We start from the raw sequence: 57,671 nt of genomic DNA on the forward strand, positions 1-57,671 counted from the left end.
TGGCCGCCGTCTAGTGACCTGAAGCGTGAACCTAAGAATCACCGGAAGTCCGGCGGAAAAAAGGGAGGACCTGTCGGCCATAAAGGGCATACCCTTTCTTGCATAGACGATCCCACTACAACCATTATTCATCCGGTTTTAGTCTGTGAGAACTGTGCGGTCTCACTTGAGGACGTCGCATGTCTAGGGTATGAGCGTCGACAGGTTTTTGACATCCCTGTTCCTGTCATGGAGGTGACGGAGCACCGAGCCGAGAAGAAAAAGTGCCCATGTTGCCACACCTTGCAGAAAGGCATCTTCCCTAAAGGCGTCCATGCACGTGCCCAATACGGTGAGCGGTTCACTGCTGTAGCCGCTTATTTGCATACGCACCAAATGCTCCCGCTTGCTCGCACAACCGATCTTCTTCATGTGTTGACGGGGTGTCGGCCAAGTCAGGCAACACTTCTTTCAAGTATCCGTAAAATGGCTGAAAGCTTACTTCCCTACGAAGAGGTCATTCGTCATAATCTCCTTGCCAGTCCCGTAATCCATGCCGATGAAACGGGCGTGCATGTAGACAAAGAGGGACACTGGGTTCATGTGAACAGTACGAAGAACTGGACCTTGCTTGGTGTCCATTCTAGCCGCGGAACCGCGGGGATGAAGTCGCTAAACGTACTGCCTTCCTATACGGGTACAGTGATCCACGACTTTTATGGGCCGTATTTTAAACAGGATAAAGACTTTACCTTCAAACATGCCTTATGCAATGCCCATTTATCTCGGGAGTGCAAAGGGATTGAGGAATATGACGGGCATCGATGGGCCAGCGCTATGCTCACACTGCTGCATACAAGCTGGTCCATCACCCGCAAGACCAGAAAATTAGGTAGGCCACTTACCGAAACAGCCATCGGCAACTACGAACGACGGTATGAGATGATTCTAGAGATGGGAAAGGTCGAGCTCGAAAAGGAGCCCCTGCTCCAATCAGGGCGCAGGGGAAAACCGCGTAAGAGTAAGGCCGCAAATCTTTGGGCACGATTCCGTGACCACAAGGAAAGTATCTTGGGGTATCTTCGAGATGCCAATATTCCCTTTGATAATAACCAAGCCGAACGTGATCTTCGCATGATTGCCGTTAAGCGGAAAATATCCGGCTGTTTTCGTTCGGAAACGACCCCGGGCTTCTTTGCGACCATCCGAAGCTTTATCTCCACGTTGATTAAACAAAATCATCCTATTCTTACATCACTGAAATAGGCTTACGCTGGTGATTTCAGCTTTTTTACTCGGAGTCCTGAGTAGTAACCGATTATGCAGGCTTTTCCTGTTATTTCTTCCTATAATCAGGAAATCGCTTCAAAAGCATGCAGAATTGCAGGAATTCTTCGTTTCTGACTGCTCCAACAAGAAAAAAGATGCATAATTGCAGGCTTTTAACAATTACAGTCGCCCAAGTCGCTGAAACCTGCAACTTTCGGGAGGGACTTTGTAAGTCTATGCTTCCGTTTCATGACCACGTCTTCGATAATATGAAAATCACCCTTGCATGGGGGGGGGCACGGCTTCCCAGAGCTAGGCGAGCCGCTCATGGGATGGAAAACCTGCAAAAATGCAGTTTTTTTCGACCGAATCGCATGAAAAAGCGGAAAAGCCTGCGATTATGCAGGCTTTTCCTGCTATTTCTTCCTATATTCCGGAAATCGCTTCAAAAGCATGCAGAATTGCAGGAATTCTTCGTTTCTGGCTACTCCAACAAGAAAAAGGATGCATAATAGCAGGCTTTTAAACAAAGGGAGCCGCTAAATTCGCGGATACTTGCATCTTATGCGCTTGTATCGGTATAAGTATTAATCATAGCGAAGGAGTTAGGCAACCAAAGCTGCCTAACTCCTTTTTGTTCTTGTGTTTGTACCTCTACCTCTACTTCTACTTCTACTTCTACTTCTACTTCTACTTCTACTTCTACCTCTACCTCTACTTCTACTTCTACTTCTACTTCTACTTCTACTTCTACTTCTACTTCTACTTCTACTTCTACTTCTACTTCTACTTCTACTTCTACTTCTGCTTCTGCTTCTACTTTGGCTTGTAGATGACATTGATCTTATGTCAGTCTTTGTCTTTAACCTTCTTTAACATTGCCCTTGACGAATGGATTTTGGATTTTGGATTTCGCGGATCGAGCTCTTGAGCATACTTAACTTCAACAAAGGTCTCTATTCCATCAAGATCCAATGTCCACATGTCAAAGATCGTTTCTACAATTCCTTCATCCATTTGCTGATGGTTTCGTAATGGCTGTTCACAAAAGGAAGTTATCAAGGGATTTGTTTCTACAAGGACCCAATGATCATACTCTAAATGGTTAAAAAGCCTGACATTTCTGTTCAGTTTCCTACTGAAAGAAACCCAATAATTATTGCCATATCGGCTACTTCTCTTTATTGGTATAGGTGTATACATAATCGCACCATCTCAATCTATTAAAAAGGGAATATACTTAATTCATAAACAAATTTCATCCTGATATCAATATGTTCGACAAAGGTTATCAGTAACCGCTATTTTCCTACAATTAAAATTAGTATTTTATAGTGTTTAAACCTATAAATGGTAAACTTGATCTACATACATATTGTGGAATTAATGGTAATATAGAGTTTTCCGGTGATGTCTTAATAGATTTATATAATATGCTTTTTTAGGATTACGTCATGACAAAAATTACTGCAAAGGATGATTTACAATGAAAAAGGTAAAAGTTACTGCACTATCAGTAGTACTGGGATGCGCACTGTTGGCTAATTCAGCGTCTGCTGCGAGTTCGAATTGGTATAATACAACTTCTCCATATGAAAAAGATAAATGGTGGAAGCCATATGCAGGCAATCTTACTGCGCTTAAAGATTCTACTTACCCCATCGTTAGAGCAAACCTAAATTTTTATTGGAGCCAAACACAAAAAAACGAAATGATGCGCTATATTAGTTATTATCCAACCTTTGATGTCAGAGATTCATCAAAAGCTGGTTATAGTGGTTATTACATTTGGACAGATCTTCCAGACCCGAAATACGATTACGAAGACGATAATAGTGACAGTAAAAATGATGAACTAGAAGTCGTTTCCAGAGATCAATGGAGTATTCAAGCAAATACTTTTTATAATGTTAATACTAGCTGGAATGTTATAAATACAAATGTTAATCCTGCTAATGTTGCTTATGCTAGCTATAGCATTGCACCTTTATTTCCAGGCGGTGATTATAATACTGGTTATGGTTCTGCTGAGTATCTAGGTGGCGCTTATTACGGTGGATTATTTAGCCCAGCCGCTACTACTTCAGATCAAACCACTTCACAATCTGAAATAAATAATCAAACCATATCGACATCTAAAATAAATGAACAATATAATGGAATTAAAACAAAGCAAGATTTAGAAAATTTTAAAACCGCTGCACACGAGAAACTAAAAAGCTTGAGTTTTAAAAAAAATAGTAATGATGCTCGTGCAAAGTATATCATTACTCTAAAAAAACCGATTGGAGCAGAAAGGCTCTCAAAATTTACTGAAAAAACTAATGTCCAAGAAGTTATTGGAAGGGGTTATAAGGATGGGAAGATAATAACAATCGAAGATAAAATATCTGAAATCGCTAAGTATCTTGAAGACTCTGAGATATTTAGCGTGGAAATTCAAACAAGTGACTCGGTTCCACAAGGTCTCTCTTGGAAATTAGAAAATGTAAAATAGTTCATTGTATTTCGGAAAGATAAGGGTAGGCAAATGCCTATCCTTATCTTTCTATCATTTTTTTAAAACAGGAGGATTTCATGGAGCGTATTAACTTATTGGCGAAGATTTCACTTGTTTATCTATCATTGTATTTTTTTGTTTTTATATTTGGCTTTTATTCTTATCTTTTGTTTTGGGGGCAACCAGATCATAATAAAGTTTCTTCGGGGCTCTATATTGGATTTTTAGTATCAATAGTTCCATTTGGATTAATAGCATGGAAATTAAATAACAGGAAAAATGATTATGAAAATATATATAAGTTAGGTCTCTATCTTATATTGATCAATATTATCTTCGAAAAAGTGATTCCGCTAACATTTTCTTACTTTTGGGAACAAACTGATCAAATTGATAACTCTTATATATTTTTGTCTGAAATTTTCACTTACTTTATTTTTAAAGAATATTATCTTCTCGGGAGCATTTCCGTTTCCATTCTTACATTTATTATTGGTTGTAAGATCTCTTCTACAAATAAATAAATCTCAAATACGAGAAACTAAGATTGTCAGTAGAAACAGGTCAGATGAGAGCGGACGGTGGGATTTAGACTCGCTAATGCTAGCGTATAAACGCTCAAAATGTTGGTGCTCCCTTAAGGCAAACAAATTAAAAAGGCAATATTTGATTGAGAAACAGTGCACTTGAACCAAAAGAAAGTAAAGATATCAAAACAAAATCCAAAGTAAGTACCTATCAAATCAAGACGAATATCCATAATAAAAACATTAAAAAAATTATCAATTATCAAGGCATTCTTTAAAAATCCACAAGGAGGGAAACGTAAGTCTTCTTCATTACGAGATATTCCACCACTATTTAAAATTTGGGTTAATTCTGAAAATGTTTTTGGTTGATGTTGGACTACTAATTTAGCCAATTCTGGATTACTTTTTAATTGGTGATATATCAGGAATTATAGGTGTTACAGGAGTTTGATGATTAACTGGTTGTGGATAGAAACCTGATTGAAATTGTCCTGGCTGATTAACTGGTAGTGGTTTAGAACCATAACCTGATTGAGGTATTCCTGAAGTTACAGGAGTTTGATGAATAACCGAAAAATTTCTATAATTCATTTTTTGTCCTCATTCCTAATTGTTATTATAAGACTATAACCTTTTTATTTTACAATATATGTCAATACGTCTATATTAGTTCCAGAAATTCACATATTTCAATAGCCCATTTACGACTCAACGCCAAGTCAGTCGCGATTGCAGGCTTAGCGCATGACCTGCTTGTCAGTTATTGATTGTTCCTGATCTAATAAGTTCGAGCGTTGTAGTACTCTAATTGTGTAAGCGTCAAACAGCCCCCACCATGCTGTCATGTTGAGGGCTGTCATAAACTATAGCTATTGTTGTTTAAATATACTCGGCAAGCGAGCGGTAGCACCTTCGACCACGAAAGCAGCTTGTCTAGTGCTTCGAGGTTTCAGCATCGTTTCATGACTCGCAGCTTTTTACAGCTGTACGTAACAATCTGTGCGTCTTGCTTTGCAACTTTCGATTCAATAAGGACTTAAAGGCGGCTACAGCTCAATCACCGAGCACCCGGATTCCTTACCTCAGACGATAATCCCGCAAATCGATAGAAACTCTCATCAAAAGGTACCGGTCCACCGGACGTTACAAAACGTTTCGCCCCTTCGCCTGTGTACAAATTGCGGGTACCATGGAAGATTCCCTGCGGCACGTAGATGAGATCGCCGGCTTCGAACGCTTTCCATTCTCCGTTCAAATAAACTTCGCCCGTTCCTTCGATGCCGATAAACAACTCGCTGGAGGACGGATGCTGGTGCACAGCGAAGCTTTGCCCGGGCTCTTGAATGCCGCAATGCAGCGATAGCTGCGCACTGCCCGTTCCTGGCCAGAAGAGGAAGTTCATATTCGCCGGGTTCGTGACATTTTGCGAAGGATCGTTCCCTTTGTAAGCTTTCAGCTGCGTTTCTTCGTTATACAAATGATTAAACAAACGGGGATGAGATGCTCTCGCAGCGCCTACAGGCAGCGGACTCTGCCAAATATAGAGCGTTACTGTCTCTCCCTTGTCCGCATATACGGCATAATCAATGCCCGAAGGTGCGTACAGGGTAGAAGCTGCTGACACTTCTTGGGTTTCCGCTCCTACACGTGCGCTTCCTGAACCGCTATGAATAATCGCTACAATTTCTTGCGCCGTGCCTTTTTCGCAGCTTGCCCATGTACCGCCGGGCAGCAGCCGAACTACTAAACCTGTAACGTGTACGGCACCTTGATCCTCTGTAACAGGTTTGGCGAGCTGATAGGTTCCGCGATCCTCCCAGACTAGCTCCGAAACTTTGATAACCGCACCAGCTTGCAGCGGTTTAACGGCTGTTGTCATGGCCATTCCTCCTCTATTTTTAATTGCTCAAGTTCAATCAACTACGCTCGTATATCACTCATAATTTCACCTGTTCCAAGTTCAACGATCTCAGTGAAAAGGGCTTCCCGACACTTGTTCAAAGGTTGCGAACGGGGCTGGCGCATAACTCAGTGAACGGCCATCGAATTTACCGAATTTCCCTCGATCAAACACGATTTGACCTCTTCGAATGGTGACCAGCGGAACACCCGTTAAAGGCAATCCCTCGTAAGGCGACCATCCGCAAAACGAGTGCAAATCCTTAGCCTCAACCTCCCAGACTTGTTCATCGTCCACAATGACAATGTCTGCATCCAGTCCAGGGCGTAAACTTCCCTTCGTATGATTCAAACGGAAGCGATTGGCCGGACCATCTGCCAGCAGGCTTACCACCTTGCTGAGCTGCTCATCCCGACTCAGCTCAGGAAGATGGCGCCCAAGTCCAGTCAGCAGCACGGGCAGCAGCTCTTGCACGCCCGGCAGCCCTGGCGGAGCTTCGCCGAAGTCCGCTGCTTTTTCTTTCAGTGAATGCGGTGCATGATCGCTCCCAACGGAAGTCAGCGCGCCGCTTCTGACAGCATCCCACAGCCTTGCCCGATCCCGTTTTCCACGAATGGCGGGACTGAGCTTGGTTTTAGTCCCTAAAGCCGCAGCGCTTTCCAAATCAAACCACAATTGGTGCGCCGTCGTCTCGAAGGTCACAGGATAACCGGCACGGGCAGCCGTTTCCAGAAGATCCACTTCTTCCTCCGAAGAAACATGGAGGACATGGATCGAGGTACCATACTTGCGTACGAGGCGAAGTACCCGGGACACGGCTGCAATCGCGCCGCTTCGCGGGGCTATCAGCTCATAGGAAGCCAGATCGTTTGGTGTTCGGTGCACCCGGCGATACAGATGAAGGACAGCATCATCTTCCGCATGCAGCGTCAATGGGATTTGACGCTGCGCTGCGAGCCGGAAGATGGTTTCAAGATCCGCATCAAGATCAATCACATTCCGGGCTGTGCGATGGCCGGTTAGAAACAATTTGATGCTTGCCGCATGTTCCTGCTGAAGCCCATCCAAAGGATGTAATTTGCCAGGCACAACGCCGATGTGAAAACCGTAGTCAACCAATGAGTGGCCTTGGATAAGCTTGTCTTTTTGCCGGATTCGTTCAATGGTGTCCGTATAGGGATCTGTGTTGGGCATATCCAGCACCGTCGTAATGCCTCCGGCGACCGCGGCCTTGCTTGCGGATTCCCAGTTCTCTTTGTGCTCATACCCGGGGGTACGGAAATGCACATGAGAGTCGATGAGACCTGGGAGGACATATTTGCCGCCTGCATCCAATTCCTGCTTGCCTTGAGGGCGCTCCGAGGCTGCGAAAACAAGTGCTATTTTCCCATCCTGAACGGCAATTCCTCCGTCTCTGACAGCATCCTTGTACACAAGACGACCATTATAAATGACGAGATCGTATAAATCGCTCATGATACCAGCTCTTTTCCGATAATTTCCTTCGCTAGCCGGTTCACAGGCCCCATCAGCGAAACGGCGCGCGCATCGCGCAGCAGTCTTTCCAACTTGCGTCCACGTACATAACTCGATCCACCGATAATTTGCTGAGCTTCCCGGCATATTTTCTCACTGGCCTCGGAGGCGAAAATTTTGGATTGATAGGCAATTTTGGCCAAATGCTCGCCGCCTTCCTTGGACGCAACTTTATCAACCAGAGCTCTTACTGCTTCCAGCGATAAATGCAGCTCAGAAAGAGCAGACTGCAGCAGCGGACTGTTCTTCAATCCTTTGCTGCGAACATGCTCCAAAGCCAGCTCATACGCGGCTTGGCTAATACCGAGGGAAACCGCGCCAAGCGTCAACCCGCAGCTGCGAATGCCATTAATTACTGTAGGTGCGCCGCCAAGGGAGCCTATAAACTGCTCGGATGAGACAAGACATTTATTCAAATGGATAAATCCGGTCGATGATCCGCGCATGCCTGCCAAATTCGTATCCGCATCCGCGGTAATCCCTTGTGTTGTCTCAATAAGGAAAAAGGTCTGGCTAGAATTGCCATACGTGGATTGTTCATCATTCGTCCCTGTTTGCACGAGCACCAAATATAAATCCGCTAAGCCCGCACCTGTCGTGAATGACTTGGTTCCTTCGATCAACCATTGCCCGTCATCCAATTGTACGGCTTTGGTTGAAAGGTTTTGCTTATTCGCTCCTGCCCCTGTCTCCGACCAAGCAGACGCAGCAAGCCATCTGCCATCGGCTAATTTAGGCAAATATTGCTGACGTTGTGCGGCGCTGCCCCATTCAAGAATCCGCGAAACGACGGATAAATGCTGAAAAGCAATGATAGCAATCGACGGATCGACACCGGCAATCGCTTCTATGAAGCGACTGGCGAATAAAGCATTTTGGCCTAAGCCGCCATATTCGCTAGGAACAAGGCTCCCTAACAATCCCGATCGGCGCAGTGCGGCAAGCGCCTCTTTCTGCGGCGCCCCATACTCATCAGCCGCACTCGCATATTGTTCCAATTGTTCAAGCAACGCAGCTAATTCTAGGCGAACACTTTGGACTGCAGCTCCCATTCGCGCGCCGCCCCTTTCTTTAATGGCAGTGATCCGATTAATCGAACGTTTTTATCCGAAATACTGTTGTACAGCAAATAATCATCGAGTTCCGGGCCCGTCGTGGAAGTGGAAATAATCGTACTTCCCCCTTTGGTTCTCACATTAAGCCGGTATGTGGAGGACTTGGATGCCTGGACGATTCCATATACGACTGAACCTTTAATAGAAGCTGCGGCTCCCACACAGGCTGCCCCCGTCAAAGCAATCGTTGGATGCCACGAAGGAACTGAAATGGCTCTAAACGATAAGCTGCCTGGTTGGTAGCTCGCAACCGCTGCGATTTTGGGAAAAACCCCATCAGGCTTCCATCCCAGCTTCAACGCAGCCGCTTGTCGAATTTCCTGAAGCCGGGCAAGAAGTTCCGCTCCCGCTTCGAAAAGCGCCTCCTCCGAGTCAATACCTAACGACTCCGCATGCACGAAGACATAGGAATTCCCTGACGAGACAATGGAAACTTCAATGTCACCAAAAGAAGTCTGCAAATAATTCCTCACTTGGCCTGACGGGAGCAAGCTGCCTAGGCTTGTACCTTGATTTTCGATAAAATGAGCGGTGCAATTCATCCCTGCTCGAACGGCATGATCCACCTCGCAAACGAGACTGTCTCCTACATTTTCGATATAGACGCGCACCCGCAGTCCAGGGCTCGCACTAGCTACCCAGCCCCACTTCATAGCCACTTGAATAGCTGCCAGAATCGAGTGCCCGCAGCTTCCTTCATAATCAAAAGAAACCGGATTGCCAGGAACGAGTTGAAAAAACCAGTAGCTCAAATCATACATCGGATGAGTGGAGGGCCGAATGACGACGAACTTCGAAATCAAGCCATGCGGGTGCTGACTGTCGTCCAAATCCGTATGAATCCGATGCAGCACAGGAATGACATCTATCGGATTCGTACCAAGTTCGGAACCATCGATAATGATGGAAGAAGATACGCTGCCTTCTGCATGGGCCAAATAGGTCAACATGTGCATCACCCCTCAAATTGATATTGCTTAGACGACGAAATTGAAACCTGGAATTGGTCCAGCCAGAGCTGGAAGATGGCCAAGGACCATAAGGTCAATGCGGTTTTGCCATTCGGCGCTGACGCTTGCCGCTGGAGAAGCTTATCTATGGCTGTTGGATCAAATACGTTTTGCCTGCGGATTGTTTCTCGGTCTAAGGCTTGCTCGATCGCAGCGAACAATGGCAGTCCTTTGCGCATCATTGCATCAATCGGCAGTGTGAAGGGTTGTTTTTTGCGCGTTAAAATAGAAGCTGGCAGAAGGCTTTCCGAAGTCCGATAGAGCAGCTTTTTCACCCGTCCACCTTCTACTCTCCAGCTATCCGGCAGCCGATTCGCCAAATCGAGAATGCGTGGTTGGCAATAGGGAACCCTGACCTCCACAGAATGAGCCATGCTTAGATGGTCAACCCGGCGCAGATGATACGAAGGAAGCCGGTATTCGCGTTCAAACGATAAGATCGTATCCAATCGGCCACGATTCGATTGTCTGAGACTGTGTTCAATATGGTCTTCAATGGACCCATTTTCTTGTACAAAACTGCGGTAATCATCGCTATACAGCTCCCAGCGCTGCTGCGCGTCGGCGACTCCCAGCGAACCAATGTAAGGCTTAACCCAGTCACCTAATGTGTGCACCGCTTCCGCAAAACGATCATAACCGCCGAACATTTCATCCGCGCCGTCACCAGAAATCGTTACTTTAAAACCAGCTTGATGAATAGCCTCAAAAAGTGCATAACTGCTGAGTGTAATCGGATCTGCATTCGGCTGCCCCAAATGGGCAACAACGGAAGGCAGCAGCTGCTGGAAATTTCTCGGATCCATAAGCACTTCATGGTGCGTCGTACCGAAACACTGCGCAACTTCTCGAGCATAAGCCTTCTCGTCAAGCGGCCAATCACCTACATAAGAAAGATTAAACGAATGAATGCCTTCCGTGCTGCTGCTCGCCAATGCTGTAATTAAACTGGAATCCAGCCCTCCGCTATTCACAGTGCTGACAGGAACATCTGCCAGCAGCAAGGAGTTGACCTCTTCCCCCAATTGCTTTCGCAAGTGAACAGCCGTTTCTTCAAAATTCGTCGTAGGGATATCGGAAGTTACATATGTAGACCAGCGCTGCAGCCGGGGGCGATCTCCAAGACGCGCATGCAGCAGTGAGGCAGGAGGCAGTGCATAAACACCGTCAAACATCGTCCGCTCCCCGAAGACAACTTTCGTTGTTAGATAGAAATCAACACCGGATAGCCAGAGCTGCTTAGGAATGCGTTCGAAAGCCAATAAAGAAGGAAGCTCGGAAGAAAAGTAAAGGGACTGTTTCAGCTCATCCCAATAATAATAAAGGGACTTCATTCCCGATGGGTCCGTGACAAGCGTTAATGTTACCGTCTCCCGCAGATCAATGATGGCGATAGCGAACATGCCATCCAAATAGCGGACGAACTCAGTTCCGTATTCCGCATATAAGGCCGGCAATATCGAGCCGTCGCACGTATCAGCAAAGCTGTAGCCCTTCAACTCCAGCTTTTTTCTAAGGGCATGATGGTTATAAATTTCGCCGTTAAATACGATCCGGATATGCTCTCCGCCTATATACGGCTGCTCGCCTCCATCCAGTCCAACGATGGATAATCGATTGTTGCCGATTGCCCAATTGCGTTCCGATAAGACAGACTGTTGATCAGGCCCGCCTTTGAATTGAAGATCAGATACTGCTTTTAATCGCTTTGCATCTACAAAATCGTAACCAAGATATCCAAAAATACGGCACATACAGGTGGACTCCTCTCCTTCTCTTTTTCTTATCGGATGGCAACTAACTATGCTCTTTTAGTTCCCTCCCTCTCTCCAAAACCAAAATATCATCTTTACAAAGTATTCATATCAACTTACTCGACTTACTATTGCAAATGTACCACGCCTTTTAAAAACACGTCCAATATCAGTTCGAATATCGTTTATATCATCCTCAGACTATCGAAGTGTCATCCTTTGACATGAAATGACAAATCCTCCGCTGGGTACGTGACGGAACCTGCTTCACCCGTGAACAAACGAATAACGGCAAACTTGCGATCATCCGCTAGCTTGAATGCATGATAGCGCTGCTGCGGTACGACAACAACATCTCCGATGGACACTTCCAACTCAAAGTAACCCTCACGCTGTAGACTTTTAATAATAAAAACACCCTTGCCTCCAACGACAACACGGACTTCGTCTTCCTTATGATAGTGCAGGCTTCCAAACTTCTGGAGCATTTCCGGCGTATCCACGGATAGCACAGCAATATCCCAATTCGTATAGCCTTTTTGTGCGGCAAATCGGATAACGTCATCCTCATACACAGCTAATAACCTTTCCTTCTCTTCCTCGCTAAAAGCTATTTTCTCCTGCACAAATGCCGGAGTGCGATCTGCGCTCCAACGTTCATAATAAATACCTTCCTTTTGCAAATAAGGAGAAATCTGCTCTCCTTTCACAGATTGATGTGTGATTCTTTCATAAATACTTGTCATATACAGCCCTCTTTCCCCATTTAATTTTAAAATACTTATTCGTAACGGCATCTTAAATAGTAGCGCAGGTTTTGTCAACGTATAGTGCGTGCCCTATAAATCCTATATGGAATTTGATATTGGAAGTTGAAAGGAGGCTTCCCTTATAATCCTTATGAAACCTATATGGATGATAAGAATAGCTAGGGACGCATCCTCCCTCTCTCAACAAAATACAAAAAATGGAGTGAGCAAACATGAGTAAAACGGTTCTTTTTATCAGCGGCAGCCCCCGAGCAAGTTCCAGAAGCAGAGCTGTAACCAATGTTGTGTACAGACTGCTTAGAGATCAACGTGGACATGCGCAGCTAATCGACCTGCATTTGCATGAGCTGCCTATTTTCAATGGCGACCCAGCCCAAAGTGAGCTGCCTTCCGTTCAACAGCTGCGACAGCTCGCAGCTGAAGCAGGCGGCTTCTTCATCGTGACACCTGAATACCATAGCGGCATTAGCGGTGCGCTTAAAAATGCGCTGGATTTCTTAAATGCCGAGCATTTCAACAACAAGCCTGTGGCGATCGCAGCCGCTTCCGGCGGAGGCAAAAACGGCATTAATGCGCTAAATAACTTGCGCCTCGTATTGCGCGGGGTATCTGCCGATGTGCTGCCTGGCCAATTCGCTGCAGATCCGAATCAAATTGATGATAACGGCATTTTCACCGATGAAGATGGCGTCAAATCGCTCAATTACCTTGTACATGACTTGATTGAAGCCCTATGAGCACAAGTCGGCTGAAGCGAGGAAAAGCGGGTATTCGCCTTGCACTCGCTTCCGTCCAGTGGGCTTTCTTCATCTTAACCGGCGGTTTGGTCGCACCGATTGTGGTCGCCGCCGCCTTCCATTTATCAGGCCCCGAAACGGTGGGACTGCTCCAGCGAACCTTGACTGTCATCGGCATATCTTCCTTATTGCAAGTTGTATTCGGGCATAAATTGCCCATCTTGGAAGGACCTGCCGGCGTGTGGTGGGGCGTATTTATTTTGTTAGCCAGCAGCGTTGCGGAAGGTCCTGCATCCTTTACCCTTTTGCGGCAAATGGAGATGGGACTGCTGATCAGCGGGATCATTATGCTGTTGTTAAGCGCCTTTCGCATCATCGGACATGTGAAGAAGCTTTTTACACCTGTCGTCACAGGCACTTATCTGCTCTTGCTTATCTTCCAATTCAGCTCTTCGATTGTGAAAGGCATTCTGGGTGTCGGCTACTCAGACTCCTATATTCATGCGCAAATTGCCATTCCAGCTATCGCGACACTCCTCTTCACCTTTATTTGCGGACGTTTGCAGATTGCCTTTTTCCGTCATTTTTCGGTCTTGCTTGGGGTCATTTTTGGCTACATTGCTTTTCGATTGCTGGGTTTAATACCGGCTTCCCCTGTGCAAATGCAAATCTTTACACTGCCAACCTGGTTCGCTTGGGGACTGCCGACCTATAACTCGGGCATCCTTCTCACGACCCTTGTCATCGTCCTTCCGCTGCTCATCAATATGATCGCCGCCATCGTCATCGTCGAAAAAGCTGCTGGAAGAACAGCACAGGATGTATACCGGCGGGCTGGTCTTGTCATGGGGATTAACCAACTGATATCCGGTCTTTTCTCCACCGTGGGTTGTGTGTCCAATTCGCACACTGCGGGCTTCATTGCTTCGACACAAATGACCAAACGACTTCCTTTCATCCTAGGCTGCTTAGTTATTATTGGCGCAAGCTTTTTTCCTTTCTTCACAGTCGCATTGGCTTCTATACCCGTTCCCGTTGCTTTTGCTGTTATTTTTTATTCTTTTACCCATCTGCTTACCGCAGGGCTTCGAGAGTACGAGACCATTCTCAAAGAAGAGAAGAAATTGCTCATTATCGGTGTCTCCCTCTTCGCTGGTGTAGGCAGTATGTTTATTCCTGCTGGCAGTCTGGCCCATACGCCTGATGTCATTAAGCCTATTTTGAATAATGGACTTATTGTCGGCGTCCTCACGTCGATCGTTTTGGAGCAGGGCATTCGTGTGAAAGATAGGCTCGTCCTATTCCTGAAAGAGCGCAGCGAGCGGCGCAAAATATCCCGTGAAAGGAACCCTCAACATGGCATTAACGATCAAAGTGTACTCTGATTATGTTTGTCCTTTCTGCCTCTTGGCAGAAGCGCAATTAGAGCAAGCGGCTGCTGAACGCGATGTCATCATTGACTATATGCCCTTCTCTTCCCAGCCCTACACCCATTTGGCCTTTGAAGGCTTTCAATTCGCCAAAGAACACGGCAAAGGCAAAGCTTACAATTCGCGGATGTACACCGCTTTTTTCCAAGACAGCTTGGACATCGGCGATATCGATGTTTTGACGCAACTGGCCGAGGAGCTGGGCCTTGATGGCGCTGGCTTCCGCTCTGCTTTGGAACAGCGGACTTATCAGGAGCATCACCGCAAAGCGCTTCAACACGCTTATAAGGAAACCAACATAACAGCTGCCCCGACCTTTGTCATCGGCGATACTGTCGCCAAGTGGCTACTTTTCAAAGATCAATTTCTTGAGATCATTGACTCGGAATTAGCCAAGCGGGCGCGGCTTGAACGCTGGACTGACGGATTAAGCTGCAGTGCGGACGGCTGTTCCTAAACAAATCAGATTCAAGAAGAGGAAAAAACCAATGTCATTAACCATTAACGTTTATTCCGATTACGTATGTCCCTACTGCATTCTTGCCGAGGGCGAGCTTGAAGCCGCAGCAGCAGAAAGAGGGGTTGAAGTGGCCTACTTGCCCTTCGAGCTGCGTCCCTATCCAACACCAACCTTGCGTCCCGAAGGTGAATATATAACGAAGGACTGGCGGGAACGTGTTTATCCGATTGCCGCAGAGCTCGGGATCCCCATCGTGAAGCCGCCTTTCTCGCCTCAGCCCTACACGCATTTAGCCTTTGAGGGCTACCAATTCGCGATTGAGCACGGTCAAGGCAAAGCTTACAATTCACGGATTTATAAAGCCTTTTTCTTGGAAAGCAAGGACATCGGCAACATTGATGTATTAACGGAACTGGCCGCTGAGCTTGGGCTTGATCCTGCAGCCTATCGACAAGCTCTGGAACTGCGGACTTACAAAGAAAAGCATGGCAAGGCCCTTCATCACGCCAACTATGAAGCCAATATAACATCAGCACCCACGTTCGTAATTGGCGAAACCGTCATCCGCGGAATGGCTTTCAAGCATCAATTTCTGGACGCAATAGATCGGGAGCTGGCCCGCACAGCGCGTTAAACTTCTTGGCTGGTCCTTGTGATGAAAAGAGGCTGCCGCCAAGGTTCATTTACCTTTGGGGGACAACCTCTTTTTAGCGTTCAGCACGACTATCGCGACTTGCTTATTCCTTATTGTGAATGACGCGACTATTCACAACCTGCGGATGCTGCAGCAAATTAAGAATTGGACAAGCTAACTCCACCGCTTGGTGAAGTGCTGCGATGTCTTCGTTTGCCGCAGGTGACGTAAGCTGCAGCGTATAGCCAATGTTATGTAAATAAACAGGGATATGCTCGTACCCCGGCCGCCCTGCGAATGGGTGCATCTCACCCGTTACCTCCACTTCTATCGCATGAAGCTCCACGCCGCGTTCTGCGGCTTGGATGAGGGTAATATGCGATAAACAACTGCCAAGCACACCCAGCTGCAGCTCTGGAGAACCTGGTCCGAGATTGAAACCGGCAAAGTCCTCCCCGCTGTCGCTGATGATTTGATAATCACGAATCCGGATTTCTCGTATTCCGCTTCTGCCTGCGACCTGTACCTTCGCCTTCAATTGCTGAGAAGCAATCCGCTCCTCTTGCTCCAATCTACTTTTGCGTGCAAGTATTGCTTTCTTTTTCTGTGCCAGATATTCAACCAACCCGCTCATCCGCTGTTCCTCCTTCAGGAATCTATTTGATTTATAAACCGACTTCCCTGCCGTAAGGCTGATTGACTTTACGCTCAAGCCGCAGTTGTATGTAGCCGAAGATGATTGCCGTCAACCAATATAAAATAGCCGCAGCCAAAAAACATTCCAGAAATTTGTAGGTATCTGCCGCCAGCAGCTTGGCTTTGGCCAGCATTTCCGTTAATCCAAGCGTAAAGCCGAGAGAAGTTTCTTTCAGTATCGTCACAAAGGTATTGCCCAAGGATGGAAGCGCAATGCGAAATGCCTGCGGCAATATAATGCGCTTCATGCTCTGCCATCTGGACATTCCGATGGAGAGACCGGCTTCCCATTGGCCATGGTCAACGGAGCGGACAGCAGCCCGAATAATTTCAGCCAAATAAGCGGCGCTATTTAAACTGATACCAATGATGGTAGCCGTGAATGCATTCATCGCACTAAACAAGGGGATAATTTGCGGGATACCATAGTAAAGAATAAACAATTGAACAAGCAGCGGCGTAGCGCGAAAAAAGGAGATATACACCTTGGCCGCTGCCGCCAATCCTTTGATATTTTTACGGATCACATGCTCAAGAATGAGTCCCAAAACAAGCCCGAAAAACATGGAAATAACGGCAATACTAATCGTCAAATACATGTACTGAAGCAGCCTTGGGATTGCCGAGAGCATATACGTCAAATCGAACTGCATCCGGCTCACCTCCCTTCTTCTTCAGGGATGCTGCCCTTATGGATTCGTCAAATCTTCCGTAAACCACTTTTTGGACAAATTGCTTAATGTGCCATCTTTGCGCAGTTCTTGAAAAGCTTTATTGACCTGCTCGATTAATTTCTTATTGTCCTCATTCGTTAGAAAAGGATTAGCTGCCGGAAGAACATTGAACTGCTGACCAGCCAGTTGCAACGGGAGTCCTGTCTTCTTAATTGTCGCTAACGCCGATGCTTTGGTGGAGAACGTTGCATCTACGCGGCTAAGAGCCACATCATTGAAGCCCGCTTCTGCTGTTTCATAATTTACTACGGTGATTTCGCCTTTTTTATCAAAATCTTTCACAAAATTAATAAAGTTCGTGCCGGATTGAATGGCTACTTTCTTGCCTTTCAAATTTTCCAAGGATTGTATGCCATCATTCCCTTTCTTGACGACTAATTGCGCACCGGAATAGGCATATGGCTCATCAAATAAATATTTCTTCTTCCGCTCATCCGTTACAGAGATTGAATTAGCAATCGTATTAATTTTCCCAGTATCCAGAAGTCCAAACAGGCCGCTGAACTCTGACGTTTGCCACTTAATCTCATACTTGATTTTCTTGCCGATCTCCGTCCATACATCAACTTCGTAGCCTTCTAATTTATTCGTCTCGCTATTTTGGAACACATACGGATAGAATCCGCCTGTCGAACCGATTGTCAGCACTTTGCTTGGTCCTGCCGCTCCGACGGATTTCTCGCCACACCCCGATAAGCTTACCGCCAGTAGGCCTACCGTGAGCAAGAACCCTGCTCTCTTTCCAAACTGAAACCCCTTAGAACTAATCATCTGCTGGACATCTCCTTCTCATTTCTGTATTGCCCCGCCTATATTCTCACTATTCTTATGAGTTTTATAGGAATTAGGTACAAAAAAAATTATAGATGGGCAGCCGATTAATATCCAATATGAAAATCCTACTCATTTATATCGTTCTAAACCTATGAATCACTTGGGGCAAATTGTGTGACTTCAGCTTCTCCAGTCTCTGCTGCTGCAAATCGTTGAAATATTGAATAAGAAATAGCCGGAAACGTTCAAATGCTGGGGATTGCTCCGTACGATTCAGCCAAGAAAGACTTAATGTGCGCGTGCATGCCGGATCTGAAATGGTCAAGCTTTCGGTCTCCGAATCCGTTTCATGCAGTCCAAATAATTCCGGAATGAACGAGATGCCGACTCCTGAGCGGACTAGAGTCTGCATCAGCCGTGGTTCTTCGACCTCGAAAATAATGTTAGGCGAGAACCCGGCTTTTTGGCAAAATTCGTCCGTAGCTTCTCGCAAGCCGAAACCTTCTTTCAAACTAATGAACGGCTCGTTTGCCACTTCCGCCAGTCTAACTTGGCCCCGTCCCGCTAATCTATGGCCCTTGGGAACGAGCAGTCTGATTTCTTCTGTCAGCAAAACCGCGCTGGAGACCGAAGGAATATCAATTTGCGGAGCCGAAATGCACAAGTCGATTTCACGTGCCTCAAGCAATTTTTTCATAGAAAGATAGCAGCCTTGATGAAAGCGAAAATGTACGCCAGGCTGCTTGGCCACGAAGCTCGCAATCGCTTGCGGCAAGAAGGGGAGATGGATTGCCGCAATGGAGAGCACTTCATGATGTTTTCCCGCCAGTTTGCGGGCTTCTTCCTTCCCTTTCTCCAGCTCCATAAAGACCCGATCGACATGTTCCAGGAATACTTTCCCCGATTCATTCAACCGAATGTTCCTCCCATGCCTATAAAATAAGGTTACGCCAAGATCTTCTTCCAAGCGAGCAATGGTCTGGCTTAAAGACGGCTGAGCAATGTTAAGTTCTTTGGCCGCTTGCGTAATATGCTCACGTCTGGCTACGGTTTGAAAATATTTCAACTGCAATAAATCCAAGATGATCCCTTCTTTCTTCGGCTAGTGGCTTATTGAAAAAAAATAGACACGATGCGGATGCGTCGTGTCTACAGATGGCTGTTCAACCCGTATGGATCAAATTGGAAATTCAATAAGATTGTTCCTTATTCTAGGGGAATTTCATCAGGTAGTCAAGAAAACTTTTCAACCTGCAGCTTCAAGTCGTTTTCTTATACGTTGATTTGCTCAATAGACTTTCTCATTTCATCGGTAAGCCCACTCAGCGCATCCGCAGAATCAGCAATTTCTTTGGCGATGACAAGCTGATCATGCGTCAGTTTGTGGATATTTGATGTGCCGTCTGAGGACGTCTTGGCAATATGGGCAATATCAATGACAGAAGCCGTTACTTCCTCAGCGCCCGCTGTCATTTGCTCCGTTACGGAGGAAATATCTTGAATCTGTTCCGTGACGAAACGGAACTGTTCCACAATGTGCGTGAAGAAAGCTTCCGCTTTTTTGGATAAGGTCGCCCCCGTCTGCACTTCCTTCATTCCGTTGGCCATCGCATCTCCCATGCGCTGAACCTCATTGTGAATATTTTGCAGCAAGGAAGCAATCAGATTGGCAGAACCTGCGGCATGGTCAGCAAGCTTGCGCACTTCCCCTGCTACGACCGCGAATCCGGCGCCATGCTCGCCTGCTCTGGCTGCTTCAATGGATGCATTCAAGGCAAGCAGTTTCGTTTGTTCGGCAATTTCCGAAATAGAAGACAAAGCGACGCCGATTTCCTGAGAGTGTCCGCGCAGCAGTGCCGCCCGATGCAGCGCTTCTTCTGTCGCAGAAGTGATCGTCAAGAATTGTCCATTCATATTATGAACGATGGCTTGACCGGACTCCGCGCTTTTCAACGCGGTCGTAGAAGCATCCGATACGGTGAAGGAAGCTTCAGATATGCGCTGAATCGCTGTAGCCATTTCCTCCATGGATCGGGCGCTGTCATTCGTGCTGATCTGCACCGTATTCGCGCCTTCAGCCACCACTTCAATCGACGCATTCACTTTGGTATTCATATCCAGCAAATGATGAGCCTGCTTATTGAAGTGTTGTGTCGTAAGAACGAACTGCTCAGAGGTCGTAGACACATTGGATACAATGTTTTTGAGCATATCGTTAATTTCATTAGACATCTTCAGCATCGCTTTATACACCGTGCCGACTTCGTCAATGGAGTGGACCGGATTCGCTTCTAATTGCTGCCGTGCCAATACGATATCCCCCTTGGCAATACTGTCCGCACTCTCGCCGATCCACTGCAGAGGACGAAGAGCCCGAGAAACAAAAAGCATCACAAGGGCAAGTCCCAGTAAAGTAAGGACGAACATGAGAGCATATAAAAGCATATTGCTTTTGATCAAGCTTTTGGAAATCCGCTCCGTCACCCCCGCCTCGGTATCAATGCCAAGCACGGCTATCACTTTGCCCTCAGCATTTCTCACTGGCGTGTAAGTGGATATGTACTTGCCATATTTCGGGTTCTCAATGAGATCCGAACTCGTGGATTCACCCTTTAACAACTTTTGAACAGCATCTGCTGATATGTCGGTAACCTCATTGATAGGTGAGGCTGAATCTGAGTCTTTGGGTTGTCCATCTATCATAATCAGGGGTTGTTGTTTTTCATCAATTCGCACTAAATACACATAAAGAGCACCAATCTGCGTACGATAGGTATCTAACTGCTGCCTTGTGTTCCAATAGAGATCGTTTTCCTTCGGATCCTTAAGAAATTGCTCTAATTTAGGGATATCGAGCCCTTTGCTGTAACTTTCGGCTAATCGAATGCCATAACTAGATATCGTCTCCACTCCAGCATGCTTGGCATTTCGAAATTCCATCAGGATGTAGCCCGCCGATAATGCCAAAACAACGACCATAACGGCCGCAACAATGCGAACAACCAAGCGTTCTCTAAGCCATGTAATGCCAAGTAACATCAAAATTCTCCTTTATTCAACTGTATTCGATTGGTTTCGACAGAAATCAGGAAATACCTGCTTTTCTAAGGAACTTATTTCAAAAAGGACTGTCCTCCAGCAGACCTCTCTGCTCTCGGACAGTCCTTATCTTATTGCTTAACCAACTGCCATTGCTGGCTCGTGGCGCTGTTATCCGTATTCTGCACGATAGCCGCTCCGTTCGCTGTAGATGCGGCACTCACATCCATCAGCTTGCTGCTGTTTCGATTCTGGAATTTGACATATCCGCCCCCGGCATCCAGCAGCCTCCATTGTTGATTGGCTCCGCCGTTGTCGGTATATTGGATGATTGCGATGCCATCATTCTGAGAGGCATTGGTCACGTCCAATATTTTTCCGCTGTTGCGATTTTTCAGCTTATAGTAGCCAGCCCCTGCATCCACGAACTGCCACTGCTGATTCGTCCCTCCATTATCGGTGTATTGAATGACAGCTCCCCCATTAGCTGTAGACGCGCCGCTCACATCCAATAATTTCCCGCTGTTGCGATCCATAATTTTGTAGTAAGCGGATGTATCAATCGCTGGTGCTGTGCTTGGTGTGTACTGCGCGCCCGAAATTACGAAGGTTGCAATGCCTCCTGCTGGAAGCGTGTGCTGGAAGGTTTTATTGTTCAAGCTTAGTCCGGCAATAGGAGCGAGATTCTCGCTTGTGCTCGTTACCGTTCGCGTCCCCGTTACAGAGCCTGTAATCGAACTGAACGCCGATAAATCATACGTCACCGTATTGGCGGAACTGCTGTCGTTGATGGTGACGATAACGATTTTTTTGGAAACCTGATCATAGGCCGCGATGGAATTTCCATCCTGAATATCAATGATGGTATATCCCGGTCGGATATACTTGCTCCATTGCGCCATCGCCCAATATTTTTTATTCTGGACGGCCGTGAAATTGGAGTTGGGATCATTCAGATCATTGACATCGAGCATTCCCCAGCCGCCACCGTCAACGGCCTGCCAATACACCCAGGCGGAATTCTTCATGTATCTTAGGTCATATACAATGGATCTGGCCATCTGCATGCCGGAGGCATCTCCATCGCCATGTTCCGACATCCAAATTTTCTTGCCGGCAGCCGCTTGATTAAACCCAACCCGATCATTCCCGCCGTATGTGTGCACATTGTACTGGGAAACGACGGATTTCGTAGCTGCTGAGAAGCTATTAATCGTATCTCGGCCAACATCGATACTCGTTTCATCCGAAGCACTGACTGTCGTAGGCGAACCCTGCAGGGTGAGGGCTGCTGCTACCTTTTGAATAATTTGCTCCTGATTCGGTCGGTCAAAATGACTTCCCTCTTGGCGATTGCCATAGGTCCACCAAGTTGCCATTGGTTCATTGAGTGCTGTTAACGTTCGGAACGTAACACCCCAGTAGTCTTTGAAATGCTTATTCACCGTCACCAAATAATCGGCAAATGCATCGTACATATCTGTTCTCAAATTGTTCGCTGCGCCGTAATTGCCTGTCACGCTCCCGCTTTGCGTCATCCACCAAGGCGGTGAATTGGAGAACGCCTCAGCCAGGAACTCGCTGGAGGCAATTCTGGATTTGGCTGCCTGAAGAAACCAGCGCTGGTTCGCATCCTGCGTCCAATCATAGGTTCCCTGTGTCGGCTGGAAACCGGGAACTCGGGCGCGGAGCTCCATATTGTTCGGATAAGCGGGGTTTTCTCCGCCTCCGATATTGTAGCGAACAATGTTCATATTCAGTCCGCTTGAGCTAAAGAACTGATCGGCGTAATTGTTTCTTACCGCATCCGGCGCACCGCCGATTCGATTGGCAAACCAAGCAAGTGAGGTGCCCCAACCTTCCCAAGTCTGATACGAAGAATTTGGGTTGACGGCTGCCGTATACGTTCCTGCGCTTGCCATGGGTACGCAAACCGTCACACATAAACAGAAGATGAGCATCATGGATGTCACGACAGCTTTCGCTTTTCTATGGAATTTCATGATTTCATTACCTCCTTCTCATTGTGTACTTTGCCTAACAATAAGTTTAGGCTCTAAGACCGTCAGCTTCTTCACCTTTTCTTTCTGAATTAATTGAGAGAGTATCGACACCGCCTGCCTGCCCAGCTGTTCACTATGCTGCGATACGGTCGTAAGCTCCGGGTTCATCGCAGAAGCCAACTGCGTATCGTCAAATCCAGCAACCGCGATATCCTCGGGAATATGCATCCCCTGTGAGATCGCAGCTTTCATGGCACCAATGGCTACGTAGTCGTTGATGCATATAACGGCCGTTGGCCGATTCGGCAAAGTTAGAAGCTGCTGCATCAACGTGCTGCCGCAAGACATGGAGAAATCACCCAAACGCACCCATTCCTTGCGATAAGAGAGATTATTCGCACTTAATGTTCGTTTGTAGGCTTGCAGCTTTTCAAGTGTTGTTGTCGTTTCGGCGGTTCCACCCAAGAAGCCGATGCTGCGATGTCCGCGATCAATCAAATGCTGCATGATGAGCTGTGTACCCAAGTATTCGTCTGTTTTCACTCGATAACACGGGTGCCCCGGCAGTGAGCCGTTGATCAGTACAATCGGAATTTTCTTCTGTATATCAACGACTTCCTGCACTAGCGCATCCGGACAATGCTGGGCATTAATCCGGCCGCCCATGAAAATGAGTCCTTCCACCTGCCTTTCACAAAGTGAATTTAAATATTCGGATTCTCTGCTGCAATTGCTGAACGTATTGCACAGAAACAGGGTATACCCCAGCTTTTGCGCAGCTCTCTCTGCCCCTCCGAACACCTCTGGGAAAAACATGTTGGTGCTGTCCGGAAATAAAACGCCAATCATTCCTGTCTTCTTATTCACCAGACTGCGTGCCAAAGCATTTGGCTGAAACTTATGCTTCTCAATAATGGCCATGATCTTAAGCCTGGTGGATGTTCGCACAGGTGCTGTATCATTCAGTACTCGAGAAACCGTCGCGACGGAAACATTCGCTTCCCTAGCAATATCGTAGACCGTAATGGATTCCAACAGCACACACTCTCCGATACGTCGAATTGGAAAACGAAAGATCGAAGGCCTGTTCCCTAACAGACCTTCGATATCCATATCTCTATTTACTGCTTTCTATCGTGGTTTTGAAAGCGTCCAATTGCTTCTGAACCTCGGTTTGGAGCTTATCGAATCCAGCTGCTTTCAGCTTCGCGCGGAAATCGTTCACGGCTTTCACCGGGTCCCCAGCTTTGCCGTACAGGATGGCAGGTCCCATTTGACCAACGATCTGTGTAACCGCTGTCAGTTCATTCGTTACAGGAGATTTGTCGAATACAAAACGACCGTATGGATATGCTTTCTTGATTTTGTCATAGGAAGCATACAAATCCCCTTTCCCTACCCAATCGTTGCCATCGGGAATCTCATTTTTGTCCACCCGTCCACCCCAGAAATCGGTGTAGAAGTCGTCTCTTTGCACATCATAGCCGTCTGGACGATAGCGCTTGCCATCTTTTACGACATATTGTACGCCTTCAAGGCCGTAGTTCATTAGGCGGTATACTTCAGGGTCTTGGCGAATCAGCTCATACACCATCAGAGCACGCTCTGGATGTTTGCTCTTTGCACCAATGGAAGTTCCACCATGTGTAATCGACATCGAGACGAGATTATTGCGCGTGGACGAGAAAGGAAAGAATTGCAAATCTGAGCCCGGCTGCAGCTTATCCATTTTGGTCCGCTCGCCTAGGAAAGTTTGTGTATGATGCTGATCGACCGAAGATTTGCCGGCTTCCAGCTCGGAACGGTTATCTCCTTTATAGTTCAGCACATCCTCACGCCAGAAGCCTTTGTCGCCCCATTCTTTCATTTGTTTGGCGAAATTAACGAAGGTATCGTCAAATACGGGACTATAAGCCGTATACTTCGCATCATAGGATTTGCCGTATATTAAGCCGAACATGCCTGTGCTGACCGGAAGCTCAATGGCATCTGTATGCGAATTAATATAGCCGCCGGCAATGTCGCCGCTGGTCCCGTTCGGATCCCACGGCATGACGCCCGGTTTCTTGTCTTTGACGCCTTGGAAGTACTTGCCAAGCGTTTCCCAATCTTTAATCGGCGCCGTGATGCCGAATTCCTTCGCCCAATCGCCCCGGTACAGGAAGCCGTGATTGACCCATTGCGTATAATGATCCTCCGGGATGAGCATAATCTGGTTTTTATATTTGGTCTCAGCCCAGTTCTCAGGCGGTACTTCCTTCCAAGTTAGCGGAGCATAGATAGGAAGAAGCTTATCTAAAGATTGGAAAGCGCCCTTTTGCGCATTTTGCCAAGTATCCAGCCAATCCGTCGCAACGGTGATCAAATCTACCGGCTCCCCTGAGGCTAGCAGCAAGTTGTACTTAGTTTGCCAATCCGCCCACTCGACCCATTTAATTTCCAATTTGGCATTCACTTTTTGCTTTAAGATGGCGTTCAGCTTTTCCATGACTTTCTCAAATTGACCATTTTTCGGTTTATCGCCAAGCATGACGTACGAAATCGTTTGAAACTCCGAGGTATCAATCTTGTTGGAGGATGGAGTCCCAGCTGCTGTTGTGGCAGCCGCTGTCGTTGTAGCCTTGTCTGTCGAGCTTGTGCCCGTGCTGCTAGGCGTTGTACAGGCTGTTAAACTTACCGCAAGCGTCGCTGCCAATGCAACACCAAGTGCTTTCTTCTTTCTCTTGATCATACGAAATTGCCTCCCCATCATCATTTGGATATAAATTTGACGTCAGCCTTTGACAGCACCAACGGTAATCCCTTTGATAAAATATTTCTGAACCATCGGATAAAAGAGAATGACCGGCCCTGTTGCAACAACAGCAGTCGCCATTTTCATCGATTCCAGCGGCATATCTCTTGGCTGTACGTTCGAGGAAACGGAAGAATTTTTGATAAAATCAGCGCTGGTGACGACATTGTACAGAAACAATTGCAGCGGTCTGTATTTTAAATCCGGTGAAAGGAACAGCATCGCGTTATACCATTCATTCCAATAGCCCAGCGCAATAAACAATCCGATGGTAGCCAGTGCTGGTGTTGTCATCGGCAGAATCAACTTGGTGAAGATTTTAAAATCTCCCGCCCCATCCATCTTGGCTGATTCGGTAATGGCATGTGGGATCGAGGTCACGAAGCTTTTCATCATAATAATGAGAAAGGGGCTCATGAGTCCTGGCAAAAGCACCGCTAAATAATTATCCTTCAGGTGCATCCACTGCGTCATAATCAAGTAAAAAGGAACAACTCCGCCTTGGAACAGCGTCGTAAAGTAGATGAAAAATGAGATGCGATTCCGATAAGGGAAATCCGGACGCTGCAAGGAATACCCCGTCATCGCCACGATAAACAGTCCAACCGTTGTTCCGACCAACGTAATTCCGAGTGTTACCCCATAAGAGCCAATGATAATGCCTGGATTCTCAAACACAATTTTGTAAGCAAACGTGCTGAACTCTTTGGGCCACAAATTATAGCCGTGCAGCGTGATCGACTTTTCAGCCGTAAAAGAGGTCCCAAGCACGAGAAGAAAAGGCAATAAACAGCATAGGGCGAATAGACCGATAAATAAGTAGCCGAAAGCCCGGATGGCCACCGAGGATATATCAGTTCCCCTTTGACGTGCGATGACTTGCTCCACAATATGTCCCTCCTAAGCGATCTGTCATGATAAATATGCCGCTTCATAACTTAGAACAGCGTATTTTCAGGCGAGACCTTTTTGACCAGCCAATTCGCAGTGATAACAATGAAGAAACCAAACACAGATTGATACAAGCTGACTGCACTTCCTAATGAGAAATTAAAGTTGTTCATTAAGGAGCGGAAAACGAACGTCTCAATAATATCTGTCGCATCAAATAATGCGGTATTGTTAGCTCCGACTAAGTTATAGAACAAGCCGAAGTTCCCTCGAAGAATGCCGCCCAAGGAGAACAGCAGCAAAATAATGAAAGTCGGCTTCAGCCAAGGCAGCACAATGTAGCGAATACGCTGCAGAGCGTTGGCACCATCAATTTCTGCAGCCTCCACAATCTCTGAATCCAGCCCCATAATGGCGGCGAAATAGACGATGGACCCGTAGCCTGTGGATTGCCACAAATACGTAAGCACAATGATGAACGGCCATATGGCGGGATTCGAATAGGTCTTCACCGGCTCCCATCCAATCGATTTGAGAATTCCGTTCATCAAACCATAGTCATAGCTAAGAATGTTATAGGCAATCAAACCCACCAACACGAAAGAGATGAAAAAAGGCAGAAACATCAAAGATTGTGAGATTTTCTTGAACCACTTTTTGCGGAGCTCATTAAGCAAAACCGCGATACTGATCTGCAGCGTATTTCCGATGATTATAAAAGCAAGATTGTAAGCAATTGTATTAAAGGTTAGCTTCCACAGTGCCCCTGAAGTGACTAGAAACTTAAAGTTGTCAAAACCAACGAATTGGCTGCCGAAAATGCCGGCTGAATAGTTATAATTGATAAAAGCGAGATACAGCCCCGGCATCGGGAGATAAGACATGATGAGGAAAAATAAAATGGCAGGCACACACATGAGCAGCAAGGTGCGATGTGTCCAGAATCGGCGCAGCGAAGATGCACGCTTAGTAACAACAAGCGGCGTGACCTCAAGGCTGCTTGACGAGGTGGCAGTTTTCATGCGTACGCTCCTTTCCAATTAGATCGCAGCTACAGGGACGAAACGGAGCGGCTCCAGTAAAGCTGCTTCATCCTGGGCTACACTTTCCAACAAAATCACTAGATCATTGCCTGCTGCTTGATCGCGGAACCAAGGACCTGGCAAATAAAAGGAGTCATCGCTCCCGCCCCGGAAGATCGGCCTGTTCGCACCGCCTTGCGTCCAAAGCCTTCCTACCAAATGCCCGTTAAAAAACACGGTCAGCTTCATATCGCTTCCTTTGACATAGACCCGCCAGCCTAATCCATGATTATCGTCAGGAAGCTGACCGTAAAGCCAAGAAAGTGCCCCCGAAGCCAAGGATATCGGCCCCTCGGCAGCTTGCTCCGCCGATTTCAACGCCTCGGCCTGCTCCAGCAAGCCTTTTTCCTCACTAGCCGCCAGCGTCCAATTGGCAGATGACAACCCTTCATAGAGCGTGAGCTGTCCGCTTAATGAGCCATACGTTTTATCCAAATACAGCGTTAGTGCTGCTGTTTCCCCCGCTTTTACATAGGGCGTAAGATCAAGGAACGGGTCCAATGGATTTATCAGTCCAAGGGCATGACCATTCACGTAAGCATAGGCATAGGTAAAGCTGCCAGACGCTTGCAGCAGCCAAGTATCCGCTTGATCCGTCAGCTTCACCTGCTTGCGGTAGCATTGATGAGCAGGCTGCTCTGCTGACAGCCAGCCGCCTATGCTCACGATTGGCCACAAGTGATCATCCACTTCTGTTTGCGCAAAATCATCTTTATTTTCGCCAGCCTGCATAAGCTTAAATCGCCAATTTTGGTTCAAGTCCGTTGTTGAAGTAACACCTACTATACCCGTTAGCCCTTTCAAACTGTTCAAATGCAGCCCTGGCAGATTCGTATCATGGAAGTTCGTATGTCCCCATATCTCTACGCGAGCAGTAAGCGCAGAATCAATAGGCTTTTCCGGGGAAATCGGCAAATAATAGCTTGCCCCGCCTGGTGCTGCAGTCCCCAGATAACTTGCACCTGAATAGAGCGAAACGACATCACTTGCCTGCTGCACAATCAATCCTTGATAAGGATTATTCTGATCGGCTGACGGCAGCTGTGCTGCATACCACGCGAAACCTCGGTAAATAGCGTGTTTTTCTAAATAATCCGCGCGATTCCCAATGGAGATTGCTGCATTAGCCAGCGGAATGACTGGATTCACCCTGCTTTGTGTCCACGTTATGCCCACATCACGGCTTGCTGTGGATGTGGATCGTTCCGGCAGTGCCCCCACATGCAGCACGCCAGCCTCATTGATGTCCTCCAACAGCAGCGCACGAGAGCGGCTCATCCCAATAACCTCGATGAGATGACCATCGGAGAGCTGTATCGAAGCACGGACTTCAGCCTCAGCAGATGAATAAACCAGTGTAAGGCGGCTGTCCGTCTCTTCCGGCACTTCCATGCCACAAGCTGCCAACTGGAATTCCGCGCCAAAGGAGAAGCGGATTTCGCCAACGCCTTCCGTGTGGAACACAAGCAGTGTTTGACCGGGGAGCCGCTTTATTCGCAGCAATTCAGCGGTCGAGTAATCAAGCAGTCCAGAATCGTTTATGCCCCACAGCTGCAAGGGAACCTGCATCGGCAGTATTGGACAATATCCAGCTGCTGCAACAAGGGTGGAATACCGTGGCACAGTCTCATCGCCTACAGATATGTAAACGTCTTCATTTCTCTCTTGGGTATTGCATACGAATACGAGCTCGCCGCCCTGCTGTAACGATAAGCGATACGGACCTGATTGGCTTTGCAGAGGTAGTGCTTCCGCTAATGATTGACCGTAAGTTTGTATTACATGCTTCAGTAATCTGCCTTCGTAGGCTTCCTCTCGAATATGTCCTTCCGGTGTAATCATGCCGTGGAAATCATAATCGGACGTGAGGAACGAGAGAGGGTTTCCCCAATTATTGGCTGCATTCGTAAAGCCATAATTCGTCCCTGATGCTTGCAAGTAAGGGCCCAGCAGCTTTGCCCCTGCCGAGAGCAGCCTACGAAGCAGAAAGTGGGAGCGATTCGTCTCGGTCACAAGCAAGGGATAGCCGCGACGAGCTAATTCTTTCCTGTAATAAAGCACTTTCTCTTCAAACACCGGATCCCGGTCATTCGGATAGAAATTGCAAGTTGGCACAACGTCTTCGGAAAACCCGGAGGCCTCATATAATCCACCTTGACCAGCACAGGCAATCATAGGTACGGTTATTCCTTGCTGGGCAGCCAGATCCCTCAATGCGGAGATGTAGCCTTGGGGATCAGCGCATGGATAGAAATCCAGCTCATTATCCAGCTGCACAGCGATCACCGTGCCGCCTCGGCCTTGTTCAAACTTCCTGATGATCGGAAGAATTTGAGCATACCATTTGGACACATACTGCAAGAAATGCGGATCATTTTGCCTCAGCTGAACATTGTCTTTGACGAACAAGTAAGCTGGCAGCGCTCCCCCATCCCACTCAGAGCAAATATATGGACCAGGCCTCGCAATAACCCATAAGCCAGCTTCCGCAGCATCCTGCAAGAACTGTGCCGCGTCCTTCTCTCCACCAAAATCCCATACTCCCTCTTGCGTTTCATGGTGATTCCATGGAAAATACACATCAATCGCGTTATAACCAAAAGCTTTCACTTTATGCAACCGATCTTTCCATAGCCCCCGTGGCAGTCGAAAGTAAAATAAAGAAGCGCAGAGAATGATTTCCGAATTCCCATTTATTCGCAACGCTTCCGGCGATAATTGGATGACTGTTTCTTTGCTTTTGGATGGATGCAAGGGTTAACCTCCTTCAATCAATGGCTTTGTTTTTTTATGAAACCCATTTCATTCGCTTCTTAGGCAAGCTATTGTTCCTTTGTTGTAAGTATAGGATTTATTAAAAGCGCTTACATTGAATGAAACTTCAAAATATATAAGAAAACTACGAAGATCAATGCTCTTATAAACAGAAAAAAGCCATGAATTCTATCCGAATTCACAGCTTCTTTCCTTCTATTTTTCACTGATTTCTTATAGTATTCACAGAACTATTGGCGGCGGCAGCGCTACAGTCAGCATTCGCATCTATATTCTTTGACGGTCTTCCCTTCCAGTTCTTTAAACACCTTGCAGAAATACGATGTTTCTTGAAAACCCGTTTTCTCTGCGACCTCATAAACTTTCAAGGAAACATCCCTAAGCAAGAGCTTCGCCTTGCGGATGCGGCACCGATTCACATATTCCACGAACCGCATGCCCGTTTCCATTTTAAATAAGTTCGAAAGGTAATTGCTGCTAAGATGAAGCACATCCGCCACTTGGGCAACTGTGATATCTTCGGCATAGTGTTGTTCGATATAAGCAATCGCGGCTTGAATTTCCTTCCGCAGCAGCGGATTTTCTACAGGACTGCAAGCCACTTCCTTGTTCAATGCCAGTATTTTTTGTTTGATTAGAGGCAAAGAAGGAAGCGTCTCTATCATGTGATTGATCTGCCTGCAAGCAAGCTCAACTTTCTCAGAGAGCGTGCCTCTCTCCCGTGCTATCGTCGTGACAAGCCCTGTCAGCTCCATGAATAGTTGCTTTAATTGTGCCAGAGGCGGCTTTCTTTGATTCAGACTTTGAAAAAACAGCTCCGTTTGAGCTTCTACGTCCGCCACGAATCCGCTTCTCATGGCGGCCGCCAATTTCTGCATCAAGAGGCTGTCTCGCTCTGGTTCTGCCCCTTGGGCGTTCTTACCCGCGTAGGTATAGATTTGCCCCAGTCCTTCATAAATCGACTGCTCCAATGCCCTTTCAGCCTGCTTATACAACGTTGGCCAATCTTTCAGCCCATAGCCAAGCAAGCTGATTCCCACTGTCAGGCTGCCCTCTTCCTTGGATCGGTTAACCATATTGGATACCTGCCTGAATGCTTCCTCACTGCATTTGCGCTCGCTCTTTTCATGCGGAAATGCAGCCACAATCACCGTTCTCTGATTTGATATCGGGATGGTGACCGTCATTTGCTCATTCGGCATTTCCGAAGACGGAATGGGCGTTATGGGTTTAAACTCACCGTCAATGATCATAACGACAGTAGGGCCGCTTACTTTTGGAAAACGGACAGCACTGGCTTGATCCTCCATCTCCTGGATCGTCTTCAATTCGCCAAACAGCAGCTTGCGTCCCAATATGCACCGCATCTCCTGCAAGTTGGCTTCACGAATATTCGCTTGCTTGCTTTGCTCGTGATCTTGCAGGATCTTCACGTTCATCTGCTGCAGCAGCTGCTGCAGAGTGTCCGGCTCCAGATCATGCTTTAATAAATAGTCCTCGGCCCCCAACTTCAAGGCTTCCTTGACGAAGCGGAAATCATCAAACGAGCTGAGGGCAACAATTTTAATTGACGCATCCTGTTGTTTAACCTGCTGAATCAAATCAATGCCATTCATTTCCGGCATGGAGATGTCCGTAACAATCAGATCCACATGCTGATGCTGCAGCAAATCAAGCGCATGCACGCCATTGAGCGCTTCACTCACAATCTGAAAGCCGTAATCCTCCCAGCGAATGATTGATTTAATCGCATATCGGTATATCGCATTATCTTCAACGATCATGGCGTTCAGCATGCTCATTCCTCCTTTGGCGATGCGTTCTATATGGAATACGCACAATCGCTTTCGTACCAGCCCCTGGCATGCTTTCAAAGCTAAGGCCATAATTTTGCCCATAATACAATTGAATACGTTCATTTACATTATGAATGCCGATGCTGGCAACACCTGGGACCGCTTCTTTCCGAGTGGCTGTATGCAGTAGATTAGCCGCTTTCACCTCTTCCATGCCAACGCCGTTGTCCTCTACCATAACGAAAAGCTCTTTGCCCGTTACCCTCGCGGATACAACAATGCGGCCACTTCCCTTGGACATTTCGATACCGTGAAGAATCGCATTTTCGACCAGCGGCTGCAGAATGAAATACGGCACTTCGCTTTCCAGCCACTGCTCATCCACCTTATATTCCACCTGAAACGCTTCTCCGTATCCGATCTTTTGGATATAAATATAGTTGTTCAATTGCGCTATTTCTTGCTCCAGGCTATGAAATTCGCCAACCCGCCGCACCGATGACTTCAACAAATCGATCACTGAACTGACCATTCGCTCGATCTCGGATTGTTGGTTCATACGAGCATACCATTTGACAGTGCCAAGGGTGTTATATAAAAAATGCGGATTAATTTGACTCATCAAAACCGTGAATTCCGCCTGCTGCTTGGCGATTTGCTCTTTGTATACGGTGTTGATAAGCTCGTTAATCCGAGCCAGCATGAAGTTGAACCGCACCGATAAACTGCCGATTTCATCTTTGCCTAACGGTATAATCCGCACATCCAAATTGCCATCTTCTACACGACGCATCGTCTGCTCCAATATTTTGATATTGCGGGTCGAAGATTTGGAAAGCAGTACAGCAATTCCCGTTGAGATCAGCACCGCGATCAGAGAAACCAGCACGATGACCAGCACGAGAACCCGTGTATCTGAGAACAGCGATGACATCGGAATGAAGCATAGTACACGCCAGCCCAATGTGGAGGTTCTTTCCTGGACGAATAAATAATCGCCCGCTGCCGAATGCTCGACCGTTGCCATCGAAGCATCCTGCTCATTCAGCACATAATTGGAGCTGTTTGTGATCAAGTTGTCCGCATCCGAATTCCCGCCACCAGCCAACAATTCATTGAAAGCATTCAGAATCGCGACATTATTTTGCTTAATAATCGAGCTTCCGCTCCCCAGAGAAAGAAAATAATCAGCATCCATGCTGAATACAATCGTGCCTAGACTCCGATCAATTTGACTCACATCAACAAAATCCCGCACAAGAAACACTTCATTTCGCTTGCGCAAAGAAGGCGACCACGCCATCGTTCGTCCATGGTTCGTTAAATAGGAAGCAGCGCCCTTCATCATTTCGCCAACATCTTCCTGATTGAGTGTATGACCGAGCCCCTTCTTATTTTCCCACCAATACATCTGCCCTCTTCCCGTCTTGATCATAATGGCATTCATGTAAGGATTGCCGTTCCCATATTGGGCAAGCAGAAATTCCATCCGACTGCGGAAAGCCGGATAATTCTCAGCCGTCACCTGCTCCCCTTGTTCGGCAACGATCTGCCTGATGCTGCTGTCACTGAGCACATAAACCGATGAGGTGAACGCTTCTTTGGCTCTGTTCTCAATATTATCCGATACCTGATGAATGACTTGCATGGAGAGGTCTCTTGTGTTCGATTCTATGAACTTCGTAGAGGCATAGATCGCGACGCCGCCTATCGCTGTCGAAATGAACAAAATGAGAATCATATTAGATAAAAATATTTTGGTGCGGAAGCGAAAATCTTTGATCCTGCTTCGATACCATGGATTAGCTGCCATTGCTCAACGCTCCTTGCCGACTGTCATTTGGATGACTTGCGAATCCGATCGAACCCTTGATCCAGCTCTTGGATGCATTGCTCTGCATTGTGGGTGCGGTCAAGAATGAATCTCGTCAGCGCATTGACGAACACCTTTTGAAGATCTTGGTTTACGAAATCAGTCGGCAAGCTGGTCCAATCGTACGTTCGGCCTGTTTGAATATACGTTTCATCCAGTTCCACATACGTTGGATCGAAATCACTCGGCAAGCCCTTGATGACAGATAAAGCCTTCTTATTCGTTTGGAAAATAGTGCCCATTTCCTTGGAAGCAAACAGCGCTAACGTTTGCAGCGCAGCTTCCTTATTGGGTGAATGGGGGTTAATCACAATGCCGCCTGTCGATTTCAAGCCAAACTTGGCATCGTGCGGATCGTTGGAATAGGGAAACGCGAACAGTCCCAGATTGCTCGCAGGATTTTTGGATTTCACTCCATCCACCGTCCACGTTCCGTTAATAATCATAGCCGCTTTCCCTTCGGCAAGAAGCAGCTGGGCTTGGTTCCAATCCGTCTCGAAAGGCTTTATATTGACATAGCTTAAACGTTCGCCAAATCGTTGTAGAATGTCTTTGAAATGAATTTGATCTTCCGCAAAAGATGTCCGGCCAGCTTCAATATCGGCAATCCAATTCCGATTCTCTGCATGTTGATTAGCCAACAAGTCGGCCGCGATGTCCCACACAACCGTCCAGCTATCCTTATACCCTGCGGCGATCGGAATGATTCCGACATTTTGCAGCGCCTTGCATGCTTCTAAGAATTGTTCCCATGTCGAAGGGGGACTAAGGATGCCAGCCTTGGCGAATGCCTCTTTGTTATAAACGACGCCAGCGCCGTTCACATCAATAGGCAGCGCCCAAATATGCCCATTGGCTGTCCGCACGCCGTTCAGAAAGCGCTCGTCGATCTGAGAAAGAAAGGACTGGTTCGTTAAGTCGAGTGCATACCCCGTCCGAATCAAGTCCTGGGCCGATTCCAAATTATCGATCATATACATGTCCGGCATATTGTTGGAGATTGCCCGCGTACGCAGCAAGCTCATATAGTTCCCTCCATCTACACCTGTCAACGTGAAGGTATAAGACGGATGACGCTGGGTAAATAGCTGCGTGCCAGCCTCCAGCCATTTGCGTGCGCCCTCTTCGTCAAAATGATGGATCCACGTCAGCGTTTGTTCCTTTGGCTGTTTCTTCGGAACCGATGTCAATGGCTGCGTTTGACAGGCGGTTAGCACCAGCGAAAGGGCAGCACCAACTGCCAACAAATGAAGCTTCATTCCCTTCACCCATTTCATGATAGCGTTTACAAGTATTATAGCGGACAGGCGCAATAAAAAAAACCGCCTATTTCCCCTAAGGAAAATTCACGGTTTGCTCATGTATATGTAATATGCACACCCGCATGCAAGCGAGTGGCTTCATTAATTCTCGCTGGGGGATATTGAACGGGCATCTGCTTCAATGATATCCATCATCTTCTTCATCGATTGCTTAATTTGTTCGGAAGAGGGCAAAGAAAGATTGCTATAGGTTTGTTTAACAACATCCGTTAACACCGAATCAAACATACATTCAAAATGCTCGTGTTTCATACTGAATATTTCCCTCCTTATTTTCATTTTATTGGAAATTTACATAATCTTATCTTATCCTGAAGTCAGCTAGATATCAGCGCATAAAATATTTGCATCCGTATACATATTTCTTTCATATTCATGCATTTTTTTTGCGCTATTGCATGATTATGAAAGAAGAGACTGTCTCAGCAGGTTAAAAACCCGCGAGCAGCCTCTTCTTTGTTTTATTTAACTTTTACTCCAGCTAAACTGCCACCTTTTACAAACAAACGCTGAATGTTGGCTTCAACCGTAGGGTCGGCGATGAGCGGCGGTGCATGGTGCGGTTTGATACGGGCGTCGATAATCAGATTGTCACAGCCCCAATGCTTATTGTCGTAATAACTGTTTACCCCGTGAATATCATGGGAGGGATTGCTTCGCGTGAATGTCACCCACAGGAAATTATTGATCGTTTCACTTACGAAATCACTGTCATCACACAGAATAATCATCGGACAGGATGGCATGGAACCTTTCAACTGCAGGTTTGCGCTTAGTTCCTGCGCTTCCTTCTGTGCATTGTCATATGTTGAAAATGACGGTCCTTGCATCGCCACGATCCCTGGCATAATGAAACGGGGATTCGTGAACGTTGGCAATCCTTTCAACTGTTCCGGAACTTCTGTGCACAAGTCTCTTATTTTCTCACCGCTCGCAGCAAAAACCACTTTGCTCCCTTGGTTCAAGCCGGTACCTGAATAATCCAGCGTATCGATCGTTGTATGAGTTTGGAAATGAATATCCCTGTGCAAATCCATTCTCTCTAGCATATAAGCTAAAAACTCAGACTCCTTATGGCTATCCAAAGGCTGCTTGTCCTCAGCCGTAATAAATAAGTACTTGGCCAAACTAAGCTGCCCGGTTCCTAGAATGCGGTTCGCGATGGTCAATAGTTCCGCAGGTCGTTTGACTTGCTGGTACGGCGTATAACGCTCGCTGCCAATCGCAAAAAGCAGCGGATGCACGCCAGCCGCATCTACAGCATGCACTTCTTTGACACCAGGAATCTCCTGCTTGATGGCATCTCCGGTTAACTCGTGTATCAAAGCACCGAACGACGTGTCTTCTTGAGGAGGACGTCCGACCACTGTAAATGGCCAAATGGCGTTTTCCCTTGCATAAACCTTGTGCACCCGCATTAACGGAAACTCATGTGTCAAGCTATAGTAACCCAAATGGTCGCCGAAAGGCCCCTCTGGCTTGGTTTCACCTGGGTAAATGTCACCTGTGATTACAAAATCAGCATCATTGCTAATACAATACCCGTCTATATAGCTATAACGAAACCTGCGCCCCGCCAGCATGCCTGCAAAAGTAAGTTCGCTTAAACCTTCTGGCAGCGGCATAACCGCAGACAGCGTGTGAGCAGGCGGCCCTCCAATGAAAATACTAACTTTCAAAGGCTCGCCTTTCTTCGTCGCTTTGTCTTGGTGGACACCAATTCCGCGATGTATTTGGTAATGGACGCCAATTTCCTTATTCAACTCATAGTCATTGCCATTCAACTGAATCCGATACATGCCCAGATTAGCATTCATAATTCCCGCATTTTCCGGATCTTCACTATAGACCTGAGGCAGTGTCACGAATGCCCCTCCGTCATTCAGCCAATGCTGGATGAGCGGCAAATCCGAAATATTGATTTCCTGCGCACTCACAGGCACACTCGATGATGTCTTCAAAGGAAGTGCCTTGAAAGCCGTTAATCCGTTACGAACATGAGCAAACGGTTTTTTTAACGCCTTGATCGGGTCTTGCCTGAGGGCAATAACGTTCTGGACATCCTCCCAGTTTTTGCGGAAAATAAATTGACTACGTTCTAAAGTCCCGAACAAGTTAGAAACAGCCCTGAATTTCGAACCTTTTACCTTTTCAAATAATAGGGCTGGACCACCCGCTTCATACACTTTCATATGGATAGCAGCCATCTCGAGATAAGGGTCCACTTCTTCCCCAATGCGAACTAAATGACCATGTTTCTCCAAATCAATAAGGCATTCTTCTAAATTTTGATACATATCAGTAACTCCTATGTGTAAGTCATCTTATTTATTATAGCCGTTCTTTGGCGCTACGTCTTCTTTGACCACCTTATTGCGGGCAAAATAAATGGCAAACAGAAAAATCCCCTCCGGTCAACAACGTTAAAATCATCTTAGGAGATGACCTTTTATCGTTGTCAATCATGAGGGGATACTATTATTTAGAACTTATGGAACATTTGTTCCTTAGATTTACAGACCTGTTACTTGAACCGGCGTATAACGGTCCGTCCTTGTACCGTCTCCAAGTTCGCGCCAATAGTTATGACCCCATGCCCATACCGTTCCGTCTGACTTTTGTGCCACAGTGAAAGTTCCACTCGCAGACACAGCCGTTACCCCACTTATGCCAGCTACCTGCACAGGGCTTAGATATGTCGAACCTGTCGTTCCGTCTCCCAGTTGGCCAAAATCGTTGTAACCCCATGCCCATAGCGTTCCGTCATTTTTAATCGCAAAGCTATGCTGCTCATCCGCCTCTACTACTTTTACGTTGCTCAGACCTGGAATCTGAACCGGAGTCGTATGACTCGTCGTAGTGCCGTCTCCGAATTGGCCGTCTGTATTATTGCCCCAAGCCCATACGGTCCCATCCGACTTTATGGCAAGACTGTGAGTGTCGCCAGCCGACACGTAGGATACATTACTGAGACCGGACACCTGCACGGGAGTTGACCGATTTGTTGTTGTTCCGTCTCCCAGTTGACTAGTAGAATTATAACCCCAAGCCCATACCGTTCCATCCGACTTTATGGCGAGGCTATGATAGCTTTTCGTTGAGATAGACACGATATTGCTGAGTCCTGATACCTGCACAGGCGTTGACCGATTCGTTGTTGTTCCATCTCCCAATTCACCGTAACCGTTACTCCCCCATGCCCATACCGTCCCATCCGACTTTAACGCTAAACTATGGTAGAAACCAGCTTCGACATCGATTACATCTGTTAAATTATTCACTTGAACCGGGTTGTTACGATTTATATATGTCGTGCCATCTCCCAGTTGACCAACACCGTTAGTTCCCCACGCGAATACGATGCCATCGCTGCGCAATGCCAAATTGTGGTGTTCATTTCCTGCAGAAACATCAATAATATTTTGCACAAGTGTGTTTTGAACGGCAACAGCGCTGCTGTTCTGACCTGGACCGGTGCCGAATTGTCCGAAGTTTGCATCACCCCAGGCCCATAAAGTATCATCTGCCTTTAAAAATAACGAATGCCCCAATCCTGTTGTCAGGACCGTCTTCAATTGAGGTGGATTGGTTGGGTTAGTTGGATTTGTTGGATTGCCCAGCGCTGTGCCAGCAGGTACGATTATCATTGCGAATACCATTGAGGTAAGTAGTGAAATAAATCCTTTTTTTCTCATCATCATTAAAATCCTCTCCTTCTCTTACTGAAATGAGTAGCGTGTTTAGTTCGAATAATAGATTGCATCGTTCTAGTTAAATTAACTCTCCTTTCCTATTAATACTAAAAATTGGTATAGTTTACATAAATAATAATACTATTTTATGAGTTTTATGCAACAGCGAAGATTGACAACATTTGTATGTAGATGTCGAAATGGATGAATTAATCATATAAAATTGATATATATGAGTTATGCAGTTGAAAATAAATTCTGATAAAAGCCAATACAAAGAAAAATACTTGACTTTTGAAATCACCATAATAATTCCGGATGATACCTTAACTACGGTATTACTTCTAATCTAACAGGTGATTTTACAATGACTGCCCATCAAAAACCGAAATTACGTGAATTACAGCTTAGCGAGTGTGGCGGCGTCCCTATCTTAGTACCCTTTGACATCTCATTACTCATAAATTCCTAGAGTCGAATTCGTATAATCGGGTGACCAAGGCACAGCCCATCATGCTGATCCGTAAAGTATTTAAACCGTTGACACGGCAGGCCGCAGTCGGTCTAGTATCGATTCCGATATCGTAATCAATCGCAGAGGGAAACAAGTGACCAAACAGAGATATGTTCGGATTGCTGCAATTGTCGCCATGCGTTTAAAGGAAGATGAGGCTTCTTCGAACGTTGAACAGCTAAACGACGAGTCTCCAGCTACCTACAAGGGTGCTTACCTTATCATTAGTAACCGCCATGACGCTCCAAAGGAAGCTTTGCAGACGTATGTTAAACGCTGGCGTATTGAAGTGTTTTTCGTACTGCGAAGCAAGAACTGGCGTTTGAAAAGTGCCACTCTGAATCCGAGACGCATCACCATGCTCATTTTGAGCTGCTGTTTACCGCAGAAACCTTGCTAGCTGTTGCTCTCTTCGAAATGAACAAAGAAAAACGAGTGATGATAAAGGCTGCTCCCACGTCGAAATGGTCCCCGGCCTTTTCCATACTCGTTGTCAAACCCGCACAAGAAACCACATGGGTCAAGAGCGAGTCTACGTTGATTTTGACATAGTAGTTAGGCGCTTTGCAAGACTTATTCGGTAATGTTGGCCACCGCATTATGTAATGCTTCTTTGGGATACAACGAAACCTCAGAACAACCAGTCGTTACCACGAAGTGCATAACTCATGACAATAAGTCTCACAAACTTCGTACTTGCATCCGAACCGTTAAACCTCGTTATAATTCTGTCGGGAATTCAGGTGGCATATGAGAAACACTGCTACTTGTAGACAAGCTTCATGAAAACAAGGGGCATTTAAAAATATCAAGAGGAAAATTTGTTCCTCTCTTTACTTTTTTGGGGGGGTGAAACGTAAAAAGACTCTATCCCGAAAGCTGGATTCTTCAAGAGAAAATTAATTCTGAATAGAATAGCTATTTTCATTTTAGGGAGGGGATTTTCTTATTTATACTTAGATTTGGATATTAAATATACGAATTATCATAATGGTCTTATGAATAATTGGAATGTACAGCTTAGAATGCCAATGATACCTGCTATTACTAATACAATATACAGTGTCTTATTTAATGGATTTGACATTAATTTCAAAACACCTGTAACTAGCAATAACACCGCACACGCCAAGCTTATGTATAAAATCCAACTACTCATTAAAATCTACCTCCAAATTTATTATTTTATGATCTAGCCCAAAGATAAAAAACAGGGGGAGTATATAGACCTCTAAAATAAACGCCTTTAAATCCTCCAATACTATCTGCTAAACCAATTGCTGAACTACCGAACCATAAAACGGCAGAAACAATACCTGTAATAAGTGCTGATCCTACAGTAATAATGCCAGCAGCTTGTAATGCTGCCGCTACAGCCGCTGTCCCTGCCCCAGCATTTAATCCATTAACAAGAACTGCTGTAGCATATTCTGATAAAGAAAGTTGCCATCCCCACCAGTATTGGTAAAAACCAATAGGTGGGCTATAGCTATCTGCTTTAGCAACATTATCATTAAAAGAAAGTGAATAAGTTTTTTCTCCCACTTCAAGAGATATTTCTTCGTCACTTTTGAGAGCATCTTTAAAGAAGGTATCGTATTCTACATAGTCAGTTTTGTTAGACTCAAGATTGCCCTTTTTTATATCTTTCTTTGAATAAACACGAAAATTTTCGTCTGTTGAAAAATAACCTTCGTTAACTAATTTATTAACATTGTTCATACTAAGCTTGAGATTATCAAGAATTTCTTGTTCTACTTTTGGTTTCCCTGTAATTTCAAAAGTCCCATCTGATTTTCTTTTCAGGTTGTTTTTCTCAATTTCTTTAATCGCTTTGTAGAGTTCCTTTTGCTGTTTGATATTTGCTTTTTCTTGTTGATTTGTTGGAGATGATGCAAAAGTAAGACTGTTAAAAGTAAGAGTTAAAATCATAGCAAATACTAACATTAAACTAATTTTTTTTTCAAAGCAAATAACCTTCTTTCCATTAAAGTAAAATCCCCTCCCCTAAAAAATCTTACAATATTATACTTTTTATGTCAATACATGGATATTTTTAAAAGTCAAAAAGTAAAATAAACAAACTTGACTTTTAGAATTCACCACAATAATTGCGAAGGATACCTTAACCAAGGTGTCACTTCAAATATGCAGGTGATTTTCCAATGAAAACGCTACAAAAATCGAAATATCGCGATTTATAGCTGAGTGAGTGTGCAGGTGCCCCTATCTTACGTACCCTTTGTGGACGTTTTGATATGTCGCTACTATTAACTCAGTCTGGCATGATGAAGCGCGGCGGAACGCCATCCTGGTTGCTAGATGTTGTGAATTTAGATGATACTCACTGTGCTCATCCATACGCGAAACAACTCCCGTTCTTATCCTGGCTTTTCGATCATTCTACGAAAACATACGCATGGTCGATGAATTTGGTCGTGGTTCAAGTTGTCTTGAAAAGTGGACTCAAGTATCCTTTGTTTTATTCTATTTGGCATAAGCCAGCTACCAGTGGTGAGGGCCCTTCGAAACTGGATCTCTCTAAACAAATGATCTTGATGCTGCGTGAATCTACAGCTTTATTTCGAAAGGAAATCGAGCCTCTTACTCGAAGAGAACGTTACGTGCCGCTTACGCCAGTCATGCTGATCCCTGAAGTGTTTAAACAGTTGACACGTCAGGCAGCATTCGGCCTAGTATCGATTGCGATTCCAGATATTTATATGAAGCAGCCCTATACCGTAACTAATAGCAAAGGGAAACAAGTGAGCAAACAGAGATATGTTCGGATTGCTGCGATTGTCGCCATGCGTTTAAAGGACGATGAGGCTTCTTCGAACATTGAACAGCTAGACGACGAGTCTCCAGCTACCTACAAAGGTGCCTGCCTCATCATTAGTAACCGCCATGACGCTCCAAAGGAAGCCCTACAGACGTGCGTGAAACGCTGGCGGATTGAGGTGCTTTTCCGCACTGCGAAGCAAGAACTGGCGTTTGAAAAGTGCCACTCCGAATCCGAGGCGCATCACCATGCTCATTTTGAGCTGCTGTTTACCGCAGAAACCTTGCTAGCTTTTGCTCTATTCGAAATAAACAAAGAAAAAACGAGTGATGATAAAGGCTGCACCCACGGCGAAATGGTCCGCGGCCTTTTCCATACTCGTTGCCAAACCCGCACAAAAAACCACATGGGTCAAGAGCGAGTCTAAGTTTATTTTGACACAGTAGTTAGGCGCTTTGCAAGACTTATTCGGTAATTTTGGCCACCGCATTATGTAATGCTTCTTTGGGCTACAACTAATCCTCAGAATAACCAGTCGTTACCACGAAGTGCATAACTCATGTGATATATCATCAGAAAACAATTTGGCGGTATGTATGAGATAGCGAGCGGACAGCCTTTTCAGGCGCCTTTAGGGCCGCAAAACAGCCCTATCTCCTTGAGCTTTAAAGATCTCCTCCTCCCTCCCCAGCTCGAAGCATATCTCGCCCAAACACAAAAAAGGCAAAGCGGGTTTCCCCGTCTTCGCCTTTTTCAAGTCAGTTATTATTTCCAAGCATTCAACTTACGAATAGCTGTAATAGCAGCATCAATCTCCCGCTCAATGGCGCCGGAAACGACATCCGTATGCGGGTCGTAAACTTCTCTTAAGTCGGCATCCGCATAGCCGTCTAATGCAACAATGGCTCCAGCACGCACGCCGCGAAGCGAGGCAATGACGTAAAGCGCGGCAATTTCCATCTCAACGGCAATCGCACCCGCTTGCTTGTACTTCGCATGAGGGAATTCCTCCACCCCTTGGAAAAAAGCATCCAAGGTGACCGTAATCCCTTTTTGAACCAAGCCGTCTGTCTCCTGCGCAGCTTCAAACAACGCGCGCACTACGTCCTGATCGGCTACCGCTGGAAAGCCAAGCGGAACTAACTGGCGTGTCAGCCCTTCTTCGCGTACCGCAGCAGTACTGACAACCAGGCTCCCAGGCGGCACATCCGCCGAGTAGGAGCCCGCTGTTCCAACACGAATCAAGGTCTTCACGCCGCCTTTAATCAGCTCTTCAAAGCAGACCGCTGCCCCCGGAGAACCTACGCCATGACTCACAACCGTAATGGGAATGCCGGAGGATTCGCCGACAAAAGTCCGGTATTCCCGGCTGAAGGCGAGCTCACGGACATTATCTAATTTGCGAGAAATGGCTTCCGCTCTGAAAGGGTCTCCACACACGATCGCATACGGAGCGAGGTCTTCTGAATTCACTTGTAAAATAGATAATCGCATATTAATCAAAATCCTTTCTTACCCATTCATCCTCGGGTATGGGAATAGCTTCCCCGGAGAAGCGCTGCTCCTCAAAGGGATCTGCAATATTATGGAAGCCGTTGCGTTCCCAGAACCCTTCGCGGTCTTCCTGCATAAACTCCAGGCCTTGAATCCATTTGGCGCTTTTCCAGAAGTAGAGATGAGGGACTACGAGCCGCAGCGGCCAGCCGTGCTTAGGCGTAAGCGGTTTGCCGTCAAACATCATAGCCAGCAGCACATGATCACCCATAAGATCAACCAGTGGAACATTGGTTTCGTAGTCGTTGTCTGCATGCAGCATGACATACTTGCCTTCCGGCTTAACATCAATAAGCTTAAGGAAATCACGGAAAAGTATGCCTTCCCAAACGGTATCCAGCTTCGACCACCGCGTCACACAATGGATATCGCATACGACCTGGGTACGAGGCAAAGCGAGCAGTTCTTCATAGCTAAAAGACTTTTCCTCGTTTACCTCGCCGAAAACACGCAGCGACCATGCCGCCATATCGTAATTGGGTACTTCACCTTCATGCAGAATAGGAAAACGATCCGTCACAACTTGTCCAGGCGGAACCCGGTGCACAAGCTCTTCCGGAATATCTACAGCGGGAATTTGCATGCGTTTAATACGCTCCGCTTTGCTGTCTTTTGCCATCTGTTCATCCTCCTAAGCGTTGATCTTATTAAGCCGCCTGCTTCATCCTTGCAGAAACAAGCTTTATCTCGAGCTGCCGTTTGCTTTCTGCGCGTCTGCCAAATAATTGCTTTTACGGAAAAAGAGCATAGCTAGCAAAGTCACGATGTAAGGCAGCATTTGTGTGAAATGCGTTGGTAAAGAAAACCCTTGCAGTCTTATACTGAAAGCATCCATTAAGCCAAATAGCAAACTGGAAGCCATAACACCGATCGGATTGGCTTGTCCCAGCATCGTAGCAACAAGCGCAATAAATCCTCTTCCGGCGGTCATCCCCTCGGTAAACATGGTCACTTGACCAAGCGACAGCTGAGCGCCTGCCAAACCGCATAGAACTCCGCAAATGAGCACGGCCAAGTACTGCATGCGATTTACCTTGATGCCAATGCTTTTGGCGGCTACAGGATTTTCACCAACTGCGACCAAGCGGAAGCCCAAAACGGATTTGAAAAGAAAATATTGAAGGGCGAAAACAAGGATGAAAGCCAGATAAACAAGTGGGGAATGCCCGGAAACAATACCGCCGATAACAGGAATATCCTGAATGTAAGGGATGTTCACTTTGGGCAGGCCAATCATATTTTTATCATAAAAGGCACCTTTTACGTGAAAAATTGCTTTTAAGCAAAAAGCAGTCAAGCCTAAGGCCAGAAAGTTAAATGAAATCCCGACAACGATCACATTGGCCTGCAATTGAATACTCATATAAGCGAAAACCAGTGAGAATAACATGGTTACGGCAACAGCGATTAGAACAGCTACATACACATTGCCGGTATAAAAATTACCTACGATGGCGGAGAAGGCGCCGACCAATACGAAACCTTCCAGACCCACATTGAACAAGCCGACTCTTGAACAGATCGCCCCGCCTAGTGCCGCAAGCAGGATTGGAGCTACCATTCGAATCATCGAGTTGAATAAAGACACATCAAGAAGATGCTGCATCGCTCTTGCCTCCTTTCCGTCGTTTCCATAGGGTGTAACTGAACTTGGCTGTGACAAACAGAATCAGCAAGGATTGAATGACACTGGAAATTTCCAGCGGAATGCTGGTATTACGCTCAACTCCCATGCCTCCGGTTTGCAGCGCAGCCAGAAGAACCGCAGCAACCGCTGTACCCAACGGATGGGCACCTGACAGCAATGTCGCCATAATGCCAGACCACGCATAACCCGGGTTCGAAATCATGCCATCGGTATACCTGTACTGCATGCCCAGAACCTCAATGGCTCCGGCAAGTCCAGCAAAACCACCGCTGACAAACATGCTGGTCAGCATCATTTTCCTTCTATTGACACCGCCGTAAGCCGCAAATAAGGGATTATATCCCAGCATGCGGATTTCATAGCCGGCCACTGTGTATTTAATAAATAAATAGAGCAGAATCGCGAGTCCGATCGCAATGATAAAGCCGGCATGTATGCTCATGCCTTGGAATAATTTGGGCAGCCACACCGCTTTATCCACCATCATCGTTTGGGCAAGCGCAGCTGAGCCTGTCTTGTCTTTGAGCGGATAAGCGACCAAATAACCAGCAAACAGCGCGGCAATATAATTGAGCAGCAGCGTTGTAATAATCAGATTCATCCGAAATTTGGCATCCAGCCAACCTGCAAACGCAGACCATATCCCACCCGCAGCAATACCGCCGAGTATGGCAACGAGCAATTTGAACAGCGGTGGTCCTGGTACATAAAGGGCAAGCAGTGCGCTGGATAAAGCGCCCAGAATCATTTGTCCTTCAGAACCCATATTGAAGAATCCAGCGCGAAAAGCAATGGAGACCCCAAGACCGACCAGGATCAGCGGTGTAGCCCGAGTCAATGTATTCGTCAAGAAGTAGAAGTTGCCGAATGCCCCTTTCCACATCTGCGCATACGTATCGGGGATGGACCCGCCAATTAACGCAATGGCAATCGCGCCACCTAATAATCCAATGATGACGGCAAGCAGCGGTTGCATCCAAGCGCTTATAGGCCATCCACGTTTAAGCATTTGAATCTCCTCCTGCCATCCATAAGCTAATTTGCTCTTCTGTTGCGTTCTCGGCAGATAATTCTCCGGCTATGCGCCCTTCGTACATAACAAGAATGCGGTCAGACAACTTGAGAATCTCCGTTAATTCAGAGGATACTAACAAAATAGCTCCCTGTTCGTCCCGTTTTCTAAGCAGTTCTTCATGAATAAGCTCCATAGCGCCGATATCTACGCCACGCGTTGGCTCTGCCGCAATTAAAAAAGGCTGATTCTGCGCAATTTCTCTAGCGACAATTAGCTTTTGCAGATTACCGCCAGATAAGTATTTTACCTTCGTATCCTGTGAGCCTGCTTTAATCTGAAACTGCTGAATGAACCGATCCACCATTTGCCGCAGCTCTTTTCCTTGCAAGAAGCCCGAGCGGCTTCGGGTTCTGTGATGGCCCATCGTACCGTTGTCCAGCACGGTGCCCTCTTTCGCCGCTCCCCATTGATACCGATCTTCCGGGACATGCGAAAGCCCAATCTCTCTAATTTCACGAACGGTACGTCCTGTCACATTTTGCCCCAAAAGATGAATTTCTCCTTGATCAATAGGCAGAAGCCCCGAAATTGCTTGAATGAATTCAGACTGCCCATTCCCCGAGATGCCGGCAATGCCAACGATTTCTCCGGCCTTGATTTGTAAATTCACGCGATCGAGCACCGGTTTGCCTTTGGCTCCAAGGATGGATATATCCTTCACTTGAAGAACTGTTTCACCAAGTTTCACTTCTCTTTTGGCAGATTCCAAGAGGTCTCTGCCTACCATCAATTTCGAGAGTTCTTCAACACTGGTTGCCGCAGCATCCAAGGTACCCGTGATCTTCCCGTCACGCAGAACAGTAACCCGATCGGCAATTTCCATCACTTCATGCAGCTTGTGCGTAATAATGATGAAGCTTTTGCCCTGATTCGCCAAGCTCCTCATGATGACTAGCAATTCCTTCGCTTCAAGCGGTGTCAGCACGCCGGTAGGCTCGTCCAAAATAATGATATCAGCGCCTTGATACAGCACCTTCAGAATTTCCACACGCTGCTGCAAACCAAGCGGACATTCGGCCACCTTCTTGTGCGGATCAATCGGCAAGCGATACTTGGCACATAGGTCCTCCACTTGCTGAACTGCCTTTTTGCGGTCAAATGCCATGCCTTTCTTGGGCTCGTTGCCAATCACGATATTTTCAGCCACGGTAAAAGAAGGAAACAGCATGAAGTGCTGATGCACCATGCCGATTCGATGGCGAATGGCTTCCGTTGGATTCGTAAATACAACTTCCTTGCCATTCAAAAGAATACTGCCTGCCGTAGGCTGCTCCATGCCGTACAAGATGCGCATTAGCGTTGTTTTGCCGGCACCATTTTCCCCGACTAATGCATGGATCTCACCTTGACGCAGCGAGAAATCAACGTTTGAATTCGCTGTTAAATTGCCATATGTTTTCGTTATTTGACGCATTTGAAGCAGCATAACGGTTATTCGCTCCTCTACCTAGACATGAGGAAACTGTTTACGTCACCGTAAACAGTTTCCATGGGCAATATGCGATTATTGTGCTAATTATTTGACTGGATTTTCTACTTTCACTTTACCAGAAACGATATCATCACGTATAGCTTTAACTTTCGTAATCACGTCTTGTCCAACAAACGGGCTAAGCGCTGATTTTGTATCTTTCGTTACGAAGGTAAGACCCACGCCATCTTCTTTCAAGCCATAATCAACGGAACCGAATTTGAAACTGCCGTTAACGAAGTCTTTGACGGTTTGGTAAGCAACAGCATCCGTTCCTTTTAATTGGGAAAGCACAATGTGCTCAGGATCTGTTACTGTACGGTCGATATCTTGTCCGGATGTATAGAAGCCTTTTTCTTTGGCTGCTTCAAAAACGCCGAGATCGCCTACTGCCGATGCGCCTGCAATAAAGTCTGCGCCTTGTGCAAATTGCGTCAACGCCAATTCTTTGGCCTTCGCTGGATCTGTGAAGGAGCCTACATAGTTAACGATGAACTTCGCGTTCGGGTTGGTTGCTTTCAAACCTTCTTGGAAACCAACTGTATATTTCTTGATAAGCGGGATGTCGACCGCTGCAACCATACCTACTACATTTTTCTTAGTAGCAAGACCCGCAGCTGCTCCTAATAGATAAGAAGCTTCATGCTCACGGAAGACGACGCTGCGAACATTCGGAAGATCAACAACAGTATCGATAATCGCGAAGGATTTCTTCGGATTCTCAGCAGCAACTTTTTTCAGCGCATCTTCGGATTCGAAGGAGCTTGTAATAATCAAATCATAATTATCTGCAACGGCAGCGCGCAGGTTTTGCTCAATTGCGCTTGCATCCGTAGATTCAACCGTTTTCACAACAACGCCAAATTCTTTACCTGCCTTTTTCACGCCTTCATCTTCTTGGGCAAAAAATGGATTCACACCGATCTTCTCTGGGGTAATCAGAATAACTTTTTTATCCGATTTCGCTGCAGGAGCTTTGGACGCCTCGGAAGTTGCCGGAGCATCCGATGTTTTGGGTGCAGCTGTGTCCGTTTTGGCAGTTGCGCAACCTGTCATCAGTACCGTTACGGCAAAAAGGGAAATTAATGCTTTTTTCATTATGTATCTCTCCTCTGTGTTTCTCCACGTATATTTAAAGACTCTGTAAAGATCCTACTAAATAACTCGGATTCAGTCAAACGTTTTATTTACTATTTTCGACAAAAAGCAACAAATGTGTGAATATCGTTTTGTAACAAAAATAGCATTGACACAAAGCTGTTTCCTTGTTATATTTCTATAAATCATACTATTCCTATAAGAATTGAAAAGACGGAGGATTGCTTCTATGAAACCTTTACACACATTAAAACTTGTACGCGCTGTTGCTTTGTCAGCTGTACTCGTGTCTTCCATTTCGGCCTTTAGCCCATCGGTGCTAGCCGCTGAATCCAGCAGTTCTGCTTCTACGCACAAGCAATATCTGAATGACCATTTCAACGTGCATTTGTCTTCAAATCTCACCAAAGGTGATTTCATTAACGCTGTTAACAGCATTCTTAAGCTGAAATCCAGCCAGTCCGCAAGCAAATTTACCGATGTGCCAAAAGATAGTCCTTATTATCAAGCTGCCCAAGCGCTAGCTGAAAAAGGCATTCTGACCGGAACCACCTTGCAAGGTGATGCTCCGCTTACAGAACTGCAAGCGGTTTTTATTGCCCTCAAAGCAGCTGGTCTGAAAGAACTGGCTTATACTTATAAAGAAGATAAAGTCCAAACAGCTTTAGATAAAGTACATATCGATTACAAAAGCAATGCATCGCTTAACCTGCAGGGCGCACAGGAGCTGGCAGCTGCGATTGACACCAATCTGCTTCCTTCGGATAGCTTCGCTTCCTTCCAATTGAATGCTCCAGCTGACAGCCGTTTTGCCGAGGAACTATTGGGCAAGGTGTTATCTTTCCAAGGTTTGGATAAAAATTATATCGGTACAACGACGGATGCTGATATTTTTGCCAAAGTGAACCAAGCTTGGAAAACGGAAGATCTGATTACAGCCAGCGAGTTGCGAGCCGTTTTCGATGACGCTTTGAAGAAAAACCTGGTCACAGGCTATAACTTGAAAGATGCGCGTTTTGATGCGAATTTCGATAAGAAGCTTTCCCTTACTTATGGTCATTCCGACATCACCCATGCTATTCAACTCATTGGCCTGCTCCGCAGCGAAAACATCCATGCCAAAGTTCAGCTAGAACCAAAAACTTCCGCCTTCATCTATTTGAAGGAATGGGGCGAGCCGACCCAATCCGACGACTATCAAGTTGTCCAAATCGAGAACGGCAACTTTATCGCCTATGCCAAAGAGTATGACATCGAATTCGAATTCGACAATGCTGAACAAAAAGATCAGTTCCAGCAAGTTATCCTCCAGTATGCCAAAAAGAACAGTGAAGATCAATCCGGTCTTATCTATTCCTCTTGGTGGCAGCCTCTCTACTATTCGTTAACTGAGATCAAAGACTACCAAGTGATCGCCAATAACAAAATCAGCAAAGGGCATTACTATGCGCAATCTTTCTCATTAAGCGATAAAGCTGCCGCTGTGGCAGAAGGCATTAAGAAGATTAACCCTAGTCTCACGGTTGATTCCTACAAGTTCTGGGTAAATGCGCCATTCTATCATTACTTGCTGGGTGATTTTAAATAAAACAAGCGAAGCAGGTAGAAAGTCTGATTGAAGAGCATGCCCCAAGGATTAACTTGGGGTATGCTCTTTGTGTTTGTTTTGGAGGGGGAAGAGAGTCCAACACTGAAACGGCTGGCTCGGAGGATAAGAGGCTGCGAATGGCGGCGGCTGTGGCAGAGAGAGCCACGCTCGAACAGAGAGAGCAGCTATTCGCTGCTGCTGACGCACTGAGATTGCCGAAATGGCAGGCTCAGCGGTAGATCAGCGGCTCTCTGCCTCTGAGACTGCCAAAAAGGCAGGCTCGCTATGGATTTGCAGCTATTCGCTGCTGCTGACGCACTGAGACTGCCGAAATGGCAGGCTCGGCGGTAGATCAGCGGCTCTCTGCCTCTGAGACTGCCAAAAAGGCAGGCTCCCTCTGGATTTGCAGCTATTCGCAGCTGCTGGTGCACTGAGACTGCCGCAAAACCCCAAAATAAAATAACCTTCATCACCACGAAGAACGTGGAAATGAAGGCTATTTACGCCACTTTCACATCAACTTACCGACCAGCCGTATCGACTTACACTTCTTCTGGATGATGCTGATGATGCTCCACTATGATCGCTGCTTCCATTAATTCTCGCATCACATCGGATTGCAGCTGTGGATTAATATACATCCCTTTGATAAACAGCTGCCCCTTTTCGCTGGACGTATACCTGGGCGGTATTTTATTTAGAACCAAAGCGAGCATGTCTTCTTTGCATTTATTGCAATCGCATTTTAATTCATAGCTTTTGCTAAACTCATCAAACATATTGACGACTATCGTTTCCATTGCATTAAAGAGTGCCATCCATTGTGCTCCTTCTTTTTTCTACTATGCAGTCTATTATACTGTATAAACGAGCATTCAAAAAGAAAGAAAAGAAGACCACGGTCATGCATGCCCGTGATCTTCTCCATATCCCTGTCTGCGGCATCACAATTTAGCGCGCAGCTACTTCAATGCGATAAATTCCTGATCCAAGCTCTACTTTGAGCGCGCCATCGCTTTCAACAACCGAAAGAATTTCCGCTGCTTGGCTCGCCGCTTGCCCATTAATTGTCGCTGTTGCTAGCGATGCGCCTCTGAGCGCAGCCACCCCCGTCGTGTTCGGCGGAAGTTCAAATTCATAGACCACAAGCCCTGCCTTCTCTTTCTTCCATTCACTCCGTATGGGACCGTAATCCGAATGGAAAGAAGCTTTGGCGTAATCAAGACCGGAATCTGTCCGCGGCCGGAACTGTACCCGCTTATAACCCGGCTCTTGATCATCTGAATCAAGGCCAGCCACCGTTCGATACAACCAATCACCGATAGATCCGTAGGCGTAATGGTTATATGAATTCATATCTGCACTCCAGAAGGAGCCGTCCGGTTTGATCCCATCCCAATGCTCCCAAATCGTCGTAGCTCCCTTGTGGACCGAATACAGCCAGGATGGATAATCTTCCTGAAGTACTAATTTAACAGCCACATCATGATAGCCGTTATCAGAAAGTACTTGGCACAGATATGGCGTACCGACGAACCCAGTCGTCAAATGATAATTCTGCTCGATGACATCATCAGCCAAGGTCCTTGCCAATCTATCACGTACGCTTCCGCTTACGAGTCCGAACATCAAAGGAAGAACATGTGCAGTCTGTGTATGTGCTGCCAAACGTCCACTAGGGGTGATGAATTCTTCCGTAAAGGCCGCTGTGATATGTGCATGCAGCTTACTGTATTCCGCAACATCTTCCGTGCGTCCCAGCACTTCGGCTGCTTTCACGAACAGCGATGTGGAGTACGCATAGAAACACGTGGCGATCAAATCTCTTGGCGTGGCCCCTACATAGCTGCCTTCTTTGGCATCAAGTCCCAACCAATCGCCGAAATGAAAGCCGGTATTCCACAGATATTCATTTTCACCTTGAATGCGCATGTAGGTAATCCAAGCTTTCATACTCTCATATTGCTCTTCCAAGACACGTTTATCACCATAGACTTGATACAGGGTCCAAGGACAAATAACCGCGGCATCCCCCCATGCTGATGAAGCATACTCTTCATCCCCAAGGACATGAGGAACAACGAAAGGAACAGCACCATCCTCTCGCTGGTCAGCCTTTAAATCACGCAGCCATTTGCTGAAAAACCGGGCAATGCCATAATGATAAGCGGCCGTCCGGATAAATACCTGGGCATCGCCTGTCCAGCCAAGGCGCTCATCCCGTTGCGGGCAATCGGTTGGTACGTCCAGAAAATTGCCTCTCTGCCCCCAAACAATGTTCTTCTGGAGTTTATTCAGGAGCGGATGGGAACATTCGAAGCTGCCTTTGGGCATCATATCCGTATGAATCACATGGCCAGTGAAGCGTTCGGCTTCAAAGGCAGCATCCTGCGGCCAGCCTTCCACCTTGACATAGCGGAAGCCTTGGAAAGAGAAATGAGGCTCATAGCTCTCCTCACCGCCTCCCTTGCACATATAAGTGACCGTTTGCTTGGCTGAGCGTAAATTGGCCGTATAGAAGTTTCCGTCTTGATCCAATACTTCCGCGTGAAACAACTGGATGCATGTTCCAGCGGGAAGGTCTAATCGCATATGGACTTTCCCTACCATATTCTGTCCGAAGTCCAAGACCGTTTCTCCCGAAGGTGTCACAAGTACTTCTACTGGCGGCAAACTTTCGATTACCCGCATAGGCTCGCTCTCTTGCATCACAAGTATGCTCTTCGGATGAGCTAACAACGCAACAGCCGACCAGGATTCCTCACTGTAGACAGGCAAACTCCAATCTACTAATTCTAAGGCAGCCTCGTAAGTCTCACCGTGATAAAGTTCAGACATTCGAATCGCACCCGTCGAAGCTCGCCATGAATCATCGCTCACGATGACTTCTGAAGTCCCATCTGCGTAATCAATATGCAGTTGAAGCAGCAAGGCTCTGCGGTCTCCGAAAATATTGTGTTGATCCTTCCACGCCAAATTTCCTTTGTACCAGCCATTAGCCAGTACAGCACCAATCGTATTGCTCCCCTCTTGCAAAAGAGAGTCCGTCACCTCATAAGCCTGCACCTGCAAACGGTGCCGATAGCTGGTCCAACCTGGCGTGAACTCCAGATTCCCTACTCGCGCACCATTAAGCTCGAGCTCGTATAAGCCCAAACTGGTCGCGTATATCATCGCTTTATGGATCTGTTTCTGAACTGCAAATGTTTTCCTCAAATAAAAAGCTGCTTTATCTTGCGGATCAATAAAAGCGGCATCAGGCGTAATCCACTGAGCAGTCCAATCCCGTTCCGAAAGCATGCCCATCTCCCAGAAGCCGTACGGCTCCATCCCATCTCAAGCCCGTTCTGATCCCATGCGTTAATGCGATAGTAGTAGCGTTGTCTTGACCTTAATTCCTCACCTTGGTAAACGACTAGAACCGATTGGCTGGATTGCACCACCCCGGAATCCCATTGCAAATGACTTGCATTGAAACAATTCGCGACATCCGACACTTGAATATGGTACGCTGATTGCAATGTTTGCTTTTTGTCCGTAATGATCTGCCAAGTAAACCGCGGAGCGCGCGTATCCAAGCCAACAGGATTCACCAAGTATTCGCAGGTTAAATTCGTAATACGGGGTATCGTCATCAAGATTTTGCCTCCTGCACCTTCGAAAGTGTGCCTCGGAATTCCTATCCGAAAAGCACCTGATATGTCCTATTTTAGTGGAATCATGCTTTCGATAGGAGGGCTGATTTCGACATTTATATAGGTGAATATGGACGGAAATTCCTTTTTTTCTCTCAGGTGTCCCCCCAATTTCGGAAACACTTACGAATGGTATACAGTTATCTACTAAATCATCATGAGCAGGAGTTTGGCATGTTACAAAAAACACACAGTATTGCCGGATTTATTTCCGCGGAAATCGTTCTTATTGCGCAGGACATCAACATCTTCTCTTTGGATACTGCTGGAGCTTTATTGCTTGGCTGCTTGGCCGGTACATTGGCCGATGTGGATAAACCGGGGTCTACTATGGCTAAGGTTCTTTTCCCGCTGTCAGCGCTGCTTCACCTTTTGAAAATTAAGCATCGAACACTAACCCATTCCTTCATTTTTCTATGTTTGATAGTCGTGCTCACAATGCCCTTGCCGCCTTTATACTTCTGGGTATTCCTGACAGCTTATGCGTCACATCCACTGATTGATTTGCTTAATGAAAGAGGCGTTGAGCTCTTCTGGCCGTTCTCCTTCAAGATTCGCCTGCTCCCTAAATTTATCGCCATTGATACAGGCTCTGTGAGTGAAACCGTCTTTCGTTGGCTGCTCTTGGCCGTCAGCTTATTCATCCCACTTCTTCATCTATTTCCCCAAATCCTACAAACCCACTTATGAAACTAAGGGGGTTTTATTTCGTTTCTACAATATAATCTCCTGTGTCTTTCACCAAAAACCTGGCCTGATAGATGCCCTTCTTGTCAGGTACAACTACACTCTGAACATGTTCGCCTATAGCCGGGACTCCTAGGAAATTGTTCAACTCCTGATTCATGGACGAACCAAACCGAATCTTCACATACGTTCCACGATTTGCCGGAGAGACGATTGGCTGACTAAGCCTAGCCTTCTTCGTATTTGATGCCAACTCGGAATGAAGAAGGAATTCCTTCGGAACTTCCAAATTTGTCGGCACCGAAACATACAGAACCGTTTCTGAATCCCCTTGCAGCACTTCCTGCACCGTTCCTGCTACATAGCTTAGGTTCATCGGGTAGCCTGGCAATGCTATGAAATTTCTCTCGGGAGAAACAAAGGAAAACAAAACAAACAGCGGAAACAAGCGGCACATGCTGCGCATGAACTGATGCGTATAAGTCCGCGATTGTGCTCTTATCATCTGCACCGTCTCCTTCACATTTAGATCACGTTTCAAATCCATCCTTTAACTACTTGTACCCACGAGATGAATGATCCAAACACGACAAAAAAGAGCTAACCGAATAATCCGGCTAACTCTTTGATTTATTGCATGGGAATTGATATCTGGAAGCAAATACAACCATCCTCGACCGAGACTTCAATCGTTCCTTTGTAATACTCAATACGTTCCTTCACGACCGATAAGCCAAGACCTTGATGCTCACCGTCCACCTTCGTGCTGTAGCCAATCGAGAACATTTGGTTATAGTCCTCGAGCTGGAAATCAGGCTGTACCGGATTAGATACGGAAATTGTTAAATGATTGGACTCCGACCATCCATTTACCATGACTTCGCGTTCACCTGGGGGAAATTTATTCACCTCATCAAACGCATTGTCAATCAAGTTTCCGATAATTTTGACGATATCAACGGATTTAACCCCCAAGGACAGTCCTTCCAGGCCGGTAAACTGGTAACTGAATTCAATCTTGGTCCGCATGGCCAGAGCAATTTTCGCTTGAATTAAAGCGGCAATCGCAGGATGACCAATCCGAATGATATCATTCACTTCATTAATTTCTTCAATTAATTCCTTCATGTATCTCATTTGATCTTCTTTTTTTCCATTAGCCAGCAAGGCATACATCGTTTGAACGTGATTGAGAAAATCATGCCGTTGACTGCGAATTGTCGCAAACATAAGGTCCACGTTCTGTATATACAGTTCTTGCGTCGATTGAACGGCCGTCTCTCGACTTTTCGTAATAAAACGAAATACAAAATAAATAAACACACAACTAAAAATAGTAAACAAAACGATCAGCAGCGAGAGTTGAACAAGCTGTTTGTTCAGCGTCTTTTGAATAGTTTGATAATCAGAAACGATCGTAATGACGAAAGGAACCTCACTTTGAACTTCGGTCAATTTCTTCTTGACTGGAACATACATGAAGGTTTTGAGAATCGGCTTCCCTTTCCATGACTGTACGACACTAACCGGTTTGTTCTTCTCTATGGATTCCTTATAGTAAGTTAAATCTTTGTCATTCGTTATGTTATAGGTGCCGAATAAAACGGGTCGGTCATACACCGAAATGAAGGGAACGCCGTTGCTGTCTTTGTACTCTATCGGTTTTGTTCCAAACGTAACACCATTCAAACCTGATATTTCCATAATATCCAAGTTCGATGCTAATGTTTTCTTCACAATGGTGTCTGCGCCCACAATTTGTTTGAAGCGCTGAATTTTGTCCGCGTTGACAAATACGCAAATGATGTAATTCGTAGTGCCATCGTTAAAATAGCCAAACTTGCTTACATCGCTTGAACCCGATGCTGGAACTTCGTAGATGCCTGAAAAGAAATTTTTCAGCTTCTGCCCTTCCGGAATCGTGACCTGATGATTATCGAACAATTGGCTGAATGCCGTAAACCAATACCCGAAGGATTTCGTACTCACTAGTTTAAGCTCTTTGGGCTCTGATGACTTATCAACCATAATATCGGCACCATTGCGTTTCATTAGCGAAATACCGTCGATTCCCGCTTGCTTGGCAAGCTCAACTAATTGTTCATTGGTGACCTTCGCGATATCCGGATCTAGCTGACTTTGGACGAAGAGCGCAACAGAACGAAGATTTTCACCGATTAAATCCTCGACATAAAAAGAGCCTTCTTCTGATTGTTCTATTGAAGTACGAATTTGAATAGCCGTTGATTCCATACGCGCAGATAAAGCTTGTGTCAGCAGCGATTTGGTGAACCAGTAATAGGAAGTATTATTCGTTACCAGCAATAAAATAACAATAATAAATGTGATAAAAATGACTTTGGAGTTGATTCTCATGGAGTTTCACACTTTCTTTTTAATGTAAACTTGATACTACAAAGTCGACATCAAACATATTTCGTTTTCATTCGACATTAACCGAGAG

General features: G+C 46.2%; 49 protein-coding genes. 12 read left to right on the plus strand and 37 right to left on the minus strand.

Annotated features, from left to right (window positions below):
- The 4 genes from tnpC to BC351_RS09595 form a co-directional block, all read left to right on the plus strand.
- Positions 1–1,245: IS66 family transposase (gene tnpC / locus BC351_RS09575; protein ID WP_079411177.1), on the plus strand; the 1,245-nt coding region annotated here is incomplete at its 5' end.
- Between the two features lie 352 nt (positions 1,246–1,597).
- Positions 1,598–1,774 carry a hypothetical protein gene (locus BC351_RS42145; RefSeq protein WP_158082032.1) on the plus strand — a complete coding sequence of 59 codons (177 nt, stop codon included), beginning with the start codon at positions 1,598–1,600 and terminating at the stop codon, positions 1,772–1,774.
- Positions 1,775–2,734: 960 nt separating this feature from the next.
- A complete protein-coding gene (locus tag BC351_RS09590; RefSeq protein ID WP_079411182.1) occupies positions 2,735–3,745 on the plus strand; it encodes a hypothetical protein in 1,011 nt (336 codons plus the stop codon).
- Positions 3,746–3,825: 80 nt separating this feature from the next.
- Positions 3,826–4,272, plus strand: coding sequence for a hypothetical protein (locus tag BC351_RS09595; RefSeq protein WP_079411184.1), 447 nt, complete (start codon positions 3,826–3,828; stop codon positions 4,270–4,272).
- Positions 4,273–4,385: 113 nt separating this feature from the next.
- Here the strand turns inward: BC351_RS09595 and BC351_RS41470 are convergent, their stop codons facing one another.
- The 8 genes from BC351_RS41470 to BC351_RS09625 all read right to left on the minus strand — a co-directional run bounded on the left by BC351_RS41470 (position 4,386) and on the right by BC351_RS09625 (position 12,339).
- Entirely contained in the window at positions 4,386–4,670 is a 285-nt protein-coding gene (locus BC351_RS41470; RefSeq protein ID WP_144028330.1) for a hypothetical protein, read from the minus strand.
- Positions 4,671–4,677: 7 nt separating this feature from the next.
- On the minus strand, positions 4,678–4,869 hold the full coding sequence (locus BC351_RS41475; protein ID WP_144028331.1) for a hypothetical protein: 192 nt from the start codon (positions 4,867–4,869) through the stop codon (positions 4,678–4,680).
- Positions 4,870–5,335: 466 nt separating this feature from the next.
- A complete protein-coding gene (locus BC351_RS09600) occupies positions 5,336–6,157 on the minus strand; it encodes a cupin domain-containing protein (protein WP_158082033.1) in 822 nt (273 codons plus the stop codon).
- A gap of 90 nt (positions 6,158–6,247) precedes the next feature.
- Positions 6,248–7,654, minus strand: a complete 1,407-nt coding sequence (locus BC351_RS09605) for a dihydroorotase (RefSeq protein WP_079411189.1) — start codon at positions 7,652–7,654, stop codon at positions 6,248–6,250.
- On the minus strand, positions 7,651–8,766 hold the full coding sequence (locus BC351_RS09610) for an acyl-CoA dehydrogenase family protein (RefSeq protein WP_079411191.1): 1,116 nt from the start codon (positions 8,764–8,766) through the stop codon (positions 7,651–7,653). Before BC351_RS09610 ends, BC351_RS09605 begins: the two co-directional genes overlap by 4 nt.
- The gene (locus BC351_RS09615) at positions 8,736–9,779 is read right to left on the minus strand and encodes a PrpF domain-containing protein (RefSeq protein ID WP_158082034.1); all 1,044 of its coding nucleotides are present in this window, start codon (positions 9,777–9,779) and stop codon (positions 8,736–8,738) included. The genes BC351_RS09610 and BC351_RS09615 overlap by 31 nt, the downstream gene beginning before the upstream one ends.
- A 5-nt stretch (positions 9,780–9,784) precedes the next feature.
- The gene (gene asnB, locus BC351_RS09620; RefSeq protein WP_079411197.1) at positions 9,785–11,593 is read right to left on the minus strand and encodes an asparagine synthase (glutamine-hydrolyzing); all 1,809 of its coding nucleotides are present in this window, start codon (positions 11,591–11,593) and stop codon (positions 9,785–9,787) included.
- Positions 11,594–11,805: 212 nt separating this feature from the next.
- Positions 11,806–12,339: a cupin domain-containing protein gene (locus tag BC351_RS09625; protein ID WP_158082035.1), complete on the minus strand. Its 534-nt coding sequence runs from the start codon at positions 12,337–12,339 to the stop codon at positions 11,806–11,808.
- A 236-nt stretch (positions 12,340–12,575) separates the two neighbouring features.
- On the opposite strand from BC351_RS09625, the gene BC351_RS09630 reads away from it, so the two are divergent.
- From BC351_RS09630 to BC351_RS09645, 4 genes are read left to right on the plus strand one after another with little or no spacing between them, the layout of a single operon-like run.
- Positions 12,576–13,100 carry an NADPH-dependent FMN reductase gene (locus BC351_RS09630; RefSeq protein WP_079411202.1) on the plus strand — a complete coding sequence of 175 codons (525 nt, stop codon included), beginning with the start codon at positions 12,576–12,578 and terminating at the stop codon, positions 13,098–13,100.
- Positions 13,097–14,485 (plus strand): purine/pyrimidine permease, encoded by a 1,389-nt coding sequence (locus tag BC351_RS09635; RefSeq protein WP_079411204.1) that lies wholly within the window; start codon positions 13,097–13,099, stop codon positions 14,483–14,485. Before BC351_RS09630 ends, BC351_RS09635 begins: the two co-directional genes overlap by 4 nt.
- Positions 14,457–14,987 carry a DsbA family oxidoreductase gene (locus BC351_RS09640; RefSeq protein ID WP_079411207.1) on the plus strand — a complete coding sequence of 177 codons (531 nt, stop codon included), beginning with the start codon at positions 14,457–14,459 and terminating at the stop codon, positions 14,985–14,987. The genes BC351_RS09635 and BC351_RS09640 overlap by 29 nt, the downstream gene beginning before the upstream one ends.
- Positions 14,988–15,018: 31 nt before the next feature.
- The gene (locus BC351_RS09645; protein WP_079411209.1) at positions 15,019–15,624 is read left to right on the plus strand and encodes a DsbA family oxidoreductase; all 606 of its coding nucleotides are present in this window, start codon (positions 15,019–15,021) and stop codon (positions 15,622–15,624) included.
- 103 nt (positions 15,625–15,727) lie between these two features.
- On the opposite strand, the gene BC351_RS09650 is transcribed toward BC351_RS09645, so the two are convergent.
- From BC351_RS09650 to BC351_RS09725, 17 genes are all read right to left on the minus strand, one after another.
- Positions 15,728–16,258, minus strand: coding sequence for an OsmC family protein (locus tag BC351_RS09650; RefSeq protein WP_079411211.1), 531 nt, complete (start codon positions 16,256–16,258; stop codon positions 15,728–15,730).
- A 31-nt stretch (positions 16,259–16,289) separates the two neighbouring features.
- Complete coding sequence (locus BC351_RS09655) at positions 16,290–16,973, minus strand: amino acid ABC transporter permease (protein WP_079411213.1); 684 nt, start codon at positions 16,971–16,973, stop codon at positions 16,290–16,292.
- Between the two features lie 36 nt (positions 16,974–17,009).
- The gene (locus BC351_RS09660) at positions 17,010–17,825 is read right to left on the minus strand and encodes an amino acid ABC transporter substrate-binding protein (protein ID WP_079411215.1); all 816 of its coding nucleotides are present in this window, start codon (positions 17,823–17,825) and stop codon (positions 17,010–17,012) included.
- 136 nt (positions 17,826–17,961) lie between these two features.
- Complete coding sequence (locus tag BC351_RS09665) at positions 17,962–18,909, minus strand: LysR family transcriptional regulator (protein ID WP_079411217.1); 948 nt, start codon at positions 18,907–18,909, stop codon at positions 17,962–17,964.
- Between the two features lie 191 nt (positions 18,910–19,100).
- Positions 19,101–20,867 carry a methyl-accepting chemotaxis protein gene (locus tag BC351_RS09670; protein ID WP_079411219.1) on the minus strand — a complete coding sequence of 589 codons (1,767 nt, stop codon included), beginning with the start codon at positions 20,865–20,867 and terminating at the stop codon, positions 19,101–19,103.
- A gap of 131 nt (positions 20,868–20,998) precedes the next feature.
- Positions 20,999–22,870, minus strand: a complete 1,872-nt coding sequence (locus BC351_RS09675; protein WP_079411221.1) for an RICIN domain-containing protein — start codon at positions 22,868–22,870, stop codon at positions 20,999–21,001.
- Positions 22,871–22,888: 18 nt separating this feature from the next.
- Positions 22,889–23,983 (minus strand): LacI family DNA-binding transcriptional regulator, encoded by a 1,095-nt coding sequence (locus BC351_RS09680; RefSeq protein ID WP_341865984.1) that lies wholly within the window; start codon positions 23,981–23,983, stop codon positions 22,889–22,891.
- Positions 23,984–23,987: 4 nt separating this feature from the next.
- Entirely contained in the window at positions 23,988–25,601 is a 1,614-nt protein-coding gene (locus BC351_RS09685; protein WP_079411223.1) for a DUF3502 domain-containing protein, read from the minus strand.
- 42 nt (positions 25,602–25,643) lie between these two features.
- Positions 25,644–26,552, minus strand: coding sequence for a carbohydrate ABC transporter permease (locus BC351_RS09690; RefSeq protein ID WP_079411225.1), 909 nt, complete (start codon positions 26,550–26,552; stop codon positions 25,644–25,646).
- Positions 26,553–26,602: 50 nt separating this feature from the next.
- Positions 26,603–27,472: an ABC transporter permease gene (locus BC351_RS09695; protein WP_244208950.1), complete on the minus strand. Its 870-nt coding sequence runs from the start codon at positions 27,470–27,472 to the stop codon at positions 26,603–26,605.
- A 123-nt stretch (positions 27,473–27,595) separates the two neighbouring features.
- Positions 27,596–30,391, minus strand: a complete 2,796-nt coding sequence (locus tag BC351_RS09700) for a beta-galactosidase (protein ID WP_079411229.1) — start codon at positions 30,389–30,391, stop codon at positions 27,596–27,598.
- Between the two features lie 275 nt (positions 30,392–30,666).
- Entirely contained in the window at positions 30,667–32,208 is a 1,542-nt protein-coding gene (locus BC351_RS09705; protein ID WP_158082036.1) for a response regulator, read from the minus strand.
- Complete coding sequence (locus tag BC351_RS09710) at positions 32,186–34,021, minus strand: sensor histidine kinase (protein ID WP_079411233.1); 1,836 nt, start codon at positions 34,019–34,021, stop codon at positions 32,186–32,188. The genes BC351_RS09705 and BC351_RS09710 overlap by 23 nt, the downstream gene beginning before the upstream one ends.
- Positions 34,022–34,044: 23 nt before the next feature.
- Positions 34,045–35,340, minus strand: coding sequence for an ABC transporter substrate-binding protein (locus tag BC351_RS09715; RefSeq protein WP_158082037.1), 1,296 nt, complete (start codon positions 35,338–35,340; stop codon positions 34,045–34,047).
- Between the two features lie 144 nt (positions 35,341–35,484).
- A complete protein-coding gene (locus BC351_RS42150; RefSeq protein WP_158082038.1) occupies positions 35,485–35,655 on the minus strand; it encodes a hypothetical protein in 171 nt (56 codons plus the stop codon).
- A 209-nt stretch (positions 35,656–35,864) separates the two neighbouring features.
- Positions 35,865–37,700: a UbiD family decarboxylase gene (locus BC351_RS09720; RefSeq protein WP_079411237.1), complete on the minus strand. Its 1,836-nt coding sequence runs from the start codon at positions 37,698–37,700 to the stop codon at positions 35,865–35,867.
- 216 nt (positions 37,701–37,916) lie between these two features.
- Entirely contained in the window at positions 37,917–39,104 is a 1,188-nt protein-coding gene (locus BC351_RS09725) for an RCC1 domain-containing protein (protein ID WP_079411239.1), read from the minus strand.
- Between the two features lie 599 nt (positions 39,105–39,703).
- Between BC351_RS09725 and BC351_RS41480 the strand changes: the two genes are divergently transcribed.
- Positions 39,704–40,009, plus strand: coding sequence for a hypothetical protein (locus BC351_RS41480; RefSeq protein WP_144028332.1), 306 nt, complete (start codon positions 39,704–39,706; stop codon positions 40,007–40,009).
- Between the two features lie 785 nt (positions 40,010–40,794).
- Here the strand turns inward: BC351_RS41480 and BC351_RS09740 are convergent.
- On the minus strand, positions 40,795–41,556 hold the full coding sequence (locus BC351_RS09740) for a hypothetical protein (protein WP_079411243.1): 762 nt from the start codon (positions 41,554–41,556) through the stop codon (positions 40,795–40,797).
- A 311-nt stretch (positions 41,557–41,867) separates the two neighbouring features.
- On the opposite strand from BC351_RS09740, the gene BC351_RS41485 reads away from it, so the two are divergent.
- Entirely contained in the window at positions 41,868–42,818 is a 951-nt protein-coding gene (locus tag BC351_RS41485) for a transposase (protein WP_144028333.1), read from the plus strand.
- A 338-nt stretch (positions 42,819–43,156) separates the two neighbouring features.
- Here BC351_RS41485 and BC351_RS09750 read toward each other — a convergent pair whose 3' ends face one another.
- The 6 genes from BC351_RS09750 to BC351_RS09775 all read right to left on the minus strand — a co-directional run bounded on the left by BC351_RS09750 (position 43,157) and on the right by BC351_RS09775 (position 49,237).
- A complete protein-coding gene (locus BC351_RS09750) occupies positions 43,157–43,885 on the minus strand; it encodes a nucleoside phosphorylase (RefSeq protein ID WP_079411245.1) in 729 nt (242 codons plus the stop codon).
- Position 43,886: 1 nt separating this feature from the next.
- The gene (locus BC351_RS09755) at positions 43,887–44,564 is read right to left on the minus strand and encodes a sulfite oxidase-like oxidoreductase (protein WP_079411247.1); all 678 of its coding nucleotides are present in this window, start codon (positions 44,562–44,564) and stop codon (positions 43,887–43,889) included.
- A 63-nt stretch (positions 44,565–44,627) separates the two neighbouring features.
- Entirely contained in the window at positions 44,628–45,551 is a 924-nt protein-coding gene (locus BC351_RS09760) for an ABC transporter permease (RefSeq protein ID WP_079411249.1), read from the minus strand.
- The gene (locus BC351_RS09765) at positions 45,535–46,602 is read right to left on the minus strand and encodes an ABC transporter permease (protein ID WP_079411251.1); all 1,068 of its coding nucleotides are present in this window, start codon (positions 46,600–46,602) and stop codon (positions 45,535–45,537) included. The genes BC351_RS09760 and BC351_RS09765 overlap by 17 nt, the downstream gene beginning before the upstream one ends.
- Entirely contained in the window at positions 46,595–48,094 is a 1,500-nt protein-coding gene (locus BC351_RS09770; RefSeq protein WP_079411253.1) for an ABC transporter ATP-binding protein, read from the minus strand. The genes BC351_RS09765 and BC351_RS09770 overlap by 8 nt, the downstream gene beginning before the upstream one ends.
- Positions 48,095–48,184: 90 nt before the next feature.
- Positions 48,185–49,237, minus strand: coding sequence for a BMP family protein (locus BC351_RS09775; protein WP_079411255.1), 1,053 nt, complete (start codon positions 49,235–49,237; stop codon positions 48,185–48,187).
- Positions 49,238–49,466: 229 nt separating this feature from the next.
- Between BC351_RS09775 and BC351_RS09780 the strand changes: the two genes are divergently transcribed.
- The gene (locus tag BC351_RS09780; protein WP_079411257.1) at positions 49,467–50,825 is read left to right on the plus strand and encodes an S-layer homology domain-containing protein; all 1,359 of its coding nucleotides are present in this window, start codon (positions 49,467–49,469) and stop codon (positions 50,823–50,825) included.
- Between the two features lie 542 nt (positions 50,826–51,367).
- Here the strand turns inward: BC351_RS09780 and BC351_RS09785 are convergent.
- The 3 genes from BC351_RS09785 to BC351_RS43295 form a co-directional block, all read right to left on the minus strand.
- Entirely contained in the window at positions 51,368–51,643 is a 276-nt protein-coding gene (locus BC351_RS09785) for a late competence development ComFB family protein (RefSeq protein WP_079411259.1), read from the minus strand.
- Positions 51,644–51,776: 133 nt separating this feature from the next.
- Entirely contained in the window at positions 51,777–54,125 is a 2,349-nt protein-coding gene (locus BC351_RS09790; RefSeq protein WP_244208940.1) for an alpha-L-rhamnosidase, read from the minus strand.
- Positions 54,038–54,460 carry a glycoside hydrolase family 78 protein gene (locus tag BC351_RS43295; RefSeq protein ID WP_482811862.1) on the minus strand — a complete coding sequence of 141 codons (423 nt, stop codon included), beginning with the start codon at positions 54,458–54,460 and terminating at the stop codon, positions 54,038–54,040. The genes BC351_RS09790 and BC351_RS43295 overlap by 88 nt, the downstream gene beginning before the upstream one ends.
- A gap of 234 nt (positions 54,461–54,694) precedes the next feature.
- Here BC351_RS43295 and BC351_RS09795 point away from each other — a divergent pair, with 234 nt between their 5' ends.
- Positions 54,695–55,210, plus strand: coding sequence for a metal-dependent hydrolase (locus tag BC351_RS09795; protein WP_079411261.1), 516 nt, complete (start codon positions 54,695–54,697; stop codon positions 55,208–55,210).
- 13 nt (positions 55,211–55,223) lie between these two features.
- On the opposite strand, the gene BC351_RS09800 is transcribed toward BC351_RS09795, so the two are convergent.
- Complete coding sequence (locus BC351_RS09800) at positions 55,224–55,712, minus strand: hypothetical protein (RefSeq protein WP_079411263.1); 489 nt, start codon at positions 55,710–55,712, stop codon at positions 55,224–55,226.
- 125 nt (positions 55,713–55,837) lie between these two features.
- Positions 55,838–57,583: a sensor histidine kinase gene (locus tag BC351_RS09805; protein ID WP_079411267.1), complete on the minus strand. Its 1,746-nt coding sequence runs from the start codon at positions 57,581–57,583 to the stop codon at positions 55,838–55,840.
- Between the last annotated feature and the right edge of the window lie 88 nt (positions 57,584–57,671).

It is taken from the genome of Paenibacillus ferrarius (assembly GCF_002027705.1).
Classification (GTDB): domain Bacteria; phylum Bacillota; class Bacilli; order Paenibacillales; family NBRC-103111; genus Paenibacillus_E; species Paenibacillus_E ferrarius.

Bases quoted from the DNA above. Each gene is read 5' to 3' on its own strand.
- BC351_RS09750 (WP_079411245.1), bottom strand. From the start codon at position 43,885: ATGCGATTATCTATTTTACAAGTGAATTCAGAAGACCTCGCTCCGTAT.
- BC351_RS09650 (WP_079411211.1), bottom strand. From the start codon at position 16,258: ATGAGCGGGTTGGTTGAATATCTGGCACAGAAAAAGAAAGCAATACTT.
- BC351_RS42145 (WP_158082032.1), top strand. From the start codon at position 1,598: ATGCAGTTTTTTTCGACCGAATCGCATGAAAAAGCGGAAAAGCCTGCG.
- BC351_RS09770 (WP_079411253.1), bottom strand. From the start codon at position 48,094: ATGCTGCTTCAAATGCGTCAAATAACGAAAACATATGGCAATTTAACA.
- BC351_RS09655 (WP_079411213.1), bottom strand. From the start codon at position 16,973: ATGCAGTTCGATTTGACGTATATGCTCTCGGCAATCCCAAGGCTGCTT.
- BC351_RS09765 (WP_079411251.1), bottom strand. From the start codon at position 46,602: ATGCTTAAACGTGGATGGCCTATAAGCGCTTGGATGCAACCGCTGCTT.
- BC351_RS09775 (WP_079411255.1), bottom strand. From the start codon at position 49,237: ATGAAAAAAGCATTAATTTCCCTTTTTGCCGTAACGGTACTGATGACA.
- BC351_RS42150 (WP_158082038.1), bottom strand. From the start codon at position 35,655: ATGAAACACGAGCATTTTGAATGTATGTTTGATTCGGTGTTAACGGAT.
- BC351_RS09645 (WP_079411209.1), top strand. From the start codon at position 15,019: ATGTCATTAACCATTAACGTTTATTCCGATTACGTATGTCCCTACTGC.
- BC351_RS09640 (WP_079411207.1), top strand. From the start codon at position 14,457: ATGGCATTAACGATCAAAGTGTACTCTGATTATGTTTGTCCTTTCTGC.
- BC351_RS09605 (WP_079411189.1), bottom strand. From the start codon at position 7,654: ATGAGCGATTTATACGATCTCGTCATTTATAATGGTCGTCTTGTGTAC.
- BC351_RS09755 (WP_079411247.1), bottom strand. From the start codon at position 44,564: ATGGCAAAAGACAGCAAAGCGGAGCGTATTAAACGCATGCAAATTCCC.
- BC351_RS09600 (WP_158082033.1), bottom strand. From the start codon at position 6,157: ATGACAACAGCCGTTAAACCGCTGCAAGCTGGTGCGGTTATCAAAGTT.
- BC351_RS09790 (WP_244208940.1), bottom strand. From the start codon at position 54,125: ATGCTTTCGGAACGGGATTGGACTGCTCAGTGGATTACGCCTGATGCC.
- BC351_RS41475 (WP_144028331.1), bottom strand. From the start codon at position 4,869: ATGAATTATAGAAATTTTTCGGTTATTCATCAAACTCCTGTAACTTCA.
- BC351_RS09670 (WP_079411219.1), bottom strand. From the start codon at position 20,867: ATGTTACTTGGCATTACATGGCTTAGAGAACGCTTGGTTGTTCGCATT.
- BC351_RS09710 (WP_079411233.1), bottom strand. From the start codon at position 34,021: ATGGCAGCTAATCCATGGTATCGAAGCAGGATCAAAGATTTTCGCTTC.
- BC351_RS41485 (WP_144028333.1), top strand. From the start codon at position 41,868: ATGTCGCTACTATTAACTCAGTCTGGCATGATGAAGCGCGGCGGAACG.
- BC351_RS09720 (WP_079411237.1), bottom strand. From the start codon at position 37,700: ATGTATCAAAATTTAGAAGAATGCCTTATTGATTTGGAGAAACATGGT.
- BC351_RS09805 (WP_079411267.1), bottom strand. From the start codon at position 57,583: ATGAGAATCAACTCCAAAGTCATTTTTATCACATTTATTATTGTTATT.
- BC351_RS43295 (WP_482811862.1), bottom strand. From the start codon at position 54,460: ATGACGATACCCCGTATTACGAATTTAACCTGCGAATACTTGGTGAAT.
- BC351_RS09660 (WP_079411215.1), bottom strand. From the start codon at position 17,825: ATGATTAGTTCTAAGGGGTTTCAGTTTGGAAAGAGAGCAGGGTTCTTG.
- BC351_RS09740 (WP_079411243.1), bottom strand. From the start codon at position 41,556: ATGTTAGTATTTGCTATGATTTTAACTCTTACTTTTAACAGTCTTACT.
- BC351_RS09800 (WP_079411263.1), bottom strand. From the start codon at position 55,712: ATGATAAGAGCACAATCGCGGACTTATACGCATCAGTTCATGCGCAGC.
- BC351_RS09590 (WP_079411182.1), top strand. From the start codon at position 2,735: ATGAAAAAGGTAAAAGTTACTGCACTATCAGTAGTACTGGGATGCGCA.
- BC351_RS09610 (WP_079411191.1), bottom strand. From the start codon at position 8,766: ATGGGAGCTGCAGTCCAAAGTGTTCGCCTAGAATTAGCTGCGTTGCTT.
- BC351_RS09760 (WP_079411249.1), bottom strand. From the start codon at position 45,551: ATGCAGCATCTTCTTGATGTGTCTTTATTCAACTCGATGATTCGAATG.
- BC351_RS09725 (WP_079411239.1), bottom strand. From the start codon at position 39,104: ATGATGATGAGAAAAAAAGGATTTATTTCACTACTTACCTCAATGGTA.
- BC351_RS09680 (WP_341865984.1), bottom strand. From the start codon at position 23,983: ATGGATATCGAAGGTCTGTTAGGGAACAGGCCTTCGATCTTTCGTTTT.
- BC351_RS09785 (WP_079411259.1), bottom strand. From the start codon at position 51,643: ATGGCACTCTTTAATGCAATGGAAACGATAGTCGTCAATATGTTTGAT.
- BC351_RS09595 (WP_079411184.1), top strand. From the start codon at position 3,826: ATGGAGCGTATTAACTTATTGGCGAAGATTTCACTTGTTTATCTATCA.
- BC351_RS09695 (WP_244208950.1), bottom strand. From the start codon at position 27,472: ATGTGTGTGCCTGCCATTTTATTTTTCCTCATCATGTCTTATCTCCCG.
- BC351_RS09675 (WP_079411221.1), bottom strand. From the start codon at position 22,870: ATGAAATTCCATAGAAAAGCGAAAGCTGTCGTGACATCCATGATGCTC.
- BC351_RS09625 (WP_158082035.1), bottom strand. From the start codon at position 12,339: ATGACAAGTATTTATGAAAGAATCACACATCAATCTGTGAAAGGAGAG.
- BC351_RS09630 (WP_079411202.1), top strand. From the start codon at position 12,576: ATGAGTAAAACGGTTCTTTTTATCAGCGGCAGCCCCCGAGCAAGTTCC.
- BC351_RS09635 (WP_079411204.1), top strand. From the start codon at position 13,097: ATGAGCACAAGTCGGCTGAAGCGAGGAAAAGCGGGTATTCGCCTTGCA.
- BC351_RS09685 (WP_079411223.1), bottom strand. From the start codon at position 25,601: ATGATCAAGAGAAAGAAGAAAGCACTTGGTGTTGCATTGGCAGCGACG.
- BC351_RS09615 (WP_158082034.1), bottom strand. From the start codon at position 9,779: ATGTTGACCTATTTGGCCCATGCAGAAGGCAGCGTATCTTCTTCCATC.
- BC351_RS09705 (WP_158082036.1), bottom strand. From the start codon at position 32,208: ATGCTGAACGCCATGATCGTTGAAGATAATGCGATATACCGATATGCG.
- BC351_RS09715 (WP_158082037.1), bottom strand. From the start codon at position 35,340: ATGAAGCTTCATTTGTTGGCAGTTGGTGCTGCCCTTTCGCTGGTGCTA.
- BC351_RS09780 (WP_079411257.1), top strand. From the start codon at position 49,467: ATGAAACCTTTACACACATTAAAACTTGTACGCGCTGTTGCTTTGTCA.
- asnB (WP_079411197.1), bottom strand. From the start codon at position 11,593: ATGTGCCGTATTTTTGGATATCTTGGTTACGATTTTGTAGATGCAAAG.
- BC351_RS09795 (WP_079411261.1), top strand. From the start codon at position 54,695: ATGTTACAAAAAACACACAGTATTGCCGGATTTATTTCCGCGGAAATC.